The following is a 57058-nucleotide window of genomic DNA, read 5'->3' as shown; positions in this document are numbered from 1 at the left end:
CAACAAGCGTACCGACGCTTACGGTGGCAGCTTCGACAACCGCAGCCGCTTCCTGCTGGAAACCCTGGCAGCGGTACGTGAGGTATGGCCAGAGAACCTGCCCCTGACCGCACGTTTTGGTGTGCTGGAGTACGACGGCCGGGATGAGCAGACGCTGGAAGAGTCGATCGAACTGGCGCGCCGTTTCAAGGCTGGCGGCCTCGACCTGCTGAGCGTGAGTGTCGGCTTCACCATTCCCGACACCAATATCCCGTGGGGCCCGGCGTTCATGGGGCCGATTGCCGAGCGCGTGCGTCGTGAGGCGAAGCTGCCGGTAACCTCGGCGTGGGGTTTTGGTACGCCGAAACTGGCGGAAGCAGCGCTGCAAGCCAATCAGCTGGACCTGGTATCGGTAGGGCGTGCGCACCTGGCAGACCCGCACTGGGCTTACTTTGCGGCCAAGGAGTTGGGGGTGGAGAAAGCCTCCTGGACCTTGCCTGCACCGTATGCGCACTGGCTCGAGCGTTATCGCTGAGGCATGAAGGGGGCTGCTTTGCAGCCCATTCGCGGGTAAACCCGCGAAGAGGCCAGCACAGGCTAAAACCGGTCCAACCGGTAAGCCGCCATATCAGCCCCACTCTCCCTGTCAGCCAACCGCCCCACCCATTCCGCTGTCACCGCCGCCTGGGTCAAACCCAGGTGCTGATGCCCGAACGCCAACAAAACCCGCCCATCACATACCCGGTCGATCACCGGTAACGAATCTGGCAATGAAGGCCGGAAGCCCATCCAGGGCGTCGCTCCCTCAACACTCAGGTCCCTCCTGAACAACCCTTTGCTCAACCGGTGCAACTGCCAAGCCCGCTGCATGCTCGGCGGCGCGTCCAGCCCGGCGAACTCCACCGTGCCGGCCAGGCGCAGGCCCTCGGCCATGGGCGTCATGATGAACTTGCGCTCCAGCGATGTGACTGCAAACGGCAAACGCTGATGCTCGCCAGGCAACATCAGGTGGTAGCCGCGCTCGGTGTCCAGCGGCACCTGCTTGCCGGTCAGTGTGGCGGTCAACCGCGCGGAATGCGCACCACAACTGATCAGCACCTGGCGGGCATCGAGCGTGCCCTGATCGCTGGCCAGCCTGACCCCGCCGCTGTGCAGCCGCCCGCCATCGACCTGCGCCTGGACAAAGCGCACGCCACTGGCCTTGGCCGCTTCGAACAATTCGCACACCACCCGGTAGGGGTCGATGAAGTGCCCGGTTCGCGGGAAGAACAGCCCACCCTGCAACGACGGGCTCAGTTGCGGCGCCGCCTCGCGCACGGTGTCGGCCGACCAGAAGTCCACCGCCACCGCCTGCTGTTGCATGCGTGCGCGCAAGGCCTCCAGGGCCTGGCGCGACTCTGGCCGCTCGAATACCAGCAACGAGCCATCTTCCTGAAACAGTTCGCCGCGCCCGATCGAGCCTAGCAGCCGCTGCCAGGCACCCAGGCTGCCTTCGTTCAACGAGCGGATGCCGGCCACGCTGCGCTGGAACGGGCCAGGGCGCAGGTTGAGCAGCAGGCGGGTGAACCACGGCATGGCCTTGGGCAGGTACTTCCAGTCCAGGCGCAACGGGCCCATCGGGTCCAGCAACATGCGCGGCAGGCGTTTGAGAATCGACAGGTCGGCAATCGGGAATACCTGCTCGGTGGCCAGGTGCCCGGCGTTGCCGTAGGACGCGCCTCGACCGGGTGCCTGGCGGTCGACCAGGGTTACCCGGCGGCCTTGGCGGGCCAGTTGCAGGGCACAGGTGACGCCGACTATGCCGGCGCCGACCACGGCGATATCGGTTTCAGCGCTTTCGACCATGCTCAGCCTTCCCGTTTACCGTCGAGCAGGCGCCGAAGCTGCAGCGGGTTGCCGTGTTTCAGTGCCTGCGGCAGCAGGGCATCGGGGAAGTCCTGGTAGCACACCGGGCGCAGGAAGCGCAGGATCGCCGCCGTGCCCACCGAAGTGGTGCGGGCATCGGAGGTGGCCGGGAACGGCCCGCCGTGGACCATCGCGTCGCATACCTCTACACCGGTCGGCCAGCCATTGACCAGGATGCGGCCAGCCTTGCGCTCAAGGGTCGGCAGCAGGGCGCGGGCGCTGTCGATGTCGGCATCGTCCAGTTGCAGGGTGGCGGTCAGTTGGCCTTCCAGATGCTCGGCCACCTGGCGCACTTGCTCATCGTTGGCGCAGGCCACCACCAGCGACGCCGCGCCGAAGACTTCGGCCTGCAACGCCGGGTCGGCGAGGAACGCTTCGGCCTGGGTCACGAACAGCTGCGCCTGGCACTGGTTGGGGCCTTGCCCGGCCTGGCCACTGGCGGCGGCCTGGGCATTGGCGTTTGCGGCCAGGGCGCCGACACCGGCCTGGTAGGCACTGAAAATGCCTGGGGTAAGCATGGTCTGCGCCGCAGCCTGGCGCACGTGTTCGCTGGCGGCGTCGATGAAACGCTGCAACGCCGGCCCTTGACGGGCAATCACCAGGCCGGGGTTGGTGCAGAACTGGCCGGCACCCTGGGTCAGCGAGGCGACGAAGCCTTGTGCCAGTGCCTCGGCGCGGGTCTGCAGGGCGGTGTCGAACAGGAACACCGGGTTGATCGAGCTCATTTCGGCGTACACCGGGATTGGCTCTGGGCGGGCCTGGGCCGCCTGGCACAGCGCAATGCCACCGCTGCGCGAGCCGGTAAAGCCAACGGCCTTGATGCGCGGGTCGCTGACCAGCGCAATGCCCACTTCACGACCGGAACCGTACAACAACGAAAACATTCCGGCCGGCAAGCCGCACTGCTTCACGGCCTTTGCGACTGCCTGGCCGACCAGCTCGCTGGTGCCCGGGTGGGCGCCGTGGGCCTTGACCACCACCGGGCAACCGGCGGCCAGGGCCGAGGCGGTGTCGCCACCGGCTACCGAGAAGGCCAATGGGAAATTGCTGGCGCCGAATACCGCCACCGGCCCCAGGGCCACCTGGCGCTGGCGCAGGTCGGCACGCGGCAGGGGCTGGCGCTCAGGCAGGGCATTGTCGACCCGCACGTCCAGCCATTCGCCAGCCCGCACCACACGTGCGAAGGTACGCAACTGGGTGCAGGTGCGGCCACGTTCGCCCAGGATGCGCGCCTTTGGCAGGCCGCTTTCGGCCACGGCGCGATCGATCAGGGCATCACCCAGCGCTTCGATCTGCGTGGCGATGGTTTCGAGGAATTGTGCCCGTTGCTCGAGCGAGGTTTCTCGGTAGGCATCGAACGCCGCCCAGGCCAGGGCGCAGGCCTGGGCCACGTGTTCGCCGGTGCCGCCGAGGTAGGCCGGTTCCAGTGTCTGGCCGGTGGCCGGGTCGATGCCACGGATGGCTTCGCGGCTGCCGGTTACCGGCGTCTGGCCGATCAGCAGGTTGCCTGTGAGGGTCATGGAGCCTCCTTTGGAATCAATATCAAGAGAGAGCGCGGCCTTTGTAGGAGCGGGTTTACCCGCGAAGCAGGCGACTCGGTGCCTGGCACCGGCTTCGCCGGTGTTCGCGGGTGAACCCGCTCCCACAGGGGCTGCGGCTCGGCCTGGAATCAGGTGATCAGGCCAGGTTCTGCTCAGCCGACCAGCTGGCGTACCAGCTGCGGAACAGCGCGTACTGCTGCTCGGCATAATTGCGCTGGGCGTCGGTCAGCACGTCGGTCTCGTTGAAGTGCAGGCTGTATTCGCTGTCACCGTTCAGCACCATCAGGTGCTTGTAGTAGAGCACCAGGTCGCAGCCTTCATCGAACGACGACAGCACCGCCAGCGCCGCCTCCAGTTCACGCGCCAGGCGGCGGGCCTTGGCATCACCTTTGGCCGCCTGTTTGCTCAGGCTCACCAGGTGCAGCACCTCACGCGGCAGGGCGTTGCCGATGCCGGTGATGGCGCCGGTGGCGTTGCAGTTGACGAAGCCATGTACCACCTGGGTGTCGACGCCGACCATCAGGGTCACGTCGTCATCCTTGGAGGTGATGTGCTCGGCGGCGTAGCGCAGGTCGGCGCCACCGCCGAACTCCTTGAAGCCGATCAGGTTGGGGAACTCGCTGCGCAGTTCGAAGAACAGGTCGGCGCGGGTGGCAAAGCCGTAGTACGGGCTGTTGTAGATAACCGCCGGCAGCTTCGGCGCGGCTGCCAGGATAGCCGAGAAGTGGTGCTTCTGGGCAATCAGCGAGGCACCGCGGCTGAGCACGCGAGGGATGACCATGAGGCCGGCGGCACCAACCTTGGCCGCGTGGGCGGCGTGAGATACTGCTTCACGGGTGTTCACCGCGCCGGTGCCGACGATGGTCGGGATGCCGGCGGCCACCAGGCGCGCCACGCCTTCCTGGCGCTCTGCTTCGGTCAGCAGCGGCCAGTCGCCCATCGAGCCGCAGTACACCACGGCGCTCATGCCGGCCTCGATCAGCTCGCGGCCCTTGCGCACCAGGGCGTCGAAGTCCGGCTTGCGCTCGGCGGTGCAGGGGGTCATCAGGGCGGGCATGGTGCCGGTGAAGATGTTGTTGGTCATTGTTGTCACTCCTCGCGATATTCTTTTTTTTGGAAATAGCCGGGGTCAGATGCCCCAGGCGAACGGGTCCTGTTCGTCGATCAGCAGGGTGCTGTCGGCGGTGATGTAGGCGCGGCCGGTGATGAACGGGCGAATGCGTTCGCCGTCGCGCTCGTAGCGGCCCTGGAACTGGCTGCCGGTGATACTGGCCTGTACCCAGGTCTGGCCTTCGTCGAGCTTGCCGTCGGCGGCCAGGCAGGCCAGCTTGGCGCTGGTGCCCGTGCCGCAGGGCGAGCGGTCGTAGGCCTTGCCGGGGCACATCACGAAGTTGCGGCTGTCGGCGTTGGCGTCGTCGGCGAACAGTTCGACGTGGTCGATGGGGGCACCGTTTTCACCGGTGATGCCCTGGGCTTCGAGGGCCTTGAGCATCGCCCAGGTGTATTCGGTCAGCGCCTCGCGGTTGCCCAGCTCGATGCGCTGGCCGTGTTCGGAGACGAGGAAAAACCAGTTGCCACCCCAGGCGATGTCGCCGCGCACCGGACCATGGCCGGGCACGTCCACCAGCACTTGCTGGCGGTAGCGGTAGGACGGCACGTTGCCGACGGTTATGGCGCCGTCTTCATGCAGGGTGGCGCTGACCTGGCCGACCGGGGTATCGATCTTGTGCACGCCCGGTGCGATCAGGCCCAGGTGCTGCAGCGAGGCGACCAGACCGATGGTGCCGTGCCCGCACATGTTCAGGTAGCCAGCGTTGTTGAAGAAGATCACCCCGCACGTGGCGTCGGCCGATACCGGTGGGCAGTACAGCGCACCGACCAGCACATCGTTGCCACGTGGTTCCAGCAGGCAGGCGCGGCGCCACTGGTCGTGCAGCTCTCGCAGTTCATCGCGCTGCTCGGCCATGCTGCGGCCATGCAGTTGCGGGAAGCCTTTCATCACCAGGCGGGTTGGTTCCCCGCCGGTGTGCGAGTCGATGACGTGAACGTGTTTCATGGGCATATCCATTCGAGAGTGGGTCAGGAGGCGACGGCGGCAGGGCGCTGGCCTGGGTAGCTTTCGGAGGAGGCTTCGCTTTCATCCTCGCCCTCAAGGCGCACCAGGTGGGCAGGCACGCCGGTGGCCGCGCCCCAGTAGTAGATGCCCAGCGCACAAGCGGCCACGACCACGGTGTCGAACGGGTGGCCGAGTACTCCCAGGCCGCCGAAGCTGCCCAGCCACGACAGCAGGATGGTCACCGCGTAGAAGCCGATCAGCCACGCCGACGAGCGCACTTGCTGGGCCAGCGACAGGTGCTGGGTCGGCACGAAGCGGCCGCACAGCAGGTACAGCACGAACATCACGATCTGCAGGGCCAGCAGCCACGACACGGTCTTCCAGCCCGACCAGTACACGATCAGCGCGGCGATGATGAATGAAAGCGGGCCGAGCACGCCCATGCCCTTGACCCGGAACGGGCGCGGCATGTCGGGGGCGTTGCGGCGCAGGGCGGCGACGGTGACCGGGGCCACGGCGTAGCTCAGTACCAGGGCGGCGGAAACCACGTTGATCAGCGCTTCCCAGGACGGGAACGGCAGGGTCCAGAACACCGACAGGCCAAAGGTCAGCCACAGCGCCGGGCGCGGGATGCCGGACTCGGCGTCGATACGGGTGAAGTACTTGAAGAAGGTGCCGGTCTGCGCCCAGCCATAGACCACGCGCGGGGTGGCGTTCATGTAGATGTTGCCGCAGCCGCTGGGCGAGATCACCGCGTCGGCCACCACCAGATAGGCCAGCCAGCCCACACCCAAAGCCAGGGCAATGTCGCGGTAGGGCAGGGCCAGTTCCTTGGTCACTGCGGCCCAGCCGTTGCTCAGCATTTCGGTCGGCACGCTGCCGAGGAAGGCCAGTTGCAGCAGGGCGTAGATCGCGGTGGACAGCAGTACCGAGAGGATCAGCGCGATGGGGATGGTGCGTTGCGGGTTCTTCACCTCGCTGGCCACCGAAATGATCGGCGTCAGGCCCAGGTAGGCGAAGATGATGCCACCGGCCGATACCGCCATTTCAACGCCGGACAGACCGAACGGGGCAAAGCCTTGAACCTCGAAGTTTTCCGGTTTGAAGAAGGTGAACAGCACGCCGATCACCAGCAGCGGCACGATGAACTTGAACACACTGACCAGGTTGTTGGCCTTGGCGAAGGTTTTCACGCTGCGGTAGTTGAGGAAGAAGAACAGCCCCAGCAGGGCGAACTGTACCAGCCAGCCGAGCACGGTCGGGTCGCTGGAGCCGGCCTTGGTCAGCCCGGGGAACCAGGCGGCGGCGTATTGACGCGAAGCGACCACTTCGATGGCGATCAGGCTGGAAAAGGCGATCAGGGTGATAAAGCCCATCAAGTAGCCCAGCAGCGGGCCGTGGGAGTACACCGGGTAGCGCACCACGCCCCCGGCACGCGGCAGGGCAGCGCCCAGTTCGCAATAGACGATGCCCAGCAACAGTACGGCGAAGCCGCCAAGGAACCAGGACAGGATGCCGGCCGGGCCGGCGATGGCCGAGACGTGGCTGGCGGCGAACAGCCAGCCGGAGCCGAAGATGGCACCTAGGCCGATGAAGGTGAGGTCCAGCAATGACAACTGTTTTTTGAATTTGCCTGACATGGGTTCGCCTTTTTGTTGGTTATTGGATAGGCAGGTCTGATGTCACGAGATGCGGCTTTTTGGGCCGCGCTCTTGTAGGACTTGGGGCGGCTTGCGTGGGGCATAGAGTGGACCGATCAAGGCGGCGGTTCTTGATGGTTTTCTGCAGGGTGGATGACGAAATCGGCACAGTTGCGAAAAAGCAGTGGTAGGAGGGAAGGGTGGTGGATAGGCTGTAAGCCTTAACACATAAGGGTTGTAGACATTTACTTGCTGTGCCGGCCTCTTCGCGGGTAAACCCGCTCCTACAGGTATCTCCGCAGCTTCGAGGGCTGCGCAGTACCTGTAGGAGCGGGTTTACCCGCGAAGAGGCCGGCACAGCAAACCGAGAGAGAGCAGATGACCGACACTCCCCTGGCAACCCTGTACCAGTCACTCGACCAGCACCGCCCCGCCAACCTCGAGGCCCTGCTCGCCGGTGTATCCCTGCTGCTGCCGATCCTCGACGCCATCCCCAACGCCGCGATCTTCATCAAGGACCCGGCCGCCCGCTATGTGCTGGCCAACAACACCCTGGTCCAGCGCTGTGGCCTCAAGCGCCTGCAACCGCTGCTGGGCAAGACCAGCGCCGAAGTGTTCCCGGCACAGCTGGGCCCCGGCTACACCGAGCAGGACCGTCGCGTTCTCAAGGAGGGTTTGGTGCTGGAAGACCAACTGGAGCTGCATCTTTACGGCAGCCGCGAGCCTGGCTGGTGCCTGACCCACAAGCGCCCGCTGTACAACCGTGCCGGCGAGATCATCGGCCTGGTCGGCATCTCGGTCGACTTGCAGTCAGCCGCCGACAGCCACCCCGCCTACCAGCGCCTGGCGGCGGTGGACGAGCATATCCGTCGGCATTTCCACCAGCCGATCAGCATGGGCGAGCTGACCCGTATCGCTGGCATTTCCGTGGCCCAGCTGGAGCGCTACTGCAAGCGGGTGTTCCACCTCACGCCACGGCAGATGATCCACAAGGCACGCCTGGAGCACGCCCACCGTTTGCTGCATTCGGAACTGCCGATCACTGAAGTGGCGATGTGCTGCGGCTATACCGACCACAGCGCCTTCAGCCGCCAGTTCAAGCAACTGACCGGCTTCACCCCGCGCCAGTACCGCCAGGCAACCAGCGCTCAGTTGGCCTGAAACAGCACCCGCGCCTCATCGAAGCACTGCTCGGCAATTGCCGAACGCGGTTCGCTGCGGCGCAGCAGCAGGCCGACCGGGCTGTGGATGGCGGCGTCGGCCACCGGCAGGATGCGCAGGTGCTCGCTCAGGTCTTCCAGGCCGCAGTCCAGTGGCATGACCGCACAGCACATGCCGGTGTTGATGGCCTGGATCAGCTGGAAGCTCGAGTCGCTTTCCAGTACCGCATTCGGCTCCAGGCCACGGCTGCGAAAACTCAGGTCCAGCGACTGGCGGTAGTGCATGCCCTTGCTCAGCAGGCCCAGCGGAATGTCGCCCAGCTCGTCCCAGCGCAGGGTGTCGCTGGCGAACTGGAAGTGCCGGGTATCGTGCAGCAGGCCCATGGTGGTGGTGCCCAGTTCGATCACTTCGAAGAAGCTGGTGTTGACCTGGTCCAGGTAGCAGATGCCCAGGTCGAGCTGGTTGCGGCTTAGCCCGTCGATGACCTGTTCCGAGCTGAGCGAGCTGATCTGGAAGTGCAGTTCGGGGTATTTTTCACGCAGCGGCAGCAGCAGGTGCATGGGGTTGAAGCTGGCCAGCGGCACCGTGCCCAGGCGCAGGCTGCCGACCACCTGGCCGCGGCAACTGGCGGCTTCGGCCTGCAAGCCATCGTGCGCGGCGAGCAGGGTACGGGCCCAGGCCAGGATTCGCTCGCCCGCTTCGGTGAAACCTTCGAAGCGCTGGCCGCGCTTGACCAGTACCAGGTCCAGCTCGTCCTCCAGGTTGCGCAGGCGCATGGACAGCGTCGGCTGGGTGATATGGCACAGCGCCGCCGCCTGGCCGAAGTGGCGGGTCTGGTCGAGGGCGATGAGGAATTTGAGCTGCTTGATGTCCATGGAGGTGCCTGGTATCGGGTTATGCAGACCTTAACCCACGTCTGCGATAGATGTCATTGATGAGTCGGTACGCCATATCGATTGGACGCCCCCAGGCCATGCCTCTAGCGTGGCGGCAATGCCACTCGAGGAGCCCCACCGTGCGCGTCCAACCCGATGCGGTCTTCGTACCGCTCAACATCGCCGTGCTGACAGTCAGCGATACCCGTACCTACGACAACGACACTTCCGGTGAGCTGCTGGCCAGCCGCTCGGTGGAGATCGGCCACCGCCTGGTGGCGCGGGCGTTGCTCAAGGACGACCTTTACAAGATCCGCGCCCAGGTCGCCACCTGGATTGCCGACGAACAGGTGCAGGTGGTGCTGATCACCGGCGGTACCGGTTTTACCGGGCGTGACAGCACGCCGGAAGCGGTCGAGTGCCTGCTGGACAAGCGCATCGATGGCTTTGGCGAACTGTTCCGGGCCCTGTCGATTCTCGATATCGGCACCTCGACCGTGCAGAGCCGGGCGCTGGCCGGGCTGTCCAACCGCACGTTGGTGTGCTGCCTGCCGGGCTCCACCGGGGCCTGCCGTACGGCGTGGGAGGGCATCCTGGCGGAGCAGCTGGATGCGCGGCACCGGCCGTGCAACTTCGTCAAGCACCTGAAACCGATCGAGGCCTGTGCAAGCCGGGGCTGAGTTTTTTCCTGTACCGGCCTCTTCGCGGGTAAACCCGCTCCCACAGGTATCGCGCAGGGTTCGAAACCTGTGGGGCCCTGTAGGAGCGGGTTTACCCGCGAAAGGGCCGGCACAGGCCACTGCATTCAGTCAGCTCAATACATGGTCCACCGGCAACAACGCCGGCGGTAGCTGTTGTTCCCCCAACCCCGCCAGCACATCGCGCTCCACGGTCCGCACCATGGCATCGGTCGGCAGATCGTTCTCATCGCGCCCGAACGGGTCTTCCAGTTCGTTGCCAATCGCATCCAGCCCGAAGAACGTGTACCCCACGATGGTGGTGAACAGCGGCGCCAGCCAGCCCAGCGGCTCGGCCAGGGCAAACGGTAGCAACAGGCAGAAGATGTAGATGGTGCGGTGCAGCAGCAGCGTGTAGGGGAACGGCAACGGCGTGCCCTTGATCCGCTCGCAGGTAGCCTGCACTTCGGTCAGCCCCACCAGCCGCTGCTCCAGCAGGCTGTAGCGCCAGTCACTGATCTGCTGCTGTGTTGCCAGCCGCGAGCAGTGCCCGCCGATTTCGCGCAGGATGGCGTCGCACACGTTGTGCGGGCTGATTGCATCGGGCCGGGCCAGCCAGGGCCGGGCGGCGGCCAGTTCGTCCTCGCTGCGCAGCCGAGCATTCAGCGCATGGGCAAAGCCGCACAGGCTGCGCAACAGTTCGGCACGCAGGGTTTCGTCGGTAATCACCAGGCTTTCGCGCACGAACGAACGGGTTTCGATGATCAGCTTGCCCCAGGCCTTGCGCCCCTCCCACCAGCGGTCATAGCAGGCGTTGTTGCGAAAACTCATGAAAATCGACAGCGACAGGCCCAGCAAGGTGAACGGGGTGGCGCTGACCGGGTAGAAAAACGCCGGGAAATGCCGCTCGACCAACACGATCAGCGCGGCCAGCAGGGTGATCGTCAGGCAACGCAGGGCGATGCGCTTGACGATCGAACCCTTGAGGGTGAACAGCACACGCAGCACATCGGGGGTGGGGTGGACGATCATGGAAATCCAGAGACGGCTGCCTAGCCGCCGGTCATGTTCATGAAACGCAGGATCTGCACGTCGCCACCGACTTCGAAATGATGGCGGTAGGGCTTGAGGTGCAAGGAATCACGAATGGCCTTTTCCAGGCGTTCGGGGTTGCCGGGGTGGGCGCGCAGAACCTGCTTCAGGTCCACCGAGTGTTCATTGCCCAGGCACAGCAGCAGGCGGCCTTCGACGGTGAGTCGCACGCGGTTGCAGGTGGCGCAGAAGTTGTGGCTGTGTGGCGAAATGAAGCCGACCCGAGTATTGGCGGCTTCGGCCAGGCGCCAGTAGCGGGCGGGGCCCTGGGACGACTCGGTCGATTCGACAAATGTGAACTGCTCGGCCAGCAGCGCACGTACTTCGTCACTGGAGCAGAACGACTCGCCGCGTTCATGTTCGCTGATCACGCCCAAGGGCATTTCTTCGATGAAGGTGATGTCCAGTTCGCGGTCGATGGCAAAGCGCACCAGGTCGACCAGTTCGTGGTCGTTGCGGCCTTTGAGGACTACGCAGTTGAGCTTGGTGCGCTTGAAACCGGCCTGGCGGGCGGCGTCGATGCCGGCGATCACCTGGTGCAGGTCGCCGGTGCGGGTCAGTTGCTTGAAGCGCTCGGCGTCCAGGCTGTCGAGGCTGATGTTCAGGCGCGTGACACCTGCGTCGAACAGCGGCTGGGCCAGGCGCCCGAGTTGCGAGCCGTTGCTGGTCAGGCACAACTCGCGCAGGCCGGGCAGGGCGGCGATGCGCCCGCACAGGTCGACGATGCCCTGGCGCACCAGCGGCTCGCCGCCGGTCAGGCGGATCTTGCGGGTGCCAAGGGCGACGAAGCGCTCGGCCACCTGGAGCAGTTCCTCAAGGCTGAGGATTTGCTGGCGCGGCAGGAACTGCATGTCTTCGGCCATGCAGTACACGCAACGGAAGTCGCAGCGGTCGGTGACCGACATCCGCAGGTAGTCGATTTTCCGGTTGAAGCCGTCGATCAGGGCCCGGCTGTTCTGTTCCACGTTCGCGCTCGAATGGGTAGGGACTCAATCCAAGCTATAACTTGGGCGCAGGGCCGTCAAATTGCTTTGTCCGACCGATTGATCGATGGTCTCTATCATGGCTGCAGGTCACGTATTTCAAAGTGTTGACCGCGTCGCCCAATTCGCGGGTAAACCCGCTCCCACAGGTAAAGCGCAGGGCTCGAAACCTGTGGGGGCCCTGTGGGAGCGGGTTCACCCGCGAAGGCCGTGGCGCGGTTCCAGCCCATGATCGAAACCGCCTATCACCCCGTAAGATCTTTCGATTGGACGGCTCTACCCCACGCTCCATAGGCTGAAAAAAAGCATCGAAGCGTGAGGATTCACCGCATGAGCCAGGACCAACATATCAGGGACTACAAAGGCGCCGCCGCCGGCTGGGGGGCGCTCAAGAGCGTGACCAAGAGCTGGCTGGGCAGCGACAATGCCTTCAAGAACCTGCGGGCCATGCTCAAGACCAACCAGAACGGCGGCTTCGACTGCCCCGGCTGCGCCTGGGGCGAGTCGCCGGAAAACGACATGGTCAAGTTCTGCGAGAACGGCGCCAAGGCGGTCAACTGGGAAGCCACCGGCCGCTCGGTGGACCCGGCATTCTTCGCCAGGTACAGCGTCAGTGCGCTGGCCGAGCAGACCGACTACTGGCTGGAGTACCAGGGCCGCCTGACCCACCCGATGCGCTACGACGCGGCCACCGACCACTATGTCGAAACCAGCTGGGAAGAAGCCTTTGCGCTGGTTGCGCAACACTTGCGCGCACTCGAATCGCCCGACCAGGCCGAGTTCTACACCTCGGGCCGGGCCAGCAACGAGGCGGCGTTCCTCTACCAGCTGTTCGTCCGCGCCTACGGCACCAACAACTTCCCCGACTGCTCGAACATGTGCCATGAAGCCAGCGGCGTGGGCATGTCGGAAACCCTCGGCGTGGGCAAGGGCACCGTGGTGTTTCACGACCTGGAACTGGCCGATGCCATCTTCGTCATCGGTCAGAACCCCGGCACCAACCACCCGCGGATGCTCGAACCGCTGCGTGAAGCGGTGAAGCGTGGTGCCCAGGTGGTCTGCTTCAACCCGCTCAAGGAGCGCGGCCTGGAGCGCTTCCAGCACCCGCAGCACCCGTTCGAGATGCTCAGCAATGGCTCCGAACCAACCAATACGGCCTACTTCCGCCCGGCCCTGGGCGGTGACATGGCAGTGATGCGTGGCATTGCCAAGTACCTGCTGCAGTGGGAACGCGAAGCCCAGGCCAATGGCGAACCGGCGGTGTTCGACCATGCCTTCATCGCCGAGCACACCAGTGGCATCGACGCATACCTGGAAACCGTGGATGCCACGCCCTGGGCGCACATCGTCGAGCAATCGGGCCTGACCCAGGCCGAGATCGAACTGGCCGCGCGCATGTACCGCAAGGCCGAACGGGTAATCATGTGCTGGGCCATGGGCGTCACCCAGCACCGCCACTCGGTGCCGACCGTTCAGGAAATCGTCAACCTGCAGCTGCTGCGCGGTAACGTCGGCAAGCCCGGTGCCGGCCTGTCACCGGTGCGCGGCCACAGCAACGTGCAGGGCGACCGCACCATGGGCATCGACGAGAAGCCCGGGGCGGCCCTGCTCGATGCCATCGAAGAACGCTTCCGGTTCCGCGTGCCGCGTGCCCACGGGCACAACGCCGTGCTGGCGATCAAGGCCATGGAAGAGGGGCGGGCCGAGGTGTTCATCGGCCTGGGTGGCAACTTTGCCCAGGCCACGCCGGATACGCCGCGCACCCATGCGGCCATGCGCAATTGCGCGCTGACCGTGCAGATTTCCACCAAGCTCAACCGCTCGCACCTGGTCACCGGCCGCGATGCGTTGATCCTGCCGTGCCTGGGCCGTACCGAAATCGACATGCAGGCCAGCGGGCCGCAAGGCGTGACCGTGGAGGACACCTTCAGCATGGTGCACATCTCCCACGGCCAGCTGCGCCCGCGCTCGCCGCACCTGCGCTCGGAGCCGTGGATCATCGCCGGCATGGCCCAGGCGACCTTGGGCAAACAGCCGATCGACTGGGAATACGCAGTTGCCGACTATGGCCGTATCCGCAGCATGATTGCCGATGTGATACCCGGCTTTACCGATTTCAACGAGCGCCTGCAGCACCCAGGTGGTTTCCACCTGGGCAACAATGCCGCCGACCGTACCTGGCGCACGGCCACAGGTAAGGCGCGCTTCAGCCCGCACCGGCTGCCGGAGCAACTGGTGAATGCCAAGGTGCTGGCGCGCGGTGACAAGCCCGACCTGATCCTGCAGACCCTGCGCTCGCACGACCAGTACAACACCACCCTGTATGGCCTGGACGACCGTTATCGCGGGGTGTTCGGCCTGCGTGAAGTGGTGTTCGTCAACGAGGTGGACATCCGCCGGATGGGCTTCGAGCCGGGCGAACATGTGGACCTGGTGTCGCTGTGGGAGGATGGCGTGGAGCGGCGCGTCTCGGGCTTCCGCCTGGTGGCGTATGACGTGCCCGAGGGGCAGGCGGCGGCCTATTACCCGGAGACCAACCCGCTGGTGCCGCTGGAAAGCTATGGCGAGGGGACCTATACCCCGACCTCGAAGTTCGTGGCGATCAAGGTCGAGAAGGCCAAGGCGGGGAACCGGATTGCGGCGGTGCTGGCCGCGGATTGATCGGTTGCCTGTGCTGGCCTCTTCGCGGGCTTGCCCGCTCCCACAGGAGTACCACAGGTGCTGAAAACTGTGGGGTCCCTGTGGGAGCGGGCAAGCCCGCGAAGAATCCAGCACCGATCAGGAACGGTTCACCGGGTAAGCCGTGGTGTACTTCATCTGCTCCATGGCAAAACTGGAAGTGATGTTCGACAGCCCGTCAGTACTGGTGATCAGCTTTTTATAAAACCGGTCATACGCCGCAATGTCCCCAACCACCACCCGCAGCATGTAATCCCAGTCCCCCGACATGCGGTAGAACTCCATCACTTCCTCGAACCCGGTCACGGTCGCGGCAAACTGCTCCAGCCAGGCGCTGTCGTGGCGCTGGGTCTTGAGCTGGACGAACACCGTCAGCCCCAGCCCCAGCCGTTCCGGGTCGAGCAGGGCGACACGGCCGACAATGTAGCCGTCTTCTTCCAGGCGCCTGACCCGCTTCCAGCACGGCGTGGTGGAGAGGTTGACGGCCTCGGCCAGGTCCTTGAGCGAGATCGAGGCGTCGCGCTGAAGCAGGGTGAGAATGTGCTGGTCGAAGCTGTCCATATCGCGCGTGGGCCGTGGAGAAAAATATTTCACAGATTACCCCAAGGCTAGAAGATTTGGGTTGTGCGATAGTGGCGACTTTCACTCTGCCAATGGGCCTGACCATGTCCGACAAGCCGCGCAATTTCGCCACCCGTACCATTCACGCCGGTGAGCAGTTCAGCGTCGCCGATAACGCTATTTTCCCGGCGATCGTCACCGCCAGCTCGTTCACCAAGCGCAGCCTGGACGACAAACCGGAATACTCCTACAGCCGCGTCGGCAACCCCACCCGGCATGCCTATGAAACCTGTGTCGCCGCCCTGGAAGAGGGCGTTGGCGCGGTCGCCTGCGCCTCGGGCGTGAACGCCACCGCCACCGTGCTGGAGCTGCTGCCCAAGGATGCCCATGTGGTGGTGATGAACGGCGTGTACGGCGGTACCTTCCGCATCATGGAAGACTACCGCAGCCGCACCTCGGGCCTGACCACCACCTACGTCGACCTCAACGACCTCGAGGCGGTGGCCGCCGCCATCAAGCCGGAAACCCAGCTGATCTGGATCGAATCGCCGACCAACCCGTTGCTGCACCTGGTCGACATCAAGGCGGTGTGCGACCTGGCCAAGGCACGGGGCATCCTCACTTGCATCGACAACACCTTCTGCTCGCCGTGGAATCAGCGCCCGATCACCCTGGGCGTGGACCTGGTGATGCACTCGGCCAGCAAGTACATCGGCGGCCACTCCGACCTCACCGGTGGCGTGGTCGTAGCTGCCAATGATGCGCTGTTGGCGCGCCTGCGCCGCATCAGCATGGCGATTGGCGCGGTGCAGGGGCCGTTCGACTGCTACCTGGCCCTGCGCGGTCTGAAGACCCTGGATGTGCGCATGGAGCGCCAGTGTGCCAATGCCCTGCAGGTGGCACGCTTCCTCGAAAGCCACGCGCAGATCGAGCAGGTGTATTACCCGGGGCTGGAAAGCCACCCGCAACATGAGTTGTGCAAACGGCAGATGCGCAGTGGCGGGGCGGTAGTGGCGATGAAGGTCAAGGGCGACCGGGTCGCGCTAAACCGCCTGGTGGAGGCGCTGCAGATCTTCGTGCTGGCCGACTCGCTGGGCGGGGTGGAAAGCATGATCAACCACTCCTGGAGCATGTCGCACTGCTCGCTGAGCCCGGAGCAGAAGGGCGTGATGGGCATCAGCGAAAACCTGCTGCGGTTGTCGGTGGGGATCGAGGATTACCGGGACCTGGTCGAGGACCTGGATGGGGCATTGAAGGCTGCGGCTGCTATGTGAGGGCTGCTGGCCTCTTCGCGGGTGAACCCGCTCCCACAGGTATTGCGCTGCCTTCAGGTTTGGCGCTGTACTTGTAGGAGCGGGCAAGCCCGCGAAGAGGCCGGTGGATTCAATGAATTCCTGTCAGGATTTGGGCGGATGAATGATCCGTTCGATCTTGTCCTTGATCAGCAAGCGCTCCTTGCGCAGGCGGTTGACGGTTTCGTCGTTGGTGCCGTTGCCTTCGGCAGCGACCACCTCTTTGTCTTTTGCGTTGTATTCCTTGTGCAGTGAGTGCAGCGTCTGGTCCTTGTCCATGAGCGCCTGGAATGCATCAGCGGTAACGTGCAGGTCAGCGAGCAGATCATGCGGAACTGGCATTTCTTCACCTCTGTCGGGGGTTGGCGGATGGTTCTGACCTTTGAGGATAGTCGTCTTTGCGCAGGTAGGGGACTGGGGTAGGCTGTCGCATCTCCCCCGTGACCCGGAACCTGCGCCATGCCTCACCTGAACCTCGAATACAGCGACAACCTGAGTGAGCTGAATGTCGACGTCCTGCTGCTGCGCCTGAACCATGCCCTGGTCGGCAGTGGCCAGTTCGCCGACGAGGCCGATATCAAAAGCCGCGCCGAAGCCTTCAAGCACTATCGGGTGGGCACCGCGCCCGGCGAGCGTGCCTTTGCCCATGTGCGCCTGGCCATCCTCAGCGGGCGCTCGCCCGAGGTGAAGACGCAACTGTCCACCAGCCTGCTCGACGTGTTGCGTGACGCCATCCCCGGGCAACCCGGGCTTGATATCCAGCTGTGCGTGGAAGTGCTGGACATCGAGCGCGAGCCGTATGCCAAGGCACGCCTGCGAGGCTGAACAAGCGCTGAATGAACTTCTTTTAATGTAGAAAAGGCGCCTGCTCACGAATTTGTTGGCGTCTTTTTCACAAAATATTGATGGCACGCTTTCTAGAGTTCAGCCAAGTTTCCCCGGTGCCGCGCAGGCCCTCGGGCTGATAATCACTCTTGATTGCGAACACTGATGCTCAACTTCAAATCCCTGCGGACTGAATGGGTCACGCTGCTGGCCAGCCTTTACCTGCTGATAGGCTTCAATGTCTTCCTCTGGCAGCATCTCGAACAGGTCGTGCCGCCCGGTTTGCCGGGGCTTTGGCTGAGCCTGGCGTTTGCCGTGCTGATGCTGTTCGCGTTCAACCTGATCCTTACGTTGTTCGCCTTCCGTTATGTATTGAAGCCAATACTTATCGTGTTGTTCATGAGTGGCGCGGGTGTGGCTTACTTCATGAACCAGTACGGCGTACTCATTGACGCGGGCATGTTCCGCAATATTGCGGAAACCAACGTGGCGGAAGTGCGTGACCTGCTTTCGTTGAAGTTTGCCTTGTATATCCTGGGCCTCGGTGTAGTGCCTTCGCTGCTGTTGTGGAAGGCGCCGATCGCCTATCGCGCCTGGCACCGTGAACTGCTCGGCAAGCTGGTGGTTGGCGGTGCCTGCGTGGTGGCCCTGGGCTCGGTGGCACTGGTCAACTACCAGGGCCTTTCGTCGCTGTTTCGCAACCACCACGAACTGCGCCTGATGCTCACCCCCAGCAATATCGTGGGTGCCTCCATCGGTTATGTCAGCGAGCGCGTCGGTACCGCATCACGGCCCTTCCAGCATTACGGCGAAGATGCCAAGCGTGACGCTGCCTGGCAAAAGCATGAACGCAAGTCGCTGACTGTGCTGGTGGTGGGTGAAAGTGCGCGGGCAGATCACTTCGGCGTGCTCGGCTACAACCGCGATACCACACCGAACCTTGCCAGGGAGCAGGGCCTGCTGGCGTTCTCCGATGTTCACTCCTGCGGCACGGAAACCGCCGTTTCGGTGCCGTGCATGTTCTCTGGCATGAAGCGCAAGGACTACGATGCCCGCGTGGCGAAGAACCGCGAAGGGTTGCTGGACATCCTCCAGCGGACCGGCCTGGCGGTGCAGTGGCGTGACAATCAATCGGGCTGCAAGGGTACCTGCGACCGCGTGCAGTTCATCGATGTCAGCAAACTCCAGGACCCGCAGTTGTGCGCTGATGGTGAATGCCATGACCAGATCCTGCTGCAGGGCCTGGGTGAGCTGATCGACAACCTCGACAAGGACACCGTGCTGGTGCTGCACCAGATGGGCAGCCACGGGCCTGAATACTTCAAGCGCTACCCCGGCGCCGACCAGCGCTTTGCCCCGGTGTGCCAGAGCAACGCGCTGGACCAGTGCAGCGAACAGGAAATCGTCAACGGCTACGACAACACCCTGGCCTATACCGACAAGGTGCTGGCCTCGCTGATCGATACCCTGCGCAGCAAGCAGGACAAGGTCGACACGGCGATGATCTACCTGTCCGACCATGGCGAGTCGCTGGGTGAGTACAACCTGTTCCTGCACGGCACGCCTTACGCCATCGCCCCCGAGCAGCAGAAGCATGTGCCGTTGCTGACCTGGTTCTCCGACAGCTACAAGGAGGACTTCGGCGTCGACACCGATTGCCTGGCCAAGCTCAGCGATGCGCCGCTGTCGCAGGACAACCTGTTCCACTCGATGCTCGGCCTGTTGCAGGTGCGTACCGAGGTCTACCAGCAATCGCTGGACATGTTCGCCAGCTGCCGGCCGTGGCTGGCGGCCAAGCGCTGAGTCTGACTGCACCGTTTATCCATTCCAGGGATGGCGCAGGTTTCACCAGCAGTGCCCGCGCCGTATATACTGCGCGCCAATGTTAGTGGGAGAGCCTCGTGGCCATCGAAATACACTGGATCCGTGACGACCAGAGCCTGGCCGAACACTGCCGCGACTGGCATCAGCTGCCCTTTGTCGCCGTCGACACCGAATTCATGCGGGTCGACACCTTCTACCCGAAAGCCGGGCTTATCCAGATCGGCGATGGCCAGCGTGCCTTCCTGATCGACCCGTTGCTGATCGGCAACTGGCAACCCCTGGCCGAACTGCTGGATGACAGCGGTGTGGTCAAGGTGCTGCACGCCTGCAGCGAAGACCTCGAAGTGCTGCTGCGCCTGACCGGCAAGCTGCCACAGCCGCTGTTCGACACCCAACTGGCGGCCGGTTATCTGAACCTGGGGTTCTCCATGGGTTATTCGCGCCTGGTGCAGGATGTGCTGGGTATTGACCTGCCCAAGGGCGAAACCCGCTCCGACTGGCTGCAGCGCCCGCTCTCGGAAACCCAGGTCAGCTATGCCGCCGAGGATGCCGTGCACTTGGCCGAGCTGTTCACCGTGTTGCGCCCGCGCCTGAGTGACGACAAGTACGCCTGGGTGCTGGAGGACGGCGCCGAGCTGGTGGCTGCATTGCGCCGCGAAGTCGAGCCCGAAAGCCTGTACCGCGACGTCAAGCTGGCCTGGAAGCTGGCCCCCCAGCAACTGGCAGTGCTGCGTGAGCTGTGTGCCTGGCGCGAGCGTGAAGCGCGCAACCGCGACGTACCGCGCAATCGCATCCTCAAGGAGCACTCGCTGTGGCCGATGGCCAAGAGCCAGCCGAGCAACCTGTCGGCGCTGGCCAAGATCGACGAGATGCATCCGCGCACCATTCGTCAGGACGGTGAGTTCCTCATCCAGCTGATCAAGCGTGCCGCCAGCCTGCCAGCCGAGCAATGGCCACAGGCCTTGCCCGAGCCTTTGCCGATCGAGGCCGCAGGTATCCTCAAGCAGCTGCGTGCCATCGGCCAGGCCGAAGGTGAGCGCCTGGGCATTGCCCCCGAGCTGATGCTGCGCAAAAAAGCCCTGGAAGCGCTGCTCAAGAGCGGCTACCCCAATGGCCCCTATCAATTGCCCGATTCGCTGCGCGGCTGGCGCCGTGAGCGCATGGGCCAGGCCCTGCTGGACAGCCTCGCAGGCGCCGGAGAGACCCGATGAAACGCATTTGCTCTATCTACAAGAGCCCCCGCAAGAACGAAATGTACCTGTACGTGCTCAAGGCCGACGGCCTGGAGCGCGTGCCCGAAGGCCTGCTGCCGTTCTTCGGCACCCCCGTGCACGCCTTCGACCTGGTGCTTACCCCCGAGCGCAAGCTGGCCCGCGAGGATATCGCCAAGGTGCTGGAAAACCTCGACAACCAGGGTTACCACCTGCAGATGCCGCCGCCGGAAGACGACTACATCGAGCACCTGCCCGAAGAGTTGCTGCGCCGTAACGACCCTGCCTGATCATGCGAGTACTGATTGCTGAGCATGATCATGCTCGATACGCCGAGATCTTGCGCGCAGCCGCGCCTGAGCTGGAAGTCCTGACCAGCGGCGACTCCGCCGAACTGGCACGCCAGGCGCCACAGTGCCCGGTGTGGCTGGGCCAGCCGGACCTGCTGGCAAGCCTGTTGCGCCAGGGCCACAAGCCGGGCTGGATGCAGTCCACCTGGGCCGGTATCACCCCGCTGCTGGCCGAGGGCCTGCCGCGCGACTATCGCCTGACCCGCGCCGTGGGCATCTTTGGCCAGGTGATGGCCGAGTACATGCTCACCTACATGCTCGGCCATGAGCGCGAGGTGCTGTCGCGGCTGGTCAGCCAGGTCGAGCGTCGTTGGGACGACCGCCCGGGGCGGACCCTGGAAGGGCGCAAGGTGCTGATCGTCGGCACTGGCGACATTGGCCAGCGGGTGGCCGAGTTCCTGCAGGCGTTTGGCGTGGTGCTGTATGGCGTTGCCAGCAGCGCCCGCGAGCAGGCGCCGTTCGTCGAGGTAGCGGCGCTGGCCGACCTGCCGCGCCTGGTGAGTCAGGTCGATTACGTACTCAACCTGCTGCCGGATACCCCGGCAACCCACGACCTGTATGACGCGGCACTGTTCAAGCGCTTCCAGCCCACGGCGCTGTTCATCAATGCAGGGCGCGGCGCTGCGGTGGTCGACGCTGACCTGGTCGAGGCACTGAAGGAAGGGCACCTGGCGGGGGCGGTGATCGATGTCTGCCGGCAGGAGCCGTTGCCCAGGCAACACCCGTTCTGGACGGCGTGGGGCTTGCTGCTGACCGGGCACAGCTCGGCACCCACCTCGCCGGCGGCGATGGTGCGGTTGTTTGTCGAGAATGTGCGGGCGTATGCGGCGGGGCAGGGGTTGCGAGGTGAAGTGGACTTCGCCCGAGGCTATTGATTTCTGTTGCCTGTACTGGCCTCTTCGCGGGTAAACCCGCTCCCACAGGATCCCCACTACCCTCAGGTCCTGTGGGAGGCTGGTGTTGGCTGTGCTGGCACAGGATCAACACAGGCCCCATGGGGCAGTGGAGATCCTGTGGGAGCGGGTTTACCCGCGAAGAGGACGGTACAGCCAATAAAGGCTTACAAGCTGAAATCACCCTCGGCAGCCAGCTCGCTCAGTGGCTTGCGCGGGCTCGGGACTTCACGCGCCTGCAGCGCTTCGTTCAGGCTGGCCTTATCGCCCAGCTTGCCGATTGCCACCATGGCATGCAGCACGTAGCCTTCAGGAACCTTCAACTCCTGACGCGCCAGCTCCTGGTCGAAACCGGCCATGCCATGGGTATGCCAGCCGCTGATGCTGGCTTGCAGGGCCAGGTGCCCCCAGGCGGAGCCGGTGTCGAAGGTGTGCCACAGCGCCGGCTTTTCTTCCGTGGCGCCCGGGGCGGCGTAGGTGGTCTTGGAAATCACCAGCACCAACGCCGATGCCTGTTGCGCCCAGCTGCGGTTGGCCGGCACCAGCAGGTTCAGGTAACGCTCCCAGTTCGGCGTGTCACGGCGGGCATAGAGGAAGCGCCAAGGTTGCGAGTTGTTCGCCGAGGGCGCCCAGCGTGCAGCTTCGAGGAAGCTCAGCAAGGTTTCCTCGCTGATCGGCTCGGCGGTGAAGGCACGTGGCGACCAGCGGTTGATGAACTGCTCGTTGATGGCGTAATCGGCAATGCGGGGGTTGGCGCTCATGGCGGCTCCTGCAAAAGGGCGGTAAACGCGCACGCTACTGCGTCGCGTCGCGACTGACAAGCGGTCTGGCTTTGCCGAAGGCCAGGCTCTAGACTGGCGCCGCCGCGCGCCGTGGCTCCAAGATGAATGCAGGAAACCCGTGTCATGATCGCTGAAAACGCGCCGTTCTGGCAGCGCAAGACCCTCGAACAACTCAGCCCGCAAGAGTGGGAGTCGCTGTGTGACGGTTGCGGCCTGTGCTGCCTGCAAAAGCTCGAGGACGAGGACGACAACAGCGTCTATTACACGCGCATCGCCTGCAAACTGCTGGATCTGCACACCTGTCAGTGCAGCGATTACCCCAACCGCTTCGCCCAGGTACCTGACTGCATACAGCTCACCCCGGGCAAGGCCGACCAGTTCAAGTGGCTGCCGAGTACCTGCGGCTACCGCCTGGTCAGTGAGGGCAAGGACCTGCCGGCCTGGCACCACCTGGTCTGCGGCGATCGCCAGCAGGTCCATGAACAGCGCATTTCCCAGTCGGGGCGCATGCTCAGTGAACACGATGTGCACGAAGACGACTGGGAAGACCATCTGATCTTCCGCGCCAGCTGACCGGCGCGGCCCGCTGCCACGGGGAAACAAGGAGTTTCTGTATGCGTTGCCAGCTGTTGTTGCTGTTTGGCCTGATGGCCAGTTCGCCGGCCTGGGCGAAAAAGGTCGACCTCGACTATCAGGTGCGCCTGTTGCCAGCCAGCGGCCAGGCGGAGGTCCGCCTCACCTTGGCCGAAGGCAGTGCCGTGCGCAGCCTGGATTTCGACCTGGGCAAGGCTGGGGCCTACAGTGGCTTCCAGGCTGATGGCCAATGGCAACTGCAGGGCCAGCGCGGCGTGTGGCAACCGGCGGCCGGCAAGACCAGCCTCAGCTACCGCGTGCAGCTGGACCAGAAACGCGGCAGCGGCGCCTATTCATCGCGCATCACCCCGCATTGGGCGCTGTTCCTGGGCGACCAGCTGGTGCCGCCTGCGCGCCTCGACCAGCAGGATGGCACCGAACTGGTGGCGCGGCTGGCGTTCGACCTGCCGGAGGGCTGGAAGAGCATTGAGACCTCCTGGCCGCGTATCGGCAAGGACAAGTTCCGCATCGACAACGTTTCGCGCCTGTTCGACCGCCCCACAGGCTGGATGCTCGCCGGCGACCTGGGCAGCCGCCGCGCCCGCCTGGGCGAAACCGAGGTCACCGTGGCCGCACCGGTGGGGCAGGGTATGCGGCGCATGGACAACCTGACCATGCTGACCTTTGTCTGGCCGCAATTGCAGGCGGTTTTCCCGCGCAACCCGCCGAAGCTGCTGTTGGTCGGCGCTCGCGACGGCATGTGGCGTGGGGCGACCGCCGCGCAGGGCTCGTTGTACCTGCACAGTGCCCGGCCGATGGTCAGCGAGAATGGCAGCAGCCCGTTGCTGCGCGAAGTGGTGCAACTGTTTGCGCAGATCCATGGGCGTGATGGCAGTGACTGGCTGGTGGAAAGCCTGAACGACTATTATGCCAGCGAGTTGCTGCGCCGCTCGGGCGGGGTGAGTGACGACCGTTACGAGGCTTGGCAGGCGCGCCTGAGCAAGCAGGGCGCCAAGGTCACCCGGCTCAAGGGCGAGCATGCCACCCCGGCGCAGGTGGCGCGCGGAGTGATGCTGTTGCAAGCGCTGGACAAGGAAATCCGCATCCACACTCAGGCCAAACGCTCGCTGGACGATGTGGCACGCGGGTTGATGCGCCTGCCCAGCGTCAGCACCGAAGACTTCGTGCAGATCAGCGAGAACGTGCTGGGGCGGCGCTCAGAGGTGTTGCAGAGCAAGGCGTTGCGCTAGCCGTTTCTGCACCTGTGCCGGCCTCTTCGCGGGTAAACCCGCTCCCACAGTATGGACTGCCCCCAAAAAGTTGGACAGTTTTAGCCAGTGGCCTGAGTCCTGTAGCTGACAGGGCTCAGGCCATTGAGTTTCAGCCTGATGCGGTCATGGTTGTAGTAATGGATGTACTCCTCCAGGCCCGCCTTCAGCTGTTCGACGCTTTCAAAGCGCTTCAGGTAGAAGAACTCTGACTTCAGTGTGCCGAAGAAGCTTTCCATCGCTGCATTATCCAGACAATTGCCCTTGCGAGACATGCTCTGCTTCACACCGCGCGCTGCGAGCTTATGGCGGTATTGGGGCTGCTGGTAATGCCATCCTTGGTCTGAGTGGATCACTAGCTTGGGCTTTTCACCCAACCCATCGAGCGCCTTTTCCAGCATGTTCCCGACCAAGCCATAAGTAGGCCGGCAAGCTGTTTCATAGGCGATGATCTCACCGTTGTACAAGTCCATCACGGGCGACAGGTAGAGCTTTTGTTGGGCCACTTTGAACTCAGTGACATCGGTCGCCCACTTCTGGTTGGGGCGTTGCGCGACGAAATTACGCTCCAGCAAATTCATTGCCACCTTGCCGACAATGCCGCGATAGGATCGATACTTCTTCGGGCGTACAACGGACTGCAAACCAAGCTCAGCCATCAACCGTTCAATGACCTTCTTGTTGACCAAGGTCCCCTGATTCCTGATGGCAAGGGCAATGCGGCGGTAGCCATACAGCCCTTTCTCCTCGTGATAGACACGCTGCACCAACTCCTTGAGCGAGGCGTGCCTGTCCGGCTTTTGCTGGCACTTGATCTGGTAATAAAAGGTACTGCGTGCCAACCCCACCATCTGCAAGAGGTCAGGCAGCGGATATTTATGTCTGAATTTACAGACGATCAGGGCTTTTTCGTCCGTGTTCGCTCCTTCTCCTCTCGCAGAGCCTTTAACTCCTTTAGGACATCATTCTCCATGCGCAGATACTCGAGCTCGCTCAACAACTGCTCACGAGATTTCTCTGCGTCATTGGTATCTGTCGGCTTGATGGGCTTAATTTTCTTCGGCACGGCTGATTTTCTTTGTTTGGCGAGAGTGGCTTCAGGACTCCCACTGTAGTGCTGCCGCAGCCAAATGCCTATCTGTGAGGACTGTCCAAGGTCAAAGTGCGCCGCTGTTTGGCGCAGGGACAGGCGATGCTCAAGCATGTACTTGAGCACCCGCCGCTTGAATTCCTCGGTGTAGCGGCGACCATGCGAGCGAGGGCCGAGGCTGGCATCGACTTGGTAGCCAGCAACCCAGCGCCGAAGCAGGCTGAAATCGATGCCAAAGTGTTGTGCCACCTTGCGAAAGCCCCGGCTGCCCTCTAGGTAAGCGGTGATAGCCGTGAGCTTGAACTGCTCTGTGTATTTACCCATAGATCCCCCAAGGGTTGGATTGGTGTCCAACTTCTTGGGGGCAGTCCAGTACGGCGAAGAGGCCGAAGCCTCGGTGATCCTGTGGGAGCGGGTTTACCCGCGAAAGGGCCGGCACAGGCGGTGCAAAATCAACTGGCCAACGGATCCTTCCCGGTTACCGTCACCCCCCGCGTCGCCGCCTCGGCACTGGCCTTCAACGCCTCCAGTTCCGCAGCACTGCGCTCGATGTCCGAACGCAAGCGGTGATACTCCTGCCGGTGCCGCTGCCACCAGGCCTTGGTCGCACAATGCCCGCTGAAGCCCCGAGCCAGTGCCAAGCCGCCAACTGCGATCTGCAACAACCCGACCAGGCCGCCGTGGCGCAGCCCCTTGCTGACCATCAACGCGCCGCCAGCCAGCGAACTGGCGCGCTCCAGGCCGTGAACGTTCTTGTCTTGCGATGTCGCTGCCGAATGGATATCAAGCATGGCAAGGTCTCCGTCTGAAGTGTATGCAGGTGACCTGTCGGCCGCCGCCATCGTTCAGTCGGCTATTTGAACCTGGGCCCCGAACGGGTATTCAGCCCCTTGGCCATGCGGTCATACAGCACCACATTCACCGTCGCTGCGAGGTTCATGCAGCCCTCGGTCGGAATGTAGATGGTCTCTTCGCACCATGCCCGCACATCGGCACTGAGGCTGCCGTCTTCCGGCCCGAAGATGTAGATGGCCCGATCCGGGTGGGTGTATTCCGGCAATGGCCGCGCGCCTTCCACCAACTCCACGGCCACCGGCGTGCAGCCCAGCGGGATGATGCGCTGCAGGTCATCGATGCTGATCAGTGGGATGTCGTAGTGCACGCGCTTGGTGTCGGTGACGAAGTCACGCGCACGCTCGTAGCGTTTGCCGGTGTAGAACACCGAATTGACGCCATAGCAGCCCGCGGCGCGCATCACCGAGCCGACGTTTTCTGCCGACTTGGGGTTGAACAGGCCAATGCAGCTGTATCGTTTGTTTGCCACGTACCGGGGCCCTTCGCGAAAAAAAGCGCGATTATACGGGCTGCCCGGTAGCAGCGGGGCGGTGAATCGATGGTCAGTCTTTCTTCAGCATGCCCGCCAGCCCGGCGAACGGGTTGTGGGTGGCCTTGGCGATGCTCGGGGTGCTGGTGGAGCCTTCGCTGAAGTACTGCTGGTCGGTATAGCGCGAGTGCTCGTTGTCGTGGCAGTACAGGCACAGCAGCTCCCAGTTGGAGCCGTCCTGCGGGTTGTTGTCGTGGTTGTGGTCGCGGTGGTGCACGGTCAGCTCGCTCAGGCGCTTGCCGGAGAACTCGCGGGCGCAGCGGCCGCAGACGTGCGGGTACATTTTCAGGGCCTTGTCGCGGTAGCCCATTTCCTTGTCGCGCTTGGCATCGGCCAGGATGCGGTCCAGGCGCGCGGTGGCGGCGGCGGAAGAGGTGGAGCTCATGGTGTTTCCTTTGTTCTGATCAGGCAAATGACGGTTATGCGCTGAGTCTAGCGCGCTTGCGGGGCAGGCGGACAGGCGAAAGCTTTGATTTAGGCGTAGCCTGTAGGAAGGTTCCCGACAGGAGGTTGCTGATGTTTCGCGCGATCCTCGTTGTGCTGTTGTTGGCCGGCCTGCCCATGGCCGAAGCTGCCAGCACGCCACCCCGGTTGAGCACGCCGGTGCCCGGTGCACCGGGTACGCCTACGCCTACGCCATATCCGCAGATTACCCCGAGTACGCCGCCCAAGGCCTATGACAGCCAGCCGGGGGCGCCACTGTTACCGCCGATGCCCGTGCCCGGGCCGCCGAAAGACCAGCCATTGCCGGGGTTGCGCCAGGACCCGCCGAAGCAGCCGGTGCAGGATGATTGAATTCAGCCGGCTGCCCCGGTTTTCTGTGGGAGCGGGTTTACCCGCGAAGCAGGCGCCGCGGTGGATGGCACGGGCTTCGCCCGTGTTCGCGGGTAAACCCGCTCCTACAGGGATCGCGCAGGATCCAGGGCATGCACGGTACCTGTGGGAGCGGCCTTGTGTCGCGAAAGGGGCGCAAAGCGCCCCCAGCTTTCTCAAACGATACCTAGCTCGCCGAACACGAACGCGTACTCAAGGGCCACATCCTTGAGCCCCTGATACCGCCCGCTCATCCCGCCATGCCCAGCCCCCATCTCGGTCTTGAGCAGCAGCAGGTTATCGTCGGTTTTTCGCGTGCGCAGCCGCGCCACCCACTTGGCCGCTTCCCAGTACTGCACGCGGCTGTCGTTGTAGCCCGCCACCACCAGCATCGCCGGGTAGGCCTGTTCCTTCACGTTCTCGTACGGTGCATAGGCCTTGATCCGCTCATACACCTCCGGCTCCTCAGGGTTACCCCATTCGTCGTACTCGGTCACGGTCAGCGGCAGCTCGGGGTCGAGCATGGTGTTGAGCACGTCGACGAACGGCACTTCGGCAATCGCACAGCGGAACAGCTCGGGGCGCAGGTTGAGCACAGCGCCCATCAGCAGGCCACCAGCGCTGCCGCCACTGATGGCCAGGCGGTCGGCAGCCGTGACACCCTCGGCGATCAGGTGCTCGGCACAGGCGATGAAGTCGCTGAAGGTGTTGTGCTTGTGCTCCTGCTTGCCGGCGCGGTACCAGGCTTCGCCCAGTTCGCCACCACCACGCACATGAGCGATGGCAAAGGCCACGCCGCGCTCCAGCAGGCTCAGGCGCGCGTGCGAGAACCACGGGTCGAGGCTTTCGCCATAGGCGCCGTAGCCATAAAGGTACAGCGGCACGGTCTGGCCCAGGTCCTGGCGGCGGCGCACCAGGCTGATCGGCACCCGGGTGCCGTCCGCTGCGGTAGCCCACAGGCGCTCGCTGACATAGTCGTCGGCATCGAACGGCCCCAGCACCGGGGTTTGCTTGAGCACCGCCTGGGCACCGCTGGCCAGCTCCAGCTGGCGTACCTGGGCTGGGCGGTTGAGTGCTTCGTAGCGCAGGCGCAGGCGTGGGCTGGCGAATTCCAGACTGTCCTGCACGTACAGGCTGTAGGCCGCGTCGGGCAGTTCGACGCGGTAGGGTGCCAGGCCCTGCGGGCGTACCTCGATGATCGGCAGGCCGCCTTCGCGCAGGCTCAGGGTCAGCGCGCCGGCATTCAGGCTGAGGCCTTCGAGCATGATCGCGTCGCGGTGCGCTACCAGCACCTGCCATTGCTCACGGCTGGGCACTGGTGCGACCGGGGCGTGGTACAGGGCGAAGTTGATGCCGTCCTGGTTGGTGCGGATGAACCAGCGCCACTGGCCGTCGAGCTGGCCGTGGTCGGGGAAGTACTCATGGCCTTCGACCCGTGGCGCCAGGCAGGTGAACGGTGCCTGCGGAGTTTCCGCGTCCAGTACCCAGGCTTCGCTGGTGGTCTTGCTGTTGAGCAGCAGCACCAGCTGGCGTTCGGAGCTGGTGCGGTAGCAGTGCAGGAAGAAGCGCCCATCGGGCTCCTCGAACACGGTCTGCGCGCCGTCGTTGCCCAGGGTGTGGCGACGCAGGCGCCACGGGCGGTGGGTCTCGTCCAGTTCGGCGAAGAACAGCGTCTGGCTGTCGTTGGCCCAGGTCAGGCTGCCGTCGCAGTCGTCGAAGGGCAGGGAGGTGACGCTGCCACTGGCCAGGTCCTTCACGTACAGGGTGAAGATTTCGTCGCCACTGGTGTCCAGGCTGTAGGCCAGCAGGCGGTGGTCAGGGCTGACGTTGAACGCGCCGAGGGACAGGAAACCGCCATTGGCCAGGGCGTTGGGGTCGAGCAGCAGTTGCTCCTGGCTTTCATCTACCGTGTTGGAGTCGTCGGCCGGGCGCGGGCAGCGGTAGTGACGCGGGTACTCGTCGCCTGCGGTGGTACGGGTGTAGTACAGGTAGGGGCCCCAGGGCGCCGGCAGCGACAGGTCGGTTTCCAGGATGCGGCCCTTGATCTCTTCGAACAGTTGTTCGCGCAGCGGCGCCTGGTCGGCCAGGCAGGCTTCCTGGTAGGCGTTTTCGGCCTGCAGGTAGGCAAGCACCTCAGGGGTGTCACGCTGTTGCAGCCAGGCGTACGGGTCGGTGGCCTGGGCCTGGTGGGCAATCGGGGGTTGGGGCTTGGTTGGCATTGAGGATCTCTTGATTGGGGTTGCCTGTGCCGGCCTCTTCGCGGGCTTGCCCGCTCCCACAGGTTCACCACAGTTGTTGAAAGCTGTGCGGTCCCTGTGGGAGCGGGCAAGCCCGCGAAGAGGCCGGTACAGGCAAACACTGTCTGCGCCCGGAAAAGTGTTTATCATAGGCATCTCTTTGCCTGGCTTGCACGAACACCATGACCGAGAACGACTACACCCTCGCCTGGGGCCTTTACGCCGTTGCCGCCCTGGGCTGCCTGATGGTGGGCTTCAAGCTCACCGGCTGGATGTGGCGCTGGCTGCGCGAACCGCTGCGGGTGGTGCTGGCGGTGCTGCTGCTGACCCCGACCATCGTCGACCCGGTCAAGGACAGCTTCGCCCCGGCGATTGCCATCACCGCCCTGGATGTCGCCTTCAAGGTCGGCAACAACGCCTGGCGCGCGGTTTCCGACTTCGCCATGTACGGCATGGGCGCGTTTTCCCTGTATTTCCTCTTCGTGCTGCTGCGCTTTCCGCTGGAGAAACGCGCCCGCGAGCGCCGCGCGCAGGTCGAGGCCGCTGCCCAGCGCCAGGCTGCCGAAGATGACCAGCTTGGCGCCCAGGCCCCGCTGGCCGCAGAGCGCCGCGACCGTTACCGTGATGCGCCACCCCCTGTCGCCCCAGCCGTCTCCCGCGGCAGCGGCCGGGTCGAGCCCCGTCTGTAAGCGGAGACACGCCTATGTGCGAACTGCTGGGCATGAGTGCCAACGTCCCAACCGATATCGTCTTCAGCTTCACCGGCCTGATGCAGCGCGGCGGTCGTACCGGCCCGCACCGTGACGGCTGGGGCATCGGCTTCTACGAAGGCCGTGGCCTGCGCCTTTTCCAGGACCCGGCTGCCAGCAGCGAGTCGGAAGTGGCCAACCTGGTGCAGCGTTACCCGATCAAGAGCGAAGTGGTCATTGGCCATATCCGCCAGGCCAACGTCGGCAAGGTATGCCTGTCCAACACCCACCCGTTCGTGCGAGAGATGTGGGGCCGCAACTGGTGCTTCGCGCACAATGGCCAGCTGGGCGACTTCAAGGGCCAGGCCAGTTTCTACCGGCCGGTGGGCGATACCGACAGCGAGGCGGCCTTCTGCGACCTGCTCAACCGCATCCGCAGCGCCTTCCCCGAGCCCGTGCCGGTGGAACAGCTGCTGCCGGTGCTGGTCGAAGCCTGTGCCGGCTACCGCGGCCAGGGCGTGTTCAACTGCATGCTCAGCGACGGCGACTGGCTGTTCTGTTTCTGTTCGACCAAGCTGGTGCACATTACCCGCCGGGCACCTTTTGGTGCGGCGCGGTTGAAGGACGTCGACCTGATCGTCGATTTTCACACCGAAACCACCCCTAACGACGTGGTCACGGTGATCGCCACCGAGGCCCTGACCGAGAACGAGACCTGGCAGCGTTACGAGCCGGGTCAGTGGGCCCTGTGGCGGCACGGCGAGTGCGTGGCGCACGGCCAGAGCTAAGGACGCGGCATGTTCACAAGTTACCTGCGGTTGCTGTTGTTCACCTTCGGCCTGCTGGCCGGTATCCAGGTCCCGGGGCTGGTGAAGGACTACAGCCAGCGGGTCGAGGCGCACCTGTTCGAATCCCGCGAGGCGCTCGACGGCTTCCGGCAGACCGCCGAACGTTTCTTCAATGGCGACCTGCAGGCGCTGCTGCGGCATTACCGCAGCAGCGACGACCCAGTGTTCAACAGTGATGCCAACAGCATTGAAAGCCTGATGATCCGCAACGAACTGCTGGAAAACGAATGGCAGGCGCTGCAAGCGCCATGGGCGCAGCGTACCTGGCACGTACTGGTACAGGCCGACCCGCAGTTGCGCGAAGAAACCCTCAATGGCTACAGCTACCAGATCCTGCTGGTGCCCGAGGCGGTTGGCTGGGGGCTTGGTGCAGGGTTTGTGCTGGCATTCGTGATCGAGAGCCTGTTGCTGGCAATTGGCTGGGTGATCCTGGGCGGGCGGCGTGGGGCGGTGAAAGAGAGCTGGCGCTGATTTTTGCTGCGCCTGTGCCGGCCCTTTCGCGGGTGAACCCGCTCCCACAGGTACTGCGCAGCCCTCAAGACCTGTGGTGACTCTGTGGGAGCGGGTTTACCCGCGAAGAGGCCAGCACAAGCACTGCAAATCTGTCAGACCAACACAATCCGCTGCCCACCCACATCCCGCGCATACCGCTCCAGCACCTGCCGGCAAACCCCGACCACTTCATCCACCAACGCCACCCCGGTCTGCCAGGCCACCACCAGCTCCAGGCTCGGCGGCGGTTGCAGCCCCTGCAGCAATACCAGCTCACCCCGGCTCAACTCGGCATCCACCAGCGCCGGCGGCAACGCACCAATGCCAAAACCGTCACGCAACAGCCGGGTAATCGCCGCCACCGAGTTCACGCAGTTCAGCCGCGGCGTTTCGGCCCCCGCGCCCTGCAGCAGGCTCAGCACTTCCTGGTGCGGCCGCGAGTTCTTCGAGAAGGTGATGATGCGTTCCCGCCCAAGCTCGGCCAGCGAGGCATAGTCGCGGTGCTGGTGCGAGCCGGAGGCCACCACCCAACCCATGGGGTAGCGCGCCAGGTCCAGGCTGCGGATCGATTGCTCGCGCAGCAGGTCGGTCTGCAGGATCACGTCGAGAAAGCCCTTCTGCAATTGCTCGCGAAGGTTCAGCGCAGTGTCGGCCACCAGTTCGATCTCCACCTGCGGGTAACGCTCGGTCAGCTCCGCCACCAGTGCGCTCATCCAGGTGTGGATCACCGTGTCCATCACCCCGATACGGATGCGCCCGACCTTGGCCCGGTCGCTGTCCAGCGACTGCTTCATGGCCTTGGCGGTTTCCAGCATGCGCTCGGCATATTCCAGCACCTTGCCGCCTTCCGGGGTCAGGCTGACGCCACGTGAGTCGCGCAGCAGCAGCTTCACGCCCAGGTCGGCCTCCAACGCGGCGATGCGGCTGGAAACCGAGGCCTGGGTAGTGAACAGCTTTTCCGCGGTCAGGCGGAAGCTCTTGAGCCGGGCGACCCAGACGAAGGTTTCGAGGAAGCGAAGGTTCATGATCAGTTTTTCTTGTTCCAGACCGGCGGTTTTTCTCGTTGGACGCAAATGGCGCGGCGTCTGAACAATGGCAGCCAGGCCGCGACTCATTGTCGCCCATAAAACAATACCAACAAGCCGAGGCAAGCATGAACCCCACCGGCGTGCAGCAGCAGGTCAGCTCCCCATCTTCGTCCGGGCCCTTCGCCTGGTATCGCGACATCGACTCACAGCAGCGCCGCACCTTCTGGAGCTGCAAGATCGGCTACGGCCTGGACGGCATGGACACACAGATGCTCAGCTTCGTCATTCCCACGCTGATCATGCTGTGGGGCATCACCACCACCGAAGCCGGGTTGATCCACACCAGCACCTTGATCGCCTCGGCCGTGGGTGGCTGGGTGGCCGGCATTCTCTCCGACCGCATTGGCCGCGTGCGCACCCTGCAACTGACGGTGCTGTGGTTTGCCTTCTTCACCTTCCTCTGCGGCTTCGCCCAGAACTACGAACAACTGCTGATCGCCCGTACCCTGATGGGCTTCGGCTTTGGCGGTGAGTGGACCGCCGGCGCGGTGCTGATCGGCGAGGTGATCCGCGCCCAGGACCGTGGCAAGGCAGTGGGCATGGTGCAGTCCGGCTGGGCCCTTGGCTGGGGCCTCACCGCCATCCTCTACGCGCTGCTGTTCTCCTGGCTGCCGGCAGAGCAGGCCTGGCGCGCGCTGTTCCTGCTGGGCCTGGTACCGGCGATCTTCGTGATCTTTGTCCGCCGCCTGGTCAAGGACCCCGAGGTATATCGCGAGGCCAAGGCGGTGGAAAACGCCGAGGCACCTGCGCAGTTCTACGAAATCTTTGCCCCGGGGATGCTCTGGACCACCGTGCGGGCTTCCCTGCTGACCACCGGCGCACTGGGCGGCTACTACGCCATTACCTCGTGGCTGCCGACCTTCCTCAAGAACGAGCGCGGCCTGAGCGTGCTGGGTACCGGTGGCTATCTGGCCATGGTGATCGTCGGCTCCTACGTCGGCTACGTGGTCAGTGCGTACCTGTCCGACCTGCTGGGGCGCAAGAAGAACTTCATCCTGTTCGCCGTGGGCTCGTTCGTCATCGTGCTGCTGTACACGCAAATGCAGGTCAGCGACGGCGTGATGCTGTGGCTGGGCTTCCCGCTGGGCTTCTTCGCCTCGGGTATCTTCAGCGGCATGGGCGCGTTCCTCACCGAACTGTTCCCCACGCGTATCCGTGGTTCGGGGCAGGGCTTCTGCTACAACATCGGCAAGGTCATCGCAGCACTGTTCCCGCTGCTGATCGGCGTGCTCGGCCAGAAGGTACCGCTGGGTCTGGGTATCGGCGTGTTCTCCGCCGTGTCCTACGGGGTGGTGATCGTGGCGGCGTTGAGCCTGCCGGAAACCCGCGGCAAACAGCTGCAGGCGCGTTAAGGTAGGCATATGAACAACGACAACGGAGGCCGTGCAGTGGAACGCCTGCTACTCAATTGCGACATGGGCGAGAGCTTTGGCAGCTGGCGCATGGGCCTGGATGCCGAGGTCATGCCCTACATCGATTGCGCCAACATCGCCTGCGGTTACCACGCCGGTGACCCCGGCATCATGCGCCGGACCGTGGCCCTGGCGCTGGAGCACGGGGTGACCATCGGCGCGCACCCGGCCTACCCGGACCTGGTCGGCTTCGGCCGCCGCTCCATGGCCTGCAGCCCGGAGGAAATCCGCGACCTGCTGCATTACCAGATCGGTGCGCTGGACGGTATCTGCAAAGTGTTGGGCGGCCACGTGGCCTACGTGAAACCCCATGGTGCGCTGTACAACGACATGATGGCCGACCCGCTCAAGCTGCGCACCGTACTGGAGGCTGTGGCGGCCTATGGCGCAGAACTGCCGCTGATGCTGATGGCCACCGCCGACAACCGCGCCGCCCAGGCCCTGGGTGATGAGATTGGCGTGCCGCTGTGGTTCGAAGCATTCGCCGATCGCGCCTACACCGCCAGCGGCCATCTGGTGTCGCGTCGCCTGCCCGGCGCGGTGCACCACGACCCGGCACTGGTGGTGGAGCAGGCCGTGCGCCTGGCCCGCGGCGATACGCTCGTCGCGGACGATGGCAGTGCACTGAGGCTTGCGGCCAGTACCCTGTGCGTACACGGTGACAACGACAGTTCGGTGGCGGCTGTGCGGCAGATTCGCCAGGCTCTCGATGCCCTGGAGTCGCGATGAAACACCGTATTGAAGTCGTGGCCATCGACAGCCTGATGGTGCGCCTGTTCGACTCCATCAATGAGGGCAACATGCCGTGGATGCTTGCCGCCAGCCAGCGCTTGCACGCGACGTTCGGCAAGCACTTGCTGGACCTGGTGCCGTCCTACACCACGCTGATGGTGCAGTTCGACCTGCCGCCGGGGGAGGCGAGGGCGCTGATCATCCGAGCGCTGGAAGGCTTGCAGCCAGACACGGGCAGCGGTGGCCGCCGCCATGAGATCCCGGTGTGGTACGACGCCAGCGTCGGCCCGGAGCTGCCGGTGTTGGCGGCCCGCAGTGGCTTGAGTGAAGCAGAGGTGGTCCGCTTGCACAGCGAGCGCGAGTACCCCGTGTTCGCCCTGGGTTTCGCCCCCGGTTTCGGTTTCATGGGTCTGGTGGACGAACGCCTGGCCAGCCCGCGCCTTAGCACCCCGCGCAAGCGCGTGGCGGCCGGCAGCGTCGGCATTGCCGAGCGCCAGACGGCGGCCTATCCAGCGGTATCGCCGGGTGGCTGGAACCTGATCGGGCGTACCCCGGTGCGCCTGTTCGACCGTGAACGCGAGGGCTACAGCCTGTTGCAACCCGGTGACCGGGTGCGCTTCGTGCCGGTTTCGCGCAACGAGTTCGTGGCGTTGGGCGGTGATGTGGAGGCACAAGCATGAAGCAGTTGAAGATCGAGGCCAGTACTCCGCTGTGCCAATTGCAGGATGCCGGGCGCTTTGGCGTACGCCATTTGGGCGTGACCCAGGGCGGGGCGCTGGACTGGGTGGCGATGCACTGGGCCAACTGGCTGCTGGGCAACCCGTTGGCGGCGCCGGTGGTCGAGGTGGCGCTAGGTGGTTTCTGTTTAGTCGCCGAGCAGGATTGTGTGCTGGCCCTGGCCGGTGCCGACCTGGATGCCCGTGTCGATGATCAGCCGCTGGCGCCCTGGCGCAGCTTTGCGTTGGTCAAGGGCCAGCGGTTGACCCTGAAGCAGCCGAAGCAGGGCGTACGAGCGTATCTGGCGGCGCCTGGCGGGTTCCTCGGCGAGGATGTGCTGGGCAGTTGTGCCACCGTTGTGCGGGAAGAACTTGGCGGTATCGATGGTCAGGGTTCTGCGCTTGGCAAAGGCCACGTTCTGGCATTCTCAGGCACTTCGCCGACCCTGCGTGAGGTACCCGAAGCGCTGCGGCCAGAGTACCCACAAAAGCCAGTGCTTGACCTGGTGATCGGCGCACAGATCGGTGACTTCAGCGGTACCAGCCTGTTCGAGGCGTTCAACCGCGAGTGGACGTTGGACAGCCGTGCCGACCGCATGGGCATCCGCCTGCTGGGGCCGCAGCTGGTCTACCAGGGCGCGCCGATGATTTCCGAGGGGATTCCGCTGGGGGCGGTGCAGGTGCCGCCGGATGGGCAACCGATCGTGTTGCTCAATGACCGGCAGACCATTGGCGGTTATCCGCGGCTGGGGGCATTGACGCCGCTGGCGCTGGCGCAACTGGCGCAGTGCATGCCGGGGGCGGTGGTGCGGTTCAGGGCGGTGGTGCAGGATGAGGCGTGGCGGGAGCAGCAGGCTTACCTGGACCGTTGGCGATAAGGCAGCCGGCCTCTTCGCGGGTAAACCCGCTCCCACAGGTACCCCACAGGCCTCAAGGCTTGCGCAATACCTGTGGGAGCGGGTTTACCCGCGAAGAGGCCGGTACCGGCAACATCACTTGGACAAGTAACGCATCCCTTCCTCCAACCCCTGCAAGGTCAGCGGGTACATCTTGTCTTCGATCAAGTCCCGCACCAGGTGGGTCGATGCGGTGTAGTCCCAGGCCTGCTTCGGGTACGGGTTGATCCAGATGATCTTCCTGAATTTCTCCATGAAACGCTGCATCCACACATAACCGGCTTCTTCGTTCCAGTGCTCCACGCTGCCGCCCGGCTGGGTAATTTCGTAGGGCGCCATGGCCGCATCGCCAACGAACACAACCTTGTAGTCATCGCCGTACTTGTGCAGCAGGTCGAAGGTGGAATAGCGCTCCGAGGTGCGGCGCAGGTTGTTTTTCCACACCGACTCGTACACGAAGTTGTGGAAGTAGTAGTACTCCAGGTGTTTGAACTCGGTCTTGCACGCCGAGAACAGTTCTTCGCAGACCTTGACGTGGGCGTCCATCGAACCACCGATGTCGAACAGCAACAGCAGCTTCACCGTGTTGCGCCGCTCGGGGCGCATCTGGATGTTCAGCAGCCCGGCATCCCGCGCGGTGTGGTCGATGGTGCCGTCGATGTCCAGCTCTTCGGCGGCGCCTTCACGGGCGAACTTGCGCAGACGGCGCAAGGCCAGCTTGATGTTGCGCGTGCCCAGCTCCACCTGGTCGTCCAGGTTCTTGTATTCGCGCTGGTCCCACACCTTCACCGCCTTGCCTTGGCGCTTGCCGGCCTCGCCCACGCGGATGCCCTCGGGATTGAAGCCGCCCGAGCCGAACGGGCTGGTGCCGCCGGTGCCGATCCACTTGTTGCCGCCAGCGTGACGCTCCTTCTGCTCTTCGAGGCGCTTCTTGAACTCCTCGATCAGCTTGTCCAGGCCACCCAGCGACTGGATCTGCGCGCGTTCCTCGTCGGTCAGCGAACGCTCGAATTCCTTGCGCAGCCAGTCTTCGGGGATCAACGCCTCGATGTGCCGGTCCAGGTTCTCCAGGCCTTTGAAGTAGGCGGCGAAGGCACGGTCGAACTTGTCGAAGTGGCGCTCATCCTTCACCAGGATGGCGCGGGCGAGGTAGTAGAACTCGTCCATGTCGGCGAACACCACGCGCTTTTGCAGGGCCTGGTGCAGGTCGAGCAGTTCGCGTACCGACACCGGCACCTTGGCCGCGCGCATTTCATTGAACAGGTTGAGCAGCATGGCCCGGCTCCTGTCAGCGGTTGCCGCGCCGGCTCATGAAGGCCAGGCGCTCGAGCAGTTGTACGTCCTGCTCGTTCTTCACCAGCGCGCCGGCCAGCGGTGGAATGGCCTTGGTCGGGTCGCGTTCGCGCAGCACCGCTTCACCGATGTTGTCGGCCATCAGCAGCTTGAGCCAATCGACCAGTTCGGAGGTGGACGGCTTTTTCTTTAGGCCTGGTACCTTGCGCACGTCGAAGAACACGTCAAGCGCCTCGCTGACCAGCGACTGGCTGATGTTCGGGTAGTGCACGTCGACAATCTGCTGCAGGGTGGTGCGGTCGGGGAAAGCGATGTAGTGGAAGAAGCAGCGGCGCAGGAAGGCGTCCGGCAGCTCCTTTTCGTTGTTGGAGGTGATGATGATGATCGGGCGCTGCCTGGCCTTGATGGTCTCGTCGATTTCGTAGACGTAGAACTCCATCTTGTCGAGCTCTTGCAGCAGGTCGTTGGGGAACTCGATGTCAGCCTTGTCGATTTCGTCGATCAGCAGGATGACCCGTTCCTCGGCCTCGAAGGCCTCCCACAACTTGCCCTTTTTCAGGTAATTGCGCACATCGTGGACCTTGTCCACGCCCAACTGTGAGTCCCGCAGGCGGCTGACCGCGTCGTACTCGTAGAGGCCCTGGTGGGCCTTGGTGGTGGACTTGATGTGCCAGGTGATCAGGCGCGCACCGAACGAGGCCGCCAACTGCTCGGCAAGCATGGTCTTGCCGGTGCCGGGTTCGCCCTTGACCAGCAAGGGGCGTTCGAGGGTGATGGCCGCGTTTACCGCCAGTTTCAGGTCGTCTGTGGCGACGTAGTCGCGGGTGCCTTCGAACTTCATGGGTCTGTCCTCTGCTGGAAGCCTGCACCGGCCCTTTCGCGGGTAAACCCGCTCCCACAGTTACCCCACCTTTTCTGAGGTTTGTGGAATACCTGTGGGAGCGGGTTTACCCGCGAAGAGGCCAGCACAGGCAGCACATATTTTCGATTTGTCACCGACTATAACGCGGGGTTCGCCGACTGGAAACGCAGACCAGGTATTCAGTCCCTGAATGCCCCGTCACTCGATCCTAGTCGGAATCCGGCGCATCACGCTCATACCGCGCATTGAACGCCTCGATGAACCCGTTGCGCAGTATCTGCAGAAACGCCTCGAAGGCGCTGATATCCTGTTTGTGCACGCTGCCGCTGAGCTCTACCCGGGTCGCGAACTGGTTCTTCGGCTGGTTCTTCAATACCGTCTCGGTTGCACCTACCAGCGCTTCCCAGACCGAGCGGAAGAAGCCTTTGTCCTTCTCCTGCACATCCTGCTGCCAGTCGAACACATCCACATCCCGCAATAGTGGCTTGATGTACCCGTTCAATCGCCCGTTGGTCGCCTCGGCCTCTATCACCACATCGCCGTGCCCGGCATTGAAATCGAACTTGCCGTAGGCGCTGGCGAAGTCATTGAGCTTGCGCAGCTCGATACCCGTGGCGCGCAGGCGGAACTCGAAGTCGTCGAAATCGCTGAACGGGTCGAAGGTGGCGCGACTTTCCACCTTGGCATCGCCTACGATCAGCGCCGTGCCATCGAAGCTGGCATCACGTCGGCCCTTTTCGTCACGAATGTTGGTGAGGTTGCGAATACTGGCATCGAGCTGAGTGGCCTTGAGGTTGACTGGTGGTTTGGAGTTGAAGTTGCGGAAAGTCAGCACGCCGTTGTCGATGCGAACCTCGTTCAGGGTGATCGGCAGCAGTTTTTCCAGTTGCTGGCGCCAGTCGGTGCCCTGACCGGTCTGCGAGTTCTGTTTGTTGCCGCCATCGACGAAGTTGAGTTCCGGCCGGTCGAATATTACTTCGGCAACCACTGCGCGGTCGTACCAAAGGGCGTGCCAGCTCACCGACAGGTCGATCAGCGGTGCATCGAGAAACGGTACCGGCACCTTGCCGGTGGTCTTGACGATTTTCAGCCCGTTGATCTGGTATGCACCGCGCCACCAGGCCAGGTCCACATCGGCCACCTGGCCACGGTAGTCGCCCATGTCGGCCAGTTTGTCATTGAGGTAGTCGCGCACCAGATAGGGCAGGGCCAGGTGCAGCGCCAGCAACAGCACGATCAGGCTGGCCAGGCCGATCAACGGCCAGCGATAACGGGCTCTCATCGAAGTGTCTCCAACGCAGGATATGCGGTTGACCGCAACGAGTCCGCGTGAGTTCGAACAGGCTTTACGGGCCACCGGTGCGGGCTTACCCTTGAGGTCTTTCCCTGCTTTTTTTCATGCCAAGGACCCCTGCCATGAGCCGTATCTTTGCAGACAACGCCCATTCCATCGGTAACACGCCGCTGGTGCAGATCAACCGCATTGCCCCGCGCGGCGTGACCATCCTGGCCAAGATCGAAGGGCGTAACCCGGGCTATTCGGTCAAATGCCGCATCGGCGCGAACATGGTCTGGGACGCCGAAAGCAGCGGCAAGCTCAAGCCGGGCATGACCATCGTCGAACCGACCTCGGGCAACACCGGCATCGGCCTGGCCTTCGTCGCCGCAGCCCGTGGCTACAAACTGATGCTGACCATGCCCGCGTCCATGAGCCTGGAGCGCCGCAAGGTGCTGAAGGCTCTGGGCGCCGAGCTGGTGCTGACCGACCCGGCCAAGGGCATGAAGGGCGCCATCGAGAAGGCCAACGAAATCGTCGCCTCCGACCCGGCCCAGTACTTCCTGCCGGGCCAGTTCGAAAACCCGGCCAACCCGGCGATCCACGAAAAAACCACCGGCCCGGAAATCTGGAACGACACCGACGGCGCGGTCGACGTGCTGGTGGCAGGGGTCGGCACCGGCGGCACCATCACCGGTGTTTCGCGCTACATCAAGCATACGCAGGGCAAGGCGATCCTGTCGGTGGCAGTGGAGCCAGTGGCCTCGCCGCTTATCAGCCAGACCCTGGCCGGCGAAGAGCTCAAGCCCAGCCCGCACAAGATCCAGGGCATCGGCGCCGGCTTCGTGCCGAAGAACCTCGACCTGTCGATCGTCGACCAGGTGGAAACGGTGACCGACGAAGAGTCCAAGGCCATGGCCATCCGCCTGATGCAGGAAGAGGGCATCCTCTGTGGCATTTCCTGTGGTGCGGCGATGGCAGCGGCCGTGCGCCTGGCCGAAAAGCCGGAAATGCAGGGTAAGACCATCGTCGTGATTCTGCCGGACTCCGGCGAGCGCTACCTGTCGAGCATGCTGTTCAGCGACATGTTCAGCGAGCAGGAAAACCAGCAGTAATGGCCTTGCCGCTGATCCGGCGCAACGTTTGGCGGCTTGGTTTATTGCAAAATCTTCATGATTGAGTTGCCGCCCAGGCTGTTTTTACCCCGGCGGCATCAGTTTATGATGGCAGGATGATTTATCGGAGAGCAGGGCGAATGGCCCTGTTTCTTCCTCAAGGAGTGAAAGCATGACCTTTTCCTTTGCAGCCAAGGCGGGTGTCTTGCTGGTGTTTTTTGGCAGCGTGCTGTTCGTGCACCTGCGCGGCAAGGCTCGCTTGCCGGTGTTGCGCCAGTTCGTCAACCATTCGGCGCTGTTCGCCCCTTATAACAGCCTGATGTACCTGTTTTCCGGCGTACCGTCCAAACCCTACCTGGACCGTCAGCGCTTCCCCGAGCTGGACGTGCTGAAGGACAACTGGCAGGAAATCCGCGAAGAGGCCATGCGCCTGTTCGACGAGGGTTACATCCGCGCCGCCGAGAAGGATAACGACGCCGGCTTCGGTTCGTTCTTCAAGAAAGGCTGGAAGCGCTTTTACCTGAAGTGGTACGACAAACCGTTGCCTTCTGCCGAAACCCTGTGCCCGCGCACCGTCGAGCTGGTCAGCAGCATCCCAAACGTCAAGGGTGCGATGTTCGCCCTGCTGCCCGGCGGCAGCCACCTGAACCCGCACCGCGACCCGTTCGCCGGCTCCCTGCGCTACCACCTGGGCCTGTCCACCCCCAACTCCGATGCTTGCCGCATCTACGTCGATGGCGAGGAATATGCCTGGCGTGACGGCGAGGACGTGATGTTCGATGAAACCTACGTGCACTGGGTAAAGAACGAGACCGACGTTACCCGGGTTATCCTGTTCTGCGACATCGAACGCCCGCTGAGCAGCCCGCTGATGACTCGCATCAACCGCAAGGTCAGCGCCTTCCTCGGCCGTGCCACCGCGCCGCAGAACACTGATGACGAGCGCGTTGGCGGGATCAACCAGGCCTACGCCTGGAGCAAGCGCTTCAGCAACCGGATCAGTAGCCAGGTCAAGCAGTTCAAGCGCGCCAACCCCAAGGCCTACCGCGTGCTGCGGCCGGTGCTGGCGGCGGTGGTGGTGTACCTGTTGTATCACTGGCTGTTCTGATTTCTGCCTGTTGGGGCTGCCTTGCAGCCCATCGCGACACAAGGCCGCTCCTACAGCTACCGCGCCACTCCCTGGAATTGCGCAGAACCTGTGGGAGCGGCCTTGTGTCGCGATAGGGGCGCAAAGCGCCCCCCGGCGTCCTCTCAGGAAACCACTCTGGTTCGGTGTTTATAGGGAATTATAGACAGACTATAGAGCGATTATAGATTGTGGTTGATGAGGGGCGCGCAGCCCCCTTTGCTGCCTCAAGCCGGCTCCAACGCCTCCACCACTTTCCCCCGGCTAAGGTGCACCACCTTGTCCGCCGTATCGAAATACCGGTCATCATGCGAAATCACGATGATGGTCTTGCCCAAACGCTTCAGGTCCGGCAGCAGCTCGGTGTAGAACACCCGGCGGAAGGTCGGGTCCTGGTCCGCCGCCCATTCGTCGAACACCAGCACCGGCCGCCCGTCCAGCCAGGCATTGACCAGTGCCAGGCGCTTGCGCTGGCCGGTCGACAGGTCGGTGGTGGTAAAGGCACCATCGCGCACGCTCACCTTGTGGGCGATCTCCAGCCGCTCCAGGTAGCGCGTGGCATCGCTGGGCAGGCTGTGTTCATGCTCGGGCAGGTCGTCGAACAGGTAGTAGTCGGCGAACACCGTGGTGAACAGCTGGCGATAGTCATCCAGCCCCTCCGGGCCGACGGCCTTGCCGTTCAGGCGCACTTCGCCGCGTTGCGGGGTGTACAGGCCCAGCAGCAGCTTGATCAGCGAAGTCTTGCCGCAGCCGTTCTCACCGACGATGAACAGGATCTCGCCCGGTTCGATGCTCAGGTTCACCGGCCCGACGCGGAACGGCTCGTTGCCGTCCACCGGCGGGTAGGCGTACTCGACGTTGTGCAGTTCCAGATGCGCGCTGGCCGGGGCGGCGCGCTTGACCGGCGGCTCCAGCAGCAGGTGCGGCTCGGGCGAGGAGAAGCGCTCGGACAGGTCGGCAATGCGCCGGAACGCCACCTGGGCGCGGCCGAGGATAGGCAGGTTGCCGATCAAGGTTTCCAGCGGGCCTTTCATGTACAGCAGCACCAGCACGAAGCCGCTCATCACCGCCGGGTCGTTGCTCGGCCATAGCGATTGCAGGGCCAGGGTCAGGCCGATGACCACGAAGAACAGCATCGACCCCAGGCTCTTGGCCGCGACGAAGATGTTGATGGCGCGGATATGGGTGTTGGCGATGAAGTCGGCGGTGCCCTGGATGTTGCGGGTCAGCATGGCATGGCGGCGGCGGCGGTCGATGCGCAGCTCCTTGGCGCCCTCGGCGATGGCCGAGTAGTGCTTCTGCAGGTTGTCTTCGGCATCGCGGGCGGCGTTGAAGCCGGCCACCCCTTTTTGCCTGGCCACGTACTGAATGCCACTGCCGATGCCGATGGCTGCCAGGGTGATGAGGAATATCGGCCACGACAGCCAGGCCAGGTAGGCCATGCAGCCAGTCACGGTGGTGAGCGAGATGGCCAGCGGGGCGAAGGCGAAGGCAAAGTCGCTGATGGTGTCGACGTCCCGGGTCAGCACCGGGATCAGGCGATGGGTGCGGTAGCGCTCGATCTGCTCGATCGGCGCCGACAGCACCTTGGCGCCGAGGTCCTTGCGCAGCCTGGCGATGACTTTCTGCCCAACGTAGTTGGTGCCGCTGTCGGCCGCCACGCTGCTGACCAGGGCCAGCACGCACAGGCCGGCGAAGGCCAGGATCACGCCCTGGCTCATGCCGCCAGCGGCATGCAGGCCCTGGTTGACGGTGGCCAGCAGGGCGGTCACGGCCAGGCCGCCGAGCATGCCCAGCAGCACCGAGACGATTACCGCCGGGCGGTAGGGTTTCAGTAGGCCCAGCAATTCGCGGATGGCCCCGGGGGAGGAGGTTTTCATGAAGCATGATCTCGCTGGTGAGGTGGGGGCGGGTCAGCTGCCGAGGGTCAGGGAGCCTTTCATCAAGGTGCTGTGGAACGGGAACGAGCAGTAGAAGCTGTACGCGGTACCTGCCTTCAGCGATCGGGTGTCGAGGCTGACGCTGTCTGTTTCACCGCCGCCGATCAGGCGGGTGTGGGCGAGCACCCGGGTGTCGCCGGGCTTCAGGTAGTCCAGGGCCTCGCCGGCTTTCTGGCCGTCGTCGAGCACGCCTTGCATGTCGGCCTGGGTACTCAGCACCCAGTTGTGGCCCATCACGTTCTTCGGCATGTCGCCAGGGTGGGTGAGCGTGACGGTGAACACGGCGCAGGCCTTGGGCACGATGATGGCGGCCTTGTCGAAGGTCATCTGGTCGGTGCCATGGATTTCCACGGCGCATTGCTGCGCCGACCAGGCGGCAGGGGCCACGGCGAGCAGGGCGAGGAGCAGAAGCTGGCGAGTCATGTACGGTTCCTGGGCGATAGAAGGGTGCACATCGTTCAGACGAACCGGCGCGCGCCGGCTTTACCTGTGCGTGCGGCCCAGGTGAATTTCCCTGGCGCCCGCTCGTTCATTAAGTCAGGCGCCGACATGGCGCACATCCCGATTTCGCCGCCTATGCGGCCCTGGCCTGAGGTGACCGGACATGAGTGAACTGCTGAGCTTTGCGATCGAACCCCTGGACGCTGCACGCGGCAACCTGCCACTGCTGGTGCGCGCGCCGGAGCCGGGCATCGACCTGCTGGAAGCCTTTGCCGAGTTGCAGCCGCTGGTGGACCGGCACCTGCTGCAGGCTGGCGGCATCCTGTTTCGCGGCTTCGAGGTGGGTGGTGCCGAAGCTTTCCGCCAGTTCGCCGCTTCTTTCGGTCACCCGCTGCTCAACTACGAGTTTGGCTCCACCCCGCGCAGCAACGTGACCAAGGGCGTGTACACCTCCACCGAGTACCCGGCGCACCAGAGCATCCCCCTGCACAACGAGCAGGCCTACACCCTGGAATGGCCGATGAAGATCTGGTTCTACAGCGTGATCCCCGCCGAGACCGGTGGCGAGACGCCGATTGCCGACAGCCGCGAGGTGTACCGGCGCATGCCGGCGCGCATTCGTGAGCGGCTGGTGGAGAAGGGGCTGATGTACGTGCGCAACTACGGCAACGGCCTTGATGTGGAATGGTCGCAGGTGTTCAACACTGAGGACCCGCGCCAGGTCGAGGCCTATTGCCGGGCGCATGCCATCGAGTGCATCTGGAAGGATGACGGCGAATTGCGCACCCGCCAGCGCTGCCAGGTGGTGGCGCGCCACCCGGTGACCGGGGAGGACGTGTGGTTCAACCAGGCGCACCTGTTCCATGTGTCGAACCTGCAGCCAGAAGTGCGCGAGTCGTTGATGGACATCGTCGAGGAAGAGGACCTGCCGCGTAACGTGTACTACGGCGACGGTACGACCATCGAGGATTCGCTGCTCGATGAAGTGCGCGGGGTGCTGGATGAATGCACCATCAGCTTTCCTTGGCTGGAGAATGATGTGCTGATGCTGGATAACATGCTCGCGGCGCATGCGCGGTCGCCGTTTACCGGCAAGCGCAAGGTGGTGGTGGCGATGGCGCAGGGGCATTCCGAGTTGTTGCGCTGACAGTTCTCAAGGTGCTGCAAGGCCCCTGTGGGAGCGGCCTTGCGTCGCGATGCGCCGTGCGGGCGGCGCTCGATCTCACAGGTGCTGAAGCTGTCATGGCGAACACCTGTCAGCCCAGATGCCTTCCCAACCCATGCCCCTGCAACCTACAAGAATTCCAGACTCTTCCTACGCCTCGGGACTGGCAACTCCACCCCCTGCGAAATACCCTACAACCTCTGTCGACACGCGTCTGATTGTTCCTGCAAATCTCCCACTCTAGGCTTTGCCCGTCGCTGACGGTTCAGCGATCGGGTGTGGAAACCTGCAGCAAGCATTTCAGGTTATGTCGTTCATGGCGGCTGTACCCGGGAGGCCTCGTGCCTACCGAGTTTCTCTGAATGCACTCGGGTTTCCACCCCGTGTACAGCCGCCACCCTTCGTGTGGAAACGGAAGAGGCGGTCAACGAGCATTCAGGAAAACCCATGACAGACGAAACCAAAACCACCCCCGGCGTTACCTACTTCTACCAAGGCGAAGGCCAAACCCATCCGCTGTTCCGTATCGCTGAGGGCATCCCCTGCCGCAGCGCCCGCGAGCAAGCCTCGGAACTGATGGGCTATGCACGCGACTTGTCACTGACCGGCTTGATGGATGGCGATCAGCAGATGCTCTGGGCTTCGCATTACTTCGCAGCCATGGCCAAGGCGCTGCTGGATGATGCCGAGTTGGGTTTGCTGCGCTGATCCTTGTATTGGCTGGGCTAGCCCTTTCGCGGCTAAAGCCGCTCCTACAGGGATTGTGCATGCCTCAGGGTATGCACAACTCCTGTGGGAATGGGTTCATCTGGGGCAGGTTCCAGCAGGCAAGGTTTGGCTGATCGAGTTATTTCGTGAATGGTGCGTAACCTGACAAGAATCCAAAGAGCGCGGCCATAGGCATCCAGCAAGCAATTAACCACATAACATTTGCCCAAGTTATTTGTGAATTTTGCAGCCCGCAAGCATCACCTTCGCAGACATTGACTACCTACTGTTTGGCGAACTCTCAGATGGTGTGTTGCGTTGTCTCTGTTGTGGCTAAATAATGAAGTAGTTTATGACTAGCCAAGTGAATCCGGTTGTGCTTAACCATGATGCGATAACTATTTTGGTTTTCAATGGCTTGGGGAATTGCTCATAATCTTCTTTGTCAAGTAGGCCTCTGCGAATACTTGAGATTGGGAAAGTGATGGCGCCTGCTACCATGAAAATCACCAGCATTCTTGAACGTATGCCTTTCTCTCCCCAAAGGGTTATGGCGTATGAAAGACATGGGCTTCGGTGAAGTGCTGTGACCATTTGTTTATATTGCTGAGAAATTGCAATGTGAAAGTCCATTGCAAGTGCGGTCAAGCCGAGGCAGAAAGGTGAGGCTACTATAAATAGCCTTAATTTTATGTCCAGATGATCAATCATCTTGAAAGGCCTCGAAGATTACTTCACCTAATTCTTCGCCGCCGCCCATGCCTGCAATGCCCTCGACGATGGTGCCCGCTTGTCCACATAGCGGGCAGGGTGTAGTCGGCTCGCCTTGTAGCAGCCAGTTGCGGCCATGCACACGGCCCCTGGCTTGGCTGGCAATGCAGATGGCGCCTGTGGTGGTTTCGTCACCGTCCATGCCAGCTACGCTCCCGGCGTACGAACTAGCGCCTACGACTGCAATGGCGCATGCTGCTCCACTTATGGGCCCAAGGCTCACGCAGGCAAAGCCTGCTATCGCTTTTCCAGCTACTCCCGCAGCGGCACCTACTGCTAGTCCTCCTGAAAAGTTGCCTACCTCAGTGAATCTTATTTTTCTGCATGATTGAGAATTGCCTGATCTACATACCTCTTGAGTTTTCAGCCAAGACGATCCACCACCGATCGCCAGCCCTACATATCCACCTTTTTTTAGGTAGTTAGATAAACGTGTCAACTTGTCCAGATGCGTTGAATATCCAGGGATGCCCCCGGGTGCTCCAGCCTTGCTCCAGTGATGTACTAGGCTTTTTGAGGAAATGCCTAAGTCGCCCCGTAATCTGTCATGGCTTCCGAGGTTCATGTGCTTGTTAAGAAAGCCCATCTTCAGTTGCGCATCCAATTGTCCGAGTAGCTTTCTACGTTCAGCAAAAAATTCCGGACTACGTAGATGTCCATGCTTGGAAAACTGATGCTGATGCAGCTCTTCGATCTTGCGCAACGTCGCGCTAAGATCATCTAGCGCCTGAGCCATCATGGCGCCGCTCACTCCCATTGCCAAGCTGGTACTGCTCAACAAACCTGCTATTTCAGGCAAGTGACGCATCATGAAGTCAGCTTCTTCCGGCGTGAGATCTGCCAAGTCCTCTCGCGCCTGTTTGGCCGCACTCATCACATATTGCTCTTCACGGGTGCAGGTCGGGCGACTGTAACCATCGCCAATGACAAAGATCTCGCCCGCCTTGAACCCCTGCTGATAGGTCGGGTTCAGCCGCTCCAGAATTGACCGAGGCAGGTTGGCCTGCGGCGCGCCCAGCTCTGCCAGGACTTCCTGGTATGACATGCAGCGCGGAACGATGTAGAAGCCGGGCTCCATGCCTTGAGGAGTGGGCGAGGGCTGAACCACCTCAGGCTGATAGGTACTTCTTATCGGGTTACCCGTCTGGGCCTGTGCTGGTGCCTCACGAACAGGCTCAGATGCGGGTGCCCCGCGCGAAGCCGGAGGTGCGTACCCACTTGCAACCAGGCGATTGCTGCCCTGTGGGCACCCACATTGCACCAGTGCTCCGTCCAGAGCCGTGGGAATACCATCCTGTCGCCAGCGGACTTCGCCCTCGACGATGGTGCCCGCTTGTCCACATAGCGGGCAGGGTGTGGTCGGGTCGCCTTGAAGTAGCCAGTCGCGGCCATGCACACGGCCCCTGGCTTGGCTGGCAATGCAGATGGCGCCTGTGGTGGTTTCGTCGCCGTCCAGGCCTTGGTATCGGCCGAAGATGTTCATGCGCATGCTCATGGCTCGCCTCTTTTTCAGGTGGAAGCCAGGAACCTAGCAGGCGGTTGGCGGGTATTTTCGGGGTGGTGGGGGTTTAGGAAGGGTCCTACAAGGAATAGAGATTTGGACTACGTCATTTTATTGATGGCAATGCCGGCCTCTTCGCGGGCATGCCCGCTCTCATAGAACAACACATAAATCATTGATTTAGCAGGGCTCTGTGGGAGCGGGCGTGTCGAGGCGTCGAACCGCCGCGAACACCGGTGGAGCCGGTGCTATACACCGCGTTGGCAGCTTCGCGGTACTGACAAAGCCTGTCTGTTGCTTGTACCGGCCTCTTCGCAGCACAAGGCTGCTCCTACAACGGACGCGTCAGGCGAGCGATATTTGTTCTCTGCGCGACAGCACAGCCCAAAAGGGCTGGGCAATCTCCCACGGGGGTAGCGTCCCGTCCTGGCTGGCGCCATTCCTGTAGCGGTTATGGCCTTGCTCAGAGACCTTGAAACCTGCGCGGTCGGTGTGGGAGCGGGTTTACCCGCGAACACCGGCGCAGCCGGTGCCAGCCACCGCGTCGCCTGATTCGCGGGCACGCCCGCTCCCACAGGGATGGTGCTGGGCCTAAGGTTGGCGCCACTAAATCACCCCCCCACACCTTCGTCTGACAGTTACCGCTCGACTGCCAGGACACCGCTCGACATGAATGCCGACCAAACGCTCAAGCTCGCCCGCCGCTTCATCGAACTCAGCCCCGACAAGCGCCGCCTGTTCCTCAAGGCGCTGCAGGGCGAGGGCATGGATTTTTCCGTGCTGCCGATTGCGCCCGGGGTGGAGGTGGCCGAGCGTGACCAGCTGTCGTACGCCCAGCGGCGCATGTGGTTCCTCTGGCAGCTCGACCCGCAAGGTGCGGCATACAACCTGCCCATGGCCGTGCGCTTGACTGGCCCGCTGGACCTGGCCGCCCTGCAGCACGCCTTCGATGCCCTTGTGGCCCGCCACGAAACCCTGCGCACCCGCTTCGTCGCCGACGGCGATGACGTGCGCCAGCAGGTCGAGGCCAGCGCCGCCCCGTTGCAGCTGCACCAGGATGCCTTGGCCGGCCTGGACGAGGGCGCCCGTCAGGCCGCCATCGAAACCATCGCCGAAGCCGAAGCCCTGGCCCCCTTCGACCTGGCCAGCGGCCCGCTGCTGCGGGTGCGCCTGCTGCAACTGGCGGCACAGGAGCACATCCTGCTGCTCACCGTGCACCACATCGTCGCCGACGGCTGGTCGATGAACGTGCTGATCGACGAATTCCTGCACCTGTACGACGCCGCCGTGGCCGGCAGCGAAGCCCGCCTGGAACCGCTGCCGATCCAGTACCGCGACTACGCCCTGTGGCAGCGAAGTTGGCTCCAGGCCGGTGAGCAGGAGCGCCAGCTGGCCTACTGGCAGGCCCGCCTGGGCGACGACCATTCGCCGCTGGAATTGCCACTGGACCGAAGCCGCCAGGGCCGCCCCAGCTATCGCGGCGCGCGTCACGAGTTCCCCATCGCAGCAGATGTCGCCGAACGGCTGCGCGGCCTGGCGCGCAAGCATAACGTCACCCTGTTCATGGTCCTGCTGGCCGCCTTCAAGCTGCTACTGCAGCGCTACAGCGGCCAGTCGGCGATCCGTGTCGGCGTGCCCATCGCCAACCGCAACCGCGCCGAAAGCCAAGGGCTGATCGGCTGCTTCATCAATACCCAGGTATTGCACACCGAAATCGACCCGCTGCTGGACATCACCGGCCTGCTCCAGCGCGTGCGCGAAACCGCCGTAGGCGCGCAAAGCCACCAGGACCTGCCGTTCGAGCAACTGGTAGCAGCCCTGGACCTGCCGCGCAGCAGCGAGAGCCCGCTGTTCCGTGTGCTGTTCAACCACCAGGCGCAGGTGGCGGATGTGCAGGCCATCGAGACCCGCTCCGGTTTGCACCTGGCGCCGGTCAACCTGGCAAAGCACAGCGCCCGCTTCGACCTGGCGCTGGACACCCATGAGCGAGCGGGGCAACTGCACGCAGCGTTCACCTATGCGACCGACGTGTTCGATACGGCCACCGTCGAAGCCCTCGGCGAGCAGTGGCTGGCCCTGGTGCAGGCATTGGCCGACGAAGCGGGTGGCGCAGTCGGCGAGCTGCCATTGCCAGGCCTGGCCCCTGCCATCGGCGCGCCTGCGCAGGCTGACGCAACGCTGCTGGTCCACCAGCGCTTTGCCGCCGCCGTCAGCCGCCACCCCGAACGCACGGCGGTGATGGCTGCGGGCGAGCAGGCCAGCTTCGCCGAACTCGATGCCCGCGCCGAAGCCATTGCAGGCCGGCTGGTGGAAGCCGGAGCAGGGCCGGACACACTGGTCGGCGTGCTGGCCGACCGCAGTGTCGGCATGCTCGCCGGTATCCTCGGCGTGTTCAAGGCCGGTGGCGCCTACCTGCCACTGGAGCCCGAGCAGCCGGCCGAACGCTTGGCCTACATGCTTGCCGACAGCGGTACGCGCCTGGTACTGGCGCCCGGTACCTGGCAGGCCGAACTACCCGAGGGCGTGCAGCGCCTGGACTGGGCGCAAACCGGCAACGGCAGCGCCGCCCGTATCGCCCCGGCGCCGGCCAACCTGGCCTACGTGATCTACACCTCCGGCACCACCGGCCAGCCCAAGGGCGTGGCGATCAGCCATGGCGCCCTGGCCAACTACGTCGAAGGCATCGCCGCACGTTTGCCGGTCGAGCGTATCCGCAGCATGGCCCAGGTCTCGACCCCGGCTGCCGACCTTGGCCACACCATGCTGTTCGGCGCCTTGTGCGGCGGCCACACCCTGCATTTGCTGCTACGCGAGCAGGTGCTGGATGCCGAAGGCTTCGCCGCCTACCTGACCGAACACCAGGTAGACGCGCTGAAGATCGTACCGTCGCACCTGGAAGCCATGTTGGTGGCTGGCCGCTCGGCGCTGCCGGCACAGTGCCTGGTGCTCGGCGGCGAGGCCATCAGCCCGAGCCTGCTGGGCAAGGTCCGCAACCTGGCCCCGGCGCTCAAGGTGTTCAACCACTACGGCCCGACCGAGACCACCGTCGGTGTGCTGGTCGCCGAACTGAACGGGCAGGCCAGCCTCGGCCAGCCACTGGCCAACACCCGCGTCGCGGTGCTCGACCGCTGCCTGCAACCCCTGCCGGCCAAAGCCAAGGGCGAGCTATACATCGGTGGCGCCGGCCTGGCCCGCGGCTACCTGAACCGCCCGGCACTCACCGCCGAGCGCTTTGTTCCCGACCCGAACGGCCACGGCCAGCGCCTGTACCGCAGCGGTGACTGGGTTCGCCAAGGCAGCGACCTGCAGTTCGCCGGGCGCATGGATGGCCAGGTGAAGATCCGTGGCTATCGCGTGGAACTGGCCGAAATCGAAAACCAGCTGCGTGCCCTGGGCGGTGTCGCCAATGCCCTGGTACGCGTGCATGGCCAGGCGCCGCAACTGCAACTGGCTGCCTGGCTGGTGCCCGGTCAGATGCCGGCCGACAGCCTGGCCTGGCAGGAATCGATCCGCGCCAGCCTCAAGCGCCTGCTGCCCGAACACATGGTGCCGACCCACCTGATGGTGCTGGAGCACCTGCCGGTCACGGTCAACGGCAAGGTCGACGTCAAGGCGCTGCCGGAACCCGCCGCCACCCAGGTGGCCTATCAGGCGCCGCAGACCCCGCTGCAAACGCAATTGGCACAGATCTGGGCGCAAGTCCTGCAAGTACCGCAGGTAGGCCTGGGCGACAACTTCTTTGCCCTTGGCGGCCATTCACTGCTGGCCACCCAGGCGGTATCGCGGATACGCAAGCAATTGGGCGTGGATATTCCGCTGCGCAGCTTGTTCGACACCGTCGACCTGCAGGCCTTTGCCCAGGCAGTGGCCGAAGGCGAGCAGGGCGCAGGCCTGGACATCGAAATCCTCGATCGCCAGCAACCGCTGCCAGTGTCCCCCTCGCAGAACCGCCAGTGGCTGTTCTGGAAGCTCAACCCCGAAAGCCTGGCCTACAACACGCCGATGGCCGTGCGCATGCAGGGCCACCTCGACCACTGCGCCGTGCAGGGTGCGCTGGATGCCTTGGTAACCCGCCACGAATCGTTGCGCACTGTTTTCGTCGAGGCCGACGGCCTGCCTTGGCAGCGCATCCTGCCGGCTGCCACGGTATCGATCGGTTTCGAAGACCTCAGCGGCCAGGACCACGCCGCGCAGATGCGCAAGCTGGAAGCCGAAGCCTTCGTCCCGTTCGACCTGGAGCACGGCCCGCTGCTGCGCGCACGGCTGTTCAAGGTGCATGCGCAGGAGCACCTGCTGTCATTGACCTTGCACCATATCGTCTCCGATGGCTGGTCGATGAGCCTGCTGGTGCGCGAGTTCGCCGCCGCCTACAACGCCGCCGCCACGGGCCAGGCGCAAACCATCGAGCCGCTGCCGGTGCAGTACGCCGACTTCGCCGCCTGGCAGCGCAAGTGGCTGGCCGAGGGGCAGATGCAGGCGCAGATCGACTACTGGAAGGCCCGCCTGGAAGACGACTTCGAAGTGCTGGAAATGCCTGCCGACCGCATTCGCCCGCAGGTAAAAAGCTACCAGGGCAGCCGCTTCGACGTGCGCCTGCCACAGGCCCTCACCGAGCGCCTGCGGGCACTGGCGGTGGCATCCAACGCCACATTGTTCCATGTGTTCCTGGCGGCCTTTGCCATCGTGCTGTCGCGCTACAGCCGCAAGGGCACGCTCAACATCGGTGTGCCGGTCACCAACCGCAACCGCCTGGAGCTTGAAGGGCTGATCGGCTTCTTCATCAACGTGGTCGTGGCTCGTATCCGTGTCGATGGCAGCCAGCCGTTCTCGCAGCTGCTGGCGGCGATCAAGGAGACCACCCTGCAGGCCCAGGCCAACAAGGATGTGCCGTTCCTCGAAGTAGCCGAGGCGCTGTATCCGGAGCGTGACCAGGGTGTGAACCCGATCTTCCAGGTGCTGTACAACCACCTGCGCGACCTTGGCGAGCAGGTATCCAGCGATGCCCTGCACGGCCTGCAGGTCAAGGAAGTGGACCTGCTGGAGCCGGGCGCGCAGTACGACATTTCGCTCAATACCCTGGAGCGCTCCGACGGCGTGACTGCCTCGTTCAACTATTGCACCGACCTGTTCGATGCCGCACGTATCGAGCGCATGGCCGGGCATTGGCAAGCACTGCTGGAAGCCATCTGCGCCGAACCACAATGCTGCATTGCCGAGCTGGACTTCCTTAGCAGTAGCGAACGCCAGCAGCTGACCCACGGCTGGAACCCGGCGCCCCAGGCTGGCAGCGGCTTGTGTGCGCACCAGCTGCTGGCGCGACAGGCCCACGAGCGGCCGGATGCGCTGGCGCTGATCTTCGACGACCAGCAGATGACCTACGCCGAACTGGACCGCAGCAGCAACCAGCTGGCTCACCGCCTTCGGGCGCTGGGCGTGGGGCCGGACTGCCTGGTTGGCGTGGCTGTCGAGCGCGGCCTGGGCATGGCCCTGGCGCTGATCGCCATTCACAAGGCGGGTGGCGCCTATGTGCCGCTGGACCCGGACTACCCGCAAGAACGCCTGGCCTACATGGTCGAGGACAGCAATATCGGCCTGCTGCTGGCCGATGCGCCCTCGCGTGAGCGCCTGCAATTGGGCAAGCAACTGCCCTGCGTGGTACTGGCGCCCGGCACCGAGTGGCTGCAAGCCTGGCCCGCCGAACCGCTGGCCAACCTGGTGGCACCGCACAACCTCGCCTATGTCATCTACACCTCCGGCTCCACCGGCATGCCCAAGGGCGTGGCCATCGACCACCATGCCCTGTCGCAGTTCTGCCTGGTGGCCGGCGACTATTCGCGGCTTACCCCGGACGATCGCGTGCTGCAGTTCGCCACCATCAGCTTCGATGGCTTCATCGAGCAGTTCTTCCCGCCGCTGGCCCAGGGCGCCTGTGTGGTGCTGCGCGACCTGCGGCTGTGGGACACCGCCACCCTGCTGGACGAGATCAACCGCCACGGCGTGACCGTGGCCGACCTGCCAGCGGCCTACTGGCGCCTGCTGGCGCTGGAGCGCCGCCCCCCCGAGGCCTATGGCCGGCTGAAGCAGATTCACGTGGGGGGAGAAGCGGTGCCGGAAGATGCCCTGCGTGCCTGGCTGGCCGATGGCCCGCCAGCAGTGCGCCTGCTGAACACCTACGGCCCGACCGAAGCCACCGTGGTCGCCACCACCTACGATTGTTCGCAGATGACCGTGGAGCAGATCAGCCTGGGCGGCGTACCGATCGGCCGTGCCTTGCCGGGGCGTACCCTGCATGCTCTGGACGATGGCCTGGCGCCGACGCCGGTGGGCGTGCCCGGGGAGCTGTTCATCGGCGGGGCAGGGTGCCTGGCGCGCGGTTATCACCAGCGGCCGTCACTCACCGCCGAGCGTTTCATCCCCGACCCGTTCGACCCGGTTGGCGGTGGCCGCCTGTACCGCACCGGCGACCTCGGCTGCTACGACGAAAACGGCCAGTTGGCCTATCGCGGCCGGGTCGACCACCAGGTGAAGGTGCGCGGCTTCCGTATCGAGCTGGGCGAGATCGAGCAGTACCTGCGGGCGCACCCGGACGTTCGCGAAGCCACCGTGCTGGCCATCGACCTGCCCGGTGGCAAGCAGCTGTGCGCCTATGCGGTGCCGGCCGAAGGCTACCGCGGCGATCTGCGCCAGGCCCTGAAGCAGTACCTCAAGGCCAGCCTGCCGGACTACATGATCCCGGCCTACCTGGTGACCCTGCCGAGCATGCCGCTGACCCCCAGCGGCAAACTCGACCGCAAGGCGCTGCCGCTGCCCGACCCGAACCAGCCACAGCATGACTACCAGGCGCCGCAGACCGAGCGGCAGCAGCAGCTCGCGAACATCTGGGCGCAGTTGCTGAACGTTGCCCGGGTCGGCCTGAGCGACAACTTCTTCGAGCTGGGCGGCCACTCCTTGCTGGCGGCCCAGGCAGTGTCGCGGATCAACGTCGAGCTTGGGCTGGACATACCCCTGCGGCTGATCTTCAGCCACCCCGAACTACGCGCGTTCGCCCAGGCACTGGACGAGCAGGGCCTGTCGCTCTCCGACGATGGCCTGAGCGATATCGAACACATGATGAATGCATTCACAGAGGCCTGACATGGAACTCACTGCCGCACAACGTATCGCCCAACGTTTCGTTGGCCTCCCTGTGGAGCAACGCCAGCAGATCCTGGAAAAGATGCAGGCTACCGGCCAGAGCTTCCGCCTGCTGCCCATCGTGCCCGCGCGCCAGGGCCTGGCGCGTATTCCGCTGTCGTACGCCCAGCAGCGCCTGCTGTTTCTCTGGCAGCTGGAGCCCGACAGCCCAGCCTACAACGTGCCGATGGCAGTACGCCTGAAGGGCGCGCTGGACCAGGCAGTGCTGCAGCAGGCGCTGGATGCGCTGGTGCAACGCCACGAATCGCTGCGCACGCGCTTTGCCTCGGAGGAGGGCGAGTTCTACCAGGAAATCCTCGAGCACTGCCCGCTGGCGCTGGAATTGCTGATGCTCGACGGTGCCGCCGATGAGACAGCGCTGAGCGTGGCCGTGGACGCCGCCCTCAAGCAGCCCTTCGACCTGCTGAGCGGCCCGCTGCTGCGGGTGACCCTGCTGCGCGTGGCCGCCGATCACCACGTGCTGGCAGTGAGCATGCACCACATCATCTCGGACGGCTGGTCCAGCGATGTGCTGGTGCAGGAATTCATCCAGCTGTACAGCGCCCTGGCCGAAGGCCGGCAGGCCGAGTTGCCGGTTTTGCCGATCCAGTACGCCGACTACGCCATCTGGCAGCGCGCCTGGCTCGAGGCCGGTGAAGCGCAGCGCCAACTGGCCTACTGGCAGGCCCAGTTGGGCAGCGAGCAGCCGGTGCTGAGCCTGCCGCTGGACTTCGAGCGCCCGGCAATTCCCAGCCAGCGTGGCGCGGTGGTGCGTGTGGATATCGGCGCCGAACAGGCCGAGGCCCTGCGTAGCCAGGCGCGCAAGGGTGGCCACACGTTGTTCGTGCTGGTACTGGCAGCCATGGCGGTGGTGCTGTCGCGCTACAGCGGCCAGGCCGACATCCGCATCGGTGCCCCGAACGCCGGGCGCAACCGCAAGGAGCTGGAAGGCCTGATCGGCTTCTTTATCAACACCCAGGTGCTGCGCGTGCAGGTGGACGAGCGCGCCACCTTCGCCGCGCTGCTGGAGCAGGTAAAAGACGTGATCGGCGGCGCCCAGTCGCACCAGGAGCTGCCGTTCGAGCACCTGGTCGATGCCTTGCTGCCCGAGCGCAACCTGGCC

At 63.9% G+C, this 57058-nt stretch carries 50 protein-coding genes (2 of these 50 cut by a window edge); 26 read left to right on the top strand and 24 right to left on the bottom strand.

What is annotated here, in order from left to right; genetic code table 11:
* On the top strand, positions 1-514 hold the 3' portion of the coding sequence (gene xenA / locus NY023_RS20810; RefSeq protein ID WP_024087583.1) for a xenobiotic reductase XenA. It extends 578 nt beyond the left edge of the window; 514 of the gene's 1092 nt are visible here — the last part of the coding sequence; its start codon lies off the left edge, out of view; it ends in the stop codon at positions 512-514.
* Positions 515-576: 62 nt separating this feature from the next.
* Here the strand turns inward: xenA and NY023_RS20805 are convergent, their stop codons facing one another.
* The 5 genes from NY023_RS20805 to NY023_RS20785 form a co-directional block, all read right to left on the bottom strand.
* Positions 577-1824: an FAD-dependent oxidoreductase gene (locus NY023_RS20805; RefSeq protein ID WP_013973782.1), complete on the bottom strand. Its 1248-nt coding sequence runs from the start codon at positions 1822-1824 to the stop codon at positions 577-579.
* A 2-nt stretch (positions 1825-1826) separates the two neighbouring features.
* On the bottom strand, positions 1827-3404 hold the full coding sequence (locus NY023_RS20800; RefSeq protein WP_041505652.1) for an aldehyde dehydrogenase (NADP(+)): 1578 nt from the start codon (positions 3402-3404) through the stop codon (positions 1827-1829).
* A 157-nt stretch (positions 3405-3561) separates the two neighbouring features.
* Positions 3562-4509, bottom strand: coding sequence for a dihydrodipicolinate synthase family protein (locus NY023_RS20795; protein WP_013973780.1), 948 nt, complete (start codon positions 4507-4509; stop codon positions 3562-3564).
* Positions 4510-4554: 45 nt separating this feature from the next.
* Positions 4555-5481, bottom strand: coding sequence for a 4-hydroxyproline epimerase (locus tag NY023_RS20790; protein WP_031325247.1), 927 nt, complete (start codon positions 5479-5481; stop codon positions 4555-4557).
* A 23-nt stretch (positions 5482-5504) separates the two neighbouring features.
* A complete protein-coding gene (locus NY023_RS20785) occupies positions 5505-7121 on the bottom strand; it encodes an APC family permease (RefSeq protein WP_013973778.1) in 1617 nt (538 codons plus the stop codon).
* Between the two features lie 378 nt (positions 7122-7499).
* On the opposite strand from NY023_RS20785, the gene NY023_RS20780 reads away from it, so the two are divergent.
* Positions 7500-8282, top strand: a complete 783-nt coding sequence (locus NY023_RS20780; RefSeq protein ID WP_013973777.1) for an AraC family transcriptional regulator — start codon at positions 7500-7502, stop codon at positions 8280-8282.
* Here NY023_RS20780 and NY023_RS20775 read toward each other — a convergent pair.
* Positions 8270-9157 carry a LysR family transcriptional regulator gene (locus NY023_RS20775; protein WP_013973776.1) on the bottom strand — a complete coding sequence of 296 codons (888 nt, stop codon included), beginning with the start codon at positions 9155-9157 and terminating at the stop codon, positions 8270-8272. The genes NY023_RS20780 and NY023_RS20775 overlap by 13 nt on opposite strands.
* A gap of 140 nt (positions 9158-9297) precedes the next feature.
* Here NY023_RS20775 and moaB point away from each other — a divergent pair, with 140 nt between their 5' ends.
* Complete coding sequence (moaB, locus tag NY023_RS20770; protein WP_003259533.1) at positions 9298-9837, top strand: molybdenum cofactor biosynthesis protein B; 540 nt, start codon at positions 9298-9300, stop codon at positions 9835-9837.
* A gap of 129 nt (positions 9838-9966) precedes the next feature.
* On the opposite strand, the gene NY023_RS20765 is transcribed toward moaB, so the two are convergent.
* Together NY023_RS20765 and moaA are read right to left on the bottom strand one after the other, a co-directional pair.
* A complete protein-coding gene (locus NY023_RS20765) occupies positions 9967-10866 on the bottom strand; it encodes a bestrophin family protein (RefSeq protein WP_013973775.1) in 900 nt (299 codons plus the stop codon).
* Between the two features lie 20 nt (positions 10867-10886).
* Positions 10887-11891 carry a GTP 3',8-cyclase MoaA gene (moaA, locus tag NY023_RS20760; protein ID WP_013973774.1) on the bottom strand — a complete coding sequence of 335 codons (1005 nt, stop codon included), beginning with the start codon at positions 11889-11891 and terminating at the stop codon, positions 10887-10889.
* Between the two features lie 348 nt (positions 11892-12239).
* Between moaA and NY023_RS20755 the strand changes: the two genes are divergently transcribed.
* Positions 12240-14570, top strand: coding sequence for an FdhF/YdeP family oxidoreductase (locus NY023_RS20755; protein WP_013973773.1), 2331 nt, complete (start codon positions 12240-12242; stop codon positions 14568-14570).
* Between the two features lie 117 nt (positions 14571-14687).
* Here the strand turns inward: NY023_RS20755 and NY023_RS20750 are convergent, their stop codons facing one another.
* On the bottom strand, positions 14688-15149 hold the full coding sequence (locus tag NY023_RS20750; protein WP_013973772.1) for an Lrp/AsnC family transcriptional regulator: 462 nt from the start codon (positions 15147-15149) through the stop codon (positions 14688-14690).
* Positions 15150-15241: 92 nt separating this feature from the next.
* Between NY023_RS20750 and NY023_RS20745 the strand changes: the two genes are divergently transcribed.
* Positions 15242-16423: a trans-sulfuration enzyme family protein gene (locus NY023_RS20745; RefSeq protein WP_013973771.1), complete on the top strand. Its 1182-nt coding sequence runs from the start codon at positions 15242-15244 to the stop codon at positions 16421-16423.
* 123 nt (positions 16424-16546) lie between these two features.
* Here NY023_RS20745 and NY023_RS20740 read toward each other — a convergent pair whose 3' ends face one another.
* Positions 16547-16783 carry a YdcH family protein gene (locus tag NY023_RS20740; protein ID WP_003259536.1) on the bottom strand — a complete coding sequence of 79 codons (237 nt, stop codon included), beginning with the start codon at positions 16781-16783 and terminating at the stop codon, positions 16547-16549.
* A 117-nt stretch (positions 16784-16900) separates the two neighbouring features.
* On the opposite strand from NY023_RS20740, the gene NY023_RS20735 reads away from it, so the two are divergent.
* The 5 genes from NY023_RS20735 to NY023_RS20715 all read left to right on the top strand — a co-directional run bounded on the left by NY023_RS20735 (position 16901) and on the right by NY023_RS20715 (position 21526).
* Complete coding sequence (locus NY023_RS20735) at positions 16901-17266, top strand: 5-carboxymethyl-2-hydroxymuconate Delta-isomerase (protein WP_013973770.1); 366 nt, start codon at positions 16901-16903, stop codon at positions 17264-17266.
* Between the two features lie 165 nt (positions 17267-17431).
* Entirely contained in the window at positions 17432-19069 is a 1638-nt protein-coding gene (locus tag NY023_RS20730; RefSeq protein WP_013973769.1) for a phosphoethanolamine transferase, read from the top strand.
* A gap of 98 nt (positions 19070-19167) precedes the next feature.
* On the top strand, positions 19168-20301 hold the full coding sequence (rnd, locus tag NY023_RS20725; protein ID WP_013973768.1) for a ribonuclease D: 1134 nt from the start codon (positions 19168-19170) through the stop codon (positions 20299-20301).
* Positions 20298-20591, top strand: coding sequence for a YcgL domain-containing protein (locus NY023_RS20720; RefSeq protein WP_015271354.1), 294 nt, complete (start codon positions 20298-20300; stop codon positions 20589-20591). Before rnd ends, NY023_RS20720 begins: the two co-directional genes overlap by 4 nt.
* A gap of 2 nt (positions 20592-20593) precedes the next feature.
* The gene (locus NY023_RS20715) at positions 20594-21526 is read left to right on the top strand and encodes a D-2-hydroxyacid dehydrogenase (RefSeq protein WP_013973766.1); all 933 of its coding nucleotides are present in this window, start codon (positions 20594-20596) and stop codon (positions 21524-21526) included.
* 185 nt (positions 21527-21711) lie between these two features.
* Here NY023_RS20715 and NY023_RS20710 read toward each other — a convergent pair whose 3' ends face one another.
* Entirely contained in the window at positions 21712-22305 is a 594-nt protein-coding gene (locus tag NY023_RS20710; protein ID WP_013973765.1) for a nitroreductase family protein, read from the bottom strand.
* Positions 22306-22449: 144 nt separating this feature from the next.
* On the opposite strand from NY023_RS20710, the gene NY023_RS20705 reads away from it, so the two are divergent.
* A complete protein-coding gene (locus NY023_RS20705) occupies positions 22450-22899 on the top strand; it encodes a YcgN family cysteine cluster protein (protein WP_015271351.1) in 450 nt (149 codons plus the stop codon).
* 41 nt (positions 22900-22940) lie between these two features.
* Positions 22941-24149 (top strand): hypothetical protein, encoded by a 1209-nt coding sequence (locus NY023_RS20700; RefSeq protein ID WP_013973763.1) that lies wholly within the window; start codon positions 22941-22943, stop codon positions 24147-24149.
* Between the two features lie 80 nt (positions 24150-24229).
* On the opposite strand, the gene NY023_RS20695 is transcribed toward NY023_RS20700, so the two are convergent.
* From NY023_RS20695 to NY023_RS20680, 4 genes are all read right to left on the bottom strand, one after another.
* Positions 24230-25581 (bottom strand): IS3 family transposase gene (locus NY023_RS20695; protein ID WP_410479626.1). Its coding sequence is split into 2 segments (ribosomal slippage): positions 24230-25110 and positions 25110-25581, totalling 1353 coding nucleotides; the frame shifts between segments, so codons are not numbered across the junction.
* A gap of 128 nt (positions 25582-25709) precedes the next feature.
* Positions 25710-26048, bottom strand: a complete 339-nt coding sequence (locus NY023_RS20690) for a DUF2892 domain-containing protein (RefSeq protein WP_013973761.1) — start codon at positions 26046-26048, stop codon at positions 25710-25712.
* 62 nt (positions 26049-26110) lie between these two features.
* Positions 26111-26581: an RNA methyltransferase gene (locus tag NY023_RS20685; RefSeq protein WP_013973760.1), complete on the bottom strand. Its 471-nt coding sequence runs from the start codon at positions 26579-26581 to the stop codon at positions 26111-26113.
* Between the two features lie 73 nt (positions 26582-26654).
* Positions 26655-27026: a YajD family HNH nuclease gene (locus NY023_RS20680; protein ID WP_003259546.1), complete on the bottom strand. Its 372-nt coding sequence runs from the start codon at positions 27024-27026 to the stop codon at positions 26655-26657.
* Between the two features lie 131 nt (positions 27027-27157).
* Here NY023_RS20680 and NY023_RS20675 point away from each other — a divergent pair, with 131 nt between their 5' ends.
* Positions 27158-27436 (top strand): hypothetical protein, encoded by a 279-nt coding sequence (locus NY023_RS20675; protein WP_013973759.1) that lies wholly within the window; start codon positions 27158-27160, stop codon positions 27434-27436.
* A gap of 194 nt (positions 27437-27630) precedes the next feature.
* Here the strand turns inward: NY023_RS20675 and NY023_RS20670 are convergent, their stop codons facing one another.
* Complete coding sequence (locus tag NY023_RS20670) at positions 27631-29673, bottom strand: S9 family peptidase (RefSeq protein ID WP_013973758.1); 2043 nt, start codon at positions 29671-29673, stop codon at positions 27631-27633.
* Between the two features lie 200 nt (positions 29674-29873).
* On the opposite strand from NY023_RS20670, the gene NY023_RS20665 reads away from it, so the two are divergent.
* Genes NY023_RS20665 through NY023_RS20655 form a run of 3 tightly spaced genes read left to right on the top strand, consistent with a single transcriptional unit; the run spans position 29874 to position 31699 of the window.
* Positions 29874-30380 (top strand): hypothetical protein, encoded by a 507-nt coding sequence (locus NY023_RS20665; protein WP_013973757.1) that lies wholly within the window; start codon positions 29874-29876, stop codon positions 30378-30380.
* A gap of 14 nt (positions 30381-30394) precedes the next feature.
* Positions 30395-31168, top strand: coding sequence for a class II glutamine amidotransferase (locus tag NY023_RS20660; protein ID WP_013973756.1), 774 nt, complete (start codon positions 30395-30397; stop codon positions 31166-31168).
* A gap of 9 nt (positions 31169-31177) precedes the next feature.
* Positions 31178-31699, top strand: coding sequence for a DUF2937 family protein (locus NY023_RS20655; protein ID WP_013973755.1), 522 nt, complete (start codon positions 31178-31180; stop codon positions 31697-31699).
* A gap of 134 nt (positions 31700-31833) precedes the next feature.
* On the opposite strand, the gene NY023_RS20650 is transcribed toward NY023_RS20655, so the two are convergent.
* A complete protein-coding gene (locus NY023_RS20650; RefSeq protein ID WP_023661382.1) occupies positions 31834-32745 on the bottom strand; it encodes a LysR family transcriptional regulator in 912 nt (303 codons plus the stop codon).
* Positions 32746-32873: 128 nt separating this feature from the next.
* On the opposite strand from NY023_RS20650, the gene NY023_RS20645 reads away from it, so the two are divergent.
* Genes NY023_RS20645 through NY023_RS20630 form a run of 4 tightly spaced genes read left to right on the top strand, consistent with a single transcriptional unit; the run spans position 32874 to position 36546 of the window.
* Positions 32874-34160, top strand: a complete 1287-nt coding sequence (locus NY023_RS20645) for an MFS transporter (RefSeq protein ID WP_013973753.1) — start codon at positions 32874-32876, stop codon at positions 34158-34160.
* Between the two features lie 9 nt (positions 34161-34169).
* The gene (locus tag NY023_RS20640; protein WP_013973752.1) at positions 34170-34949 is read left to right on the top strand and encodes a 5-oxoprolinase subunit PxpA; all 780 of its coding nucleotides are present in this window, start codon (positions 34170-34172) and stop codon (positions 34947-34949) included.
* Complete coding sequence (pxpB, locus tag NY023_RS20635; protein ID WP_013973751.1) at positions 34946-35632, top strand: 5-oxoprolinase subunit PxpB; 687 nt, start codon at positions 34946-34948, stop codon at positions 35630-35632. The genes NY023_RS20640 and pxpB overlap by 4 nt, the downstream gene beginning before the upstream one ends.
* The gene (locus tag NY023_RS20630) at positions 35629-36546 is read left to right on the top strand and encodes a biotin-dependent carboxyltransferase family protein (protein WP_013973750.1); all 918 of its coding nucleotides are present in this window, start codon (positions 35629-35631) and stop codon (positions 36544-36546) included. The genes pxpB and NY023_RS20630 overlap by 4 nt, the downstream gene beginning before the upstream one ends.
* 114 nt (positions 36547-36660) lie before the next feature.
* Here the strand turns inward: NY023_RS20630 and NY023_RS20625 are convergent, their stop codons facing one another.
* From NY023_RS20625 to NY023_RS20615, 3 genes are all read right to left on the bottom strand, one after another.
* The gene (locus NY023_RS20625; RefSeq protein WP_013973749.1) at positions 36661-37839 is read right to left on the bottom strand and encodes a vWA domain-containing protein; all 1179 of its coding nucleotides are present in this window, start codon (positions 37837-37839) and stop codon (positions 36661-36663) included.
* A gap of 13 nt (positions 37840-37852) precedes the next feature.
* Positions 37853-38698 carry an AAA family ATPase gene (locus NY023_RS20620; RefSeq protein WP_013973748.1) on the bottom strand — a complete coding sequence of 282 codons (846 nt, stop codon included), beginning with the start codon at positions 38696-38698 and terminating at the stop codon, positions 37853-37855.
* A gap of 229 nt (positions 38699-38927) precedes the next feature.
* Positions 38928-40001, bottom strand: a complete 1074-nt coding sequence (locus tag NY023_RS20615; RefSeq protein ID WP_013973747.1) for a DUF748 domain-containing protein — start codon at positions 39999-40001, stop codon at positions 38928-38930.
* Between the two features lie 134 nt (positions 40002-40135).
* On the opposite strand from NY023_RS20615, the gene cysK reads away from it, so the two are divergent.
* Positions 40136-41110 carry a cysteine synthase A gene (gene cysK, locus NY023_RS20610; protein WP_013973746.1) on the top strand — a complete coding sequence of 325 codons (975 nt, stop codon included), beginning with the start codon at positions 40136-40138 and terminating at the stop codon, positions 41108-41110.
* 172 nt (positions 41111-41282) lie between these two features.
* The gene (locus NY023_RS20605) at positions 41283-42218 is read left to right on the top strand and encodes an aspartyl/asparaginyl beta-hydroxylase domain-containing protein (protein WP_013973745.1); all 936 of its coding nucleotides are present in this window, start codon (positions 41283-41285) and stop codon (positions 42216-42218) included.
* Positions 42219-42463: 245 nt separating this feature from the next.
* Here NY023_RS20605 and NY023_RS20600 read toward each other — a convergent pair whose 3' ends face one another.
* Together NY023_RS20600 and azu are read right to left on the bottom strand one after the other, a co-directional pair.
* Positions 42464-44116, bottom strand: coding sequence for a cyclic peptide export ABC transporter (locus tag NY023_RS20600; protein WP_013973744.1), 1653 nt, complete (start codon positions 44114-44116; stop codon positions 42464-42466).
* A 33-nt stretch (positions 44117-44149) separates the two neighbouring features.
* Entirely contained in the window at positions 44150-44599 is a 450-nt protein-coding gene (gene azu, locus NY023_RS20595; RefSeq protein WP_024087574.1) for an azurin, read from the bottom strand.
* A gap of 181 nt (positions 44600-44780) precedes the next feature.
* Here azu and NY023_RS20590 point away from each other — a divergent pair, with 181 nt between their 5' ends.
* Both NY023_RS20590 and NY023_RS20585 read left to right on the top strand, forming a co-directional pair.
* Positions 44781-45764 (top strand): TauD/TfdA family dioxygenase, encoded by a 984-nt coding sequence (locus NY023_RS20590; protein ID WP_013973742.1) that lies wholly within the window; start codon positions 44781-44783, stop codon positions 45762-45764.
* A 465-nt stretch (positions 45765-46229) separates the two neighbouring features.
* Complete coding sequence (locus NY023_RS20585) at positions 46230-46490, top strand: DUF3077 domain-containing protein (RefSeq protein ID WP_015271332.1); 261 nt, start codon at positions 46230-46232, stop codon at positions 46488-46490.
* Positions 46491-46823: 333 nt separating this feature from the next.
* Here the strand turns inward: NY023_RS20585 and NY023_RS20580 are convergent, their stop codons facing one another.
* Both NY023_RS20580 and NY023_RS20575 read right to left on the bottom strand, forming a co-directional pair.
* Positions 46824-47201, bottom strand: a complete 378-nt coding sequence (locus tag NY023_RS20580; protein WP_013973740.1) for a hypothetical protein — start codon at positions 47199-47201, stop codon at positions 46824-46826.
* Positions 47194-48756: a PAAR domain-containing protein gene (locus tag NY023_RS20575; RefSeq protein ID WP_013973739.1), complete on the bottom strand. Its 1563-nt coding sequence runs from the start codon at positions 48754-48756 to the stop codon at positions 47194-47196. Before NY023_RS20575 ends, NY023_RS20580 begins: the two co-directional genes overlap by 8 nt.
* Positions 48757-49431: 675 nt before the next feature.
* Here NY023_RS20575 and NY023_RS20570 point away from each other — a divergent pair.
* Together NY023_RS20570 and NY023_RS20565 are read left to right on the top strand one after the other, a co-directional pair.
* Positions 49432-55896 (top strand): non-ribosomal peptide synthetase, encoded by a 6465-nt coding sequence (locus tag NY023_RS20570; RefSeq protein WP_316927863.1) that lies wholly within the window; start codon positions 49432-49434, stop codon positions 55894-55896.
* Position 55897: 1 nt separating this feature from the next.
* A protein-coding gene (locus NY023_RS20565; RefSeq protein ID WP_316927862.1) for a non-ribosomal peptide synthase/polyketide synthase crosses the window boundary here: on the top strand, positions 55898-57058 show its 5' end (the start). 11166 nt of this gene lie beyond the right edge of the window; 1161 of the gene's 12327 nt are visible here — the first part of the coding sequence; its start codon is at positions 55898-55900; its stop codon lies off the right edge, out of view.

It is taken from the genome of Pseudomonas sp. NBB (genome assembly GCF_032701105.1).
Lineage (GTDB): Bacteria > Pseudomonadota > Gammaproteobacteria > Pseudomonadales > Pseudomonadaceae > Aquipseudomonas > Aquipseudomonas asiatica.
This window is presented reverse-complemented; position numbering and strand designations above follow the sequence as displayed.

Coding starts and splice junctions, on each gene's coding strand:
- NY023_RS20805 (WP_013973782.1), bottom strand. CDS start 1,824: ATGGTCGAAAGCGCTGAAACCGATATCGCCGTGGTCGGCGCCGGCATA.
- NY023_RS20800 (WP_041505652.1), bottom strand. CDS start 3,404: ATGACCCTCACAGGCAACCTGCTGATCGGCCAGACGCCGGTAACCGGC.
- NY023_RS20795 (WP_013973780.1), bottom strand. CDS start 4,509: ATGACCAACAACATCTTCACCGGCACCATGCCCGCCCTGATGACCCCC.
- NY023_RS20790 (WP_031325247.1), bottom strand. CDS start 5,481: ATGAAACACGTTCACGTCATCGACTCGCACACCGGCGGGGAACCAACC.
- NY023_RS20785 (WP_013973778.1), bottom strand. CDS start 7,121: ATGTCAGGCAAATTCAAAAAACAGTTGTCATTGCTGGACCTCACCTTC.
- NY023_RS20780 (WP_013973777.1), top strand. CDS start 7,500: ATGACCGACACTCCCCTGGCAACCCTGTACCAGTCACTCGACCAGCAC.
- NY023_RS20775 (WP_013973776.1), bottom strand. CDS start 9,157: ATGGACATCAAGCAGCTCAAATTCCTCATCGCCCTCGACCAGACCCGC.
- NY023_RS20765 (WP_013973775.1), bottom strand. CDS start 10,866: ATGATCGTCCACCCCACCCCCGATGTGCTGCGTGTGCTGTTCACCCTC.
- NY023_RS20755 (WP_013973773.1), top strand. CDS start 12,240: ATGAGCCAGGACCAACATATCAGGGACTACAAAGGCGCCGCCGCCGGC.
- NY023_RS20750 (WP_013973772.1), bottom strand. CDS start 15,149: ATGGACAGCTTCGACCAGCACATTCTCACCCTGCTTCAGCGCGACGCC.
- NY023_RS20745 (WP_013973771.1), top strand. CDS start 15,242: ATGGGCCTGACCATGTCCGACAAGCCGCGCAATTTCGCCACCCGTACC.
- NY023_RS20740 (WP_003259536.1), bottom strand. CDS start 16,783: ATGCCAGTTCCGCATGATCTGCTCGCTGACCTGCACGTTACCGCTGAT.
- NY023_RS20735 (WP_013973770.1), top strand. CDS start 16,901: ATGCCTCACCTGAACCTCGAATACAGCGACAACCTGAGTGAGCTGAAT.
- NY023_RS20730 (WP_013973769.1), top strand. CDS start 17,432: ATGCTCAACTTCAAATCCCTGCGGACTGAATGGGTCACGCTGCTGGCC.
- NY023_RS20720 (WP_015271354.1), top strand. CDS start 20,298: ATGAAACGCATTTGCTCTATCTACAAGAGCCCCCGCAAGAACGAAATG.
- NY023_RS20715 (WP_013973766.1), top strand. CDS start 20,594: ATGCGAGTACTGATTGCTGAGCATGATCATGCTCGATACGCCGAGATC.
- NY023_RS20710 (WP_013973765.1), bottom strand. CDS start 22,305: ATGAGCGCCAACCCCCGCATTGCCGATTACGCCATCAACGAGCAGTTC.
- NY023_RS20705 (WP_015271351.1), top strand. CDS start 22,450: ATGATCGCTGAAAACGCGCCGTTCTGGCAGCGCAAGACCCTCGAACAA.
- NY023_RS20700 (WP_013973763.1), top strand. CDS start 22,941: ATGCGTTGCCAGCTGTTGTTGCTGTTTGGCCTGATGGCCAGTTCGCCG.
- NY023_RS20690 (WP_013973761.1), bottom strand. CDS start 26,048: ATGCTTGATATCCATTCGGCAGCGACATCGCAAGACAAGAACGTTCAC.
- NY023_RS20680 (WP_003259546.1), bottom strand. CDS start 27,026: ATGAGCTCCACCTCTTCCGCCGCCGCCACCGCGCGCCTGGACCGCATC.
- NY023_RS20675 (WP_013973759.1), top strand. CDS start 27,158: ATGTTTCGCGCGATCCTCGTTGTGCTGTTGTTGGCCGGCCTGCCCATG.
- NY023_RS20670 (WP_013973758.1), bottom strand. CDS start 29,673: ATGCCAACCAAGCCCCAACCCCCGATTGCCCACCAGGCCCAGGCCACC.
- NY023_RS20665 (WP_013973757.1), top strand. CDS start 29,874: ATGACCGAGAACGACTACACCCTCGCCTGGGGCCTTTACGCCGTTGCC.
- NY023_RS20660 (WP_013973756.1), top strand. CDS start 30,395: ATGTGCGAACTGCTGGGCATGAGTGCCAACGTCCCAACCGATATCGTC.
- NY023_RS20655 (WP_013973755.1), top strand. CDS start 31,178: ATGTTCACAAGTTACCTGCGGTTGCTGTTGTTCACCTTCGGCCTGCTG.
- NY023_RS20650 (WP_023661382.1), bottom strand. CDS start 32,745: ATGAACCTTCGCTTCCTCGAAACCTTCGTCTGGGTCGCCCGGCTCAAG.
- NY023_RS20645 (WP_013973753.1), top strand. CDS start 32,874: ATGAACCCCACCGGCGTGCAGCAGCAGGTCAGCTCCCCATCTTCGTCC.
- NY023_RS20640 (WP_013973752.1), top strand. CDS start 34,170: ATGAACAACGACAACGGAGGCCGTGCAGTGGAACGCCTGCTACTCAAT.
- pxpB (WP_013973751.1), top strand. CDS start 34,946: ATGAAACACCGTATTGAAGTCGTGGCCATCGACAGCCTGATGGTGCGC.
- NY023_RS20630 (WP_013973750.1), top strand. CDS start 35,629: ATGAAGCAGTTGAAGATCGAGGCCAGTACTCCGCTGTGCCAATTGCAG.
- NY023_RS20625 (WP_013973749.1), bottom strand. CDS start 37,839: ATGCTGCTCAACCTGTTCAATGAAATGCGCGCGGCCAAGGTGCCGGTG.
- NY023_RS20620 (WP_013973748.1), bottom strand. CDS start 38,698: ATGAAGTTCGAAGGCACCCGCGACTACGTCGCCACAGACGACCTGAAA.
- NY023_RS20615 (WP_013973747.1), bottom strand. CDS start 40,001: ATGAGAGCCCGTTATCGCTGGCCGTTGATCGGCCTGGCCAGCCTGATC.
- cysK (WP_013973746.1), top strand. CDS start 40,136: ATGAGCCGTATCTTTGCAGACAACGCCCATTCCATCGGTAACACGCCG.
- NY023_RS20605 (WP_013973745.1), top strand. CDS start 41,283: ATGACCTTTTCCTTTGCAGCCAAGGCGGGTGTCTTGCTGGTGTTTTTT.
- NY023_RS20600 (WP_013973744.1), bottom strand. CDS start 44,116: ATGAAAACCTCCTCCCCCGGGGCCATCCGCGAATTGCTGGGCCTACTG.
- azu (WP_024087574.1), bottom strand. CDS start 44,599: ATGACTCGCCAGCTTCTGCTCCTCGCCCTGCTCGCCGTGGCCCCTGCC.
- NY023_RS20590 (WP_013973742.1), top strand. CDS start 44,781: ATGAGTGAACTGCTGAGCTTTGCGATCGAACCCCTGGACGCTGCACGC.
- NY023_RS20585 (WP_015271332.1), top strand. CDS start 46,230: ATGACAGACGAAACCAAAACCACCCCCGGCGTTACCTACTTCTACCAA.
- NY023_RS20580 (WP_013973740.1), bottom strand. CDS start 47,201: ATGATTGATCATCTGGACATAAAATTAAGGCTATTTATAGTAGCCTCA.
- NY023_RS20575 (WP_013973739.1), bottom strand. CDS start 48,756: ATGAGCATGCGCATGAACATCTTCGGCCGATACCAAGGCCTGGACGGC.
- NY023_RS20570 (WP_316927863.1), top strand. CDS start 49,432: ATGAATGCCGACCAAACGCTCAAGCTCGCCCGCCGCTTCATCGAACTC.